A 55,218-nucleotide genomic window follows, 5' to 3' on the forward strand; every position below is an offset into this window, starting at 1 on the left:
CCGCCGGACGTCGGCAAGGCCGAGATCACGGCAAAGCTCTGCACCGAGGCTGGGGTCGCGCTGACGAAAGTCCCACGACGCGACAAGCCGGCCTATGCGGACGCCCGGCGCTGGCGCTGGGGCGATGCGATCATGTCCGAAAGTTAACCTCGTCCGGCACTTTGGCCTTGAACTTGAGTGGTTCCTGATCCGACCAAGCCTTACCTTCCCTCTGCGCCAGGCTCTCGCTTCGCGCCAATTTGGTCTACCCTAGCGCCCGCCTTCTTCCCCCTTCAGGAGTTCTCCATGTCGACCGGCTGGATCGTTCTCGGCGTCATTGTCGTCCTCGTGTTCCTGGCCTTCAGTGCCTACAACCGCCTGGTGGCGCTGAGCCAGCGTGTCGGCCAGGCCTTTGCCGACATCGACGTGCAGCTCAAGCAGCGCCACGATTTGATCCCGAACCTGGTCGAGACGGTGAAGGGTTACGCTTCGCACGAGCGCGGCACGCTCGACGACGTCATCAAGGCGCGCAACTCGGCGATGTCGGCGCAGGGACCGGCGCAGGTATCCGCGGCCGAGAACCAGCTGTCCGGCGCGCTCGGCCGGCTGATCGCTCTGTCGGAGGCCTATCCCGACCTCAAGGCCAACGCCAATTTCCAGCAGCTCGCATCCGAGCTCTCCGACCTCGAGAACAAGATCGCGGCGAGCCGCCGCTTCTTCAACAACGCGGTCCAGGAATACAACACCGGCATCCAGCAGATGCCCGCCGCCTTGTTCGCCGGCATGTTCGGCTTCACCAGGAAGGAGTTCTTCGATCTCGGCACCAGGCGTACCGAGGTCGAGGCGGCGCCGCAGGTGAAGTTCTGATTTGAGCCGATAGGCCGGCAGGGCACCCGCGTCATGGCCGCGTATGGTCTCTACACGCACATCGCCTCGAACAAGTTTCGTTCGATGCTGCTGCTCGCCGGCCTGTTCATGCTGGTCTACGTGCTGGTCTATGCCGGCGCGCTGGTCGCCGAGGTCGTCATCAACGGCAATGGCACGGTGGCCTACTATCTGAGCCGCGCCTTCGCCGACCTGCTCAAAGCCGCGCCCTTCGCGACCATTGCGGCGATCGCCTGGATCGCGATCGCCTATTTCTTCCACCAGTCGATGATCGACGCCGTGACCGGCGGCCACGACGTCACCCGGCAGGAGGAGCCGCGGCTCTACAATCTGCTCGAAAACCTCTGTATCTCGCGCGGCATCACCATGCCGAAGGTGAAGATCATGGAGAGCCCGGCGCTGAACGCGTTCGCGACCGGCCTCAATCCGCGGCAATATTCGATCACCGTCACCACCGGTCTCCTCGATGCGCTGAACGACAAGGAGATCGAGGCGGTGCTGGGCCACGAGCTGACCCACATCAAGAACGGCGACGTGCAGCTCATGGTGGTCGCCGTCATCATCGCCGGCGTGGTCGGCTTCTTCGGTGAATTGTTCTTCCGCCTGTTCACGAGCTTTGACTGGAGCCCCAGCTCCGGCGGCTCGTGGTCCTCAGGCTCCTCCTCGTCGTCGCGGTCGTCCTCGTCATCGAGCGACAGCAAGAGCTCCGGCGGCGGCGCAATCATCGTCATCATCATCGCGGTCGTGCTGATCGTGCTGGCCTGGCTGCTGTCGCAGGTGGTCAAGCTCGCGCTGTCGCGGTCACGCGAATATCTCGCCGACGCCGGCTCGGTCGAGCTGACGAAAGACCCCGACGCGATGATCTCGGCGCTGCGCAAGATCGAGGGCCGCGGCGAGCTGCCCGGCGCGACCTCGGCCGTGATGGAGCTCTGCGTCGACAACCCGCGCGAGGGCTTTGCCGATCTGTTCGCGACCCACCCCTCGGTGCAGTCCCGGGTCGACGCGCTGGTCAAGTTTGCCGGCGGCCGCGACCCCGGTCCCCTGCCGACGCTCGCGGAGGAGACGGAAGAGCCGGGGGCGCAAGCCGACCGGCAGGACGCCCCGCCGCCGCTGCGCCATGGCCCGTGGGATGACGCCGACGGATCGGCCAGCCCGCCGCCCGTACCCGCACCCAATCCCTCCGGAACCGCCTCCAGCAACCCGGCGGGCAATCCAATGGGTCATTCTATGGGGCCTTGGGGCCGCCACTGAGCACCTGATTCCCGCCACACGCGGCGAGTTTCGCCGCGATTGGGAAAAACCTCGGGAATTGGCCTAACTGCATGCCGGGGAATTGAATTCTCCCTTGTTTCTGCCATGTTCGCGCCCAACAGCAGACTTGGGACATCGATTTGGGGCCCGGCCGATTGCGACCTCGCGATCGGGGGCGTGCGTTAGGGGACAGCAATGGCAAAGCCGGCAGTGGTTGTGGTGGGCGCGGACAAGGGCGGGGTCGGCAAGACCACGGTATCGCGCACCCTGCTCGATTATTTCTCCGCCAACAACGTGCCGACGCGCGCGTTCGACACGGAATCCCCGCGCGGAACGCTGAAGCGCTTCCACCCCGACATCACCGAGATCGTCGACATGATGACGACGGCCGACCAGATGAAGATCTTCGACACGCTCAACGCGGCGAGCCCGTCGGTGACCGTGATCGACGTCCGCGCCGGCCTGCTCTCGCCGGCACTGGCGTCACTGCGCGACATCGGTTTCCTCGACGCCGCCAAGGCCGGCCAGATCACCTTCGCGGTGTTCCACATCCTGGGCCCCTCGATCGCCTCGCTGGACGAGATCGCCGAGACCGCGGGTTTCATGGCCGGCGCAAAATACTTCCTGGTCAAGAACTTCATCAACGACACCCAGTTCTTCCAATGGGACCAGTCGACCTACAATTCCTACTTCCACCGCATCAAGGACGCGACCGAGCTGACGATCCCCAAGCTCAACGAAATGGCCTATGAGCAGGTCGAGGTGTCTTCCGTCCCGTTCCTGAAATTCGTCGCCAACAAGGGCATGAACGACGACGCCGCGAACTATTCGTTCGTGCTGCGCGGCTATGTCCGGCATTGGCTAGCGAACGTCTGGAGCGAGTTCGACCGGATCCGGCTGACCGACATCGTCGGATCGAAACCAGTGACCAGCAACAGCGAAAAATAGTTGCGCAAGCAGGGCTGATACGGCTGGATTGGGCGACAAGCTCGCTCAGATAATGCGTGATGCCCGCGACACCAGTCTACATCATCTGCTCGCCCCGCCCGCAGGTCGGCAAGACCCTGCTGGCGCGGCTATTGAGCGAATTCCTGCTGCTCAAGAACGGCAACGTGGCGGCCTTCGATGTCAACCTGAAGGAGCCGTCGCTGCTGGACTACTTGCCGAAGATCACCGAGACTGCCGACGTGATCGACACCTACGGCAAGATGCAGCTGATGGACCGTGTCATCGTCGATGACGGCCTTGCCAAGGTGATCGACCTCGGCTTCCACGCCTTCGACGAGTTCTTCAAGATGACCGACGAGATCGGCCTGCTCAAGGAGGCGGCCCGCCGTCACGTCGCGCCTCAGATCCTGTTCGTCGCCGACACCGACCGCGTCTCGGCCCGCGCCCATGAGATGCTGCGCGGGCAGATCCCGCGTATGAACCTGATCACGGTCGACAACGAATATGTCGTGCGCGGCGAGCTGCCGCCCGCAATGGCCGGCGGCCGGCTGTTCCGCCTGCCCGCGCTCCCCGGCTTCCTGAAGACCTATATCGATCGGCTGACCTTCTCCTTCACCGGCTATCTGCGCCAGGAGAAGGACGCCTCGACCGAGCTGCACCAATGGACCCGGCGGAACTACATCGCCTTCCGGGAGCTCGAGCTAAACCTGATCCTGCAGCGGTCCTGAACTTTCAGCCGCGAACTGCAATCCGGGTGAGGGGCCGCGGCAACCAGTAAGACCGGACCCCCTCACCCGGATCGCATCTTGCGATGCGATCCGACCTCTCCCTACGGGAGAGGTGAACCGAGGCCGCAGCAGCCGGCGGGGGTACAGAATAAACCGGGCGATATTCCTCGCCCGCTCAGTGCCCCTCGAACGTCATCAGCGTGCGCACGGGCACGTCCATGGCTCGCAGCTTGGCGGCGCCGCCGAGTTCGGGCAGGTCGATGATGAAGCAGGCCGCGACGACATTGGCGCCGATCTGGCGCAACAGCTTCACCGCGCCCTCCGCGGTGCCGCCGGTGGCGATGAGATCGTCGACCAGGATCACCCGCTCGCCGGGCAGGATGGCGTCGACATGCATCTCCATCTCGTCGATGCCGTATTCGAGCGAGTAAGCGATGCGCACGGTGGTGTGCGGCAGCTTGCCTTTCTTGCGGATCGGCACGAAGCCGGCCGAGAGCTGATGCGCCACCGCGCCGCCGAGGATGAAGCCGCGCGCCTCCATGCCGGCGACCTTGTCGATCTTGTTGCCGGCCCAGGGATTGACGAGTTCGTCGACCGCGCGGCGGAAGGCACGCGCATCCGCAAGCAAGGTCGTGATGTCGCGGAACATGATCCCCGGCTTGGGATAGTCGGGAATGGTGCGGACGCTCGCCTTCAGATCGTGGTCAAAGGTCATGGTTATCTCGCTCTGGCTTTTCCACCGTCATTGCGAGCCACCGGGTCCGCGCAAAGCGCGGCCCGATGACAGGCTCCGCGAAGCAATCCAGGATCGTCTCCACGGAGGCAGTCTGGATTGCTTCGTCGCCAGCGCAAAATTGCTTCGCAATTTTGTCGCGGGCTCCTCGCAATGACGGTCCTTACTCAATTCAATTCGCTCCAGCATCCAGCCGGAACGCATTCTCGACAATACGCAGCCCCACCTCGCCGCCAAGCGACATCAGCGATTCCGGGTGGAATTGCACGCCGGCGACCGGCAGGGTCTTGTGCTCCAGCGCCATGGCGACGCCGTCCTCGGTGCTGGCGGTGACGCTCAGAACTTCGGGCATGCTGTCCGGCTCGACAAAGAGCGAGTGATAGCGGCCGATGACAATCTCGTTCGGCAGATTGCGCATCAGCCGTCCGCCGCGCACCTGCACCCGCGAGGGCCGGCCGTGGGCGGGATGGGTGAGCTGACCGAGCTCGCCGCCAAAATATTCGCCGATCGCCTGCACGCCGAGGCAGACGCCGAACACCGGCAGCTTCTTCTCCAGCGCCGCGTCGATGGTCTTCTTGATCGCGAAATCCTCAGGCCTGCCGGGGCCGGGCGACAGAACCAGCAAATCCCACCTCTTCTGCTTGAGCATGTCGAGGGCATGCACATAGCGGACCACGGTAACGCTGGCACCGACCTGGCGGAAATAGTCGGCAAGCATATGGACAAAACTGTCGTCGTGATCGATCAGCAGCACCTGCTTGCCGCTTCCGGTCGCATCGGGCGCAAAGGTCGACAGCGGCTTTGCCGGATCGCCGCGCAGCGCCTGGAACAGGGCAGCGGCCTTGACCTGGCATTCGCGGTCCTCGGCGGCGGGATCGGAATCGAACAGGCAGGTCGCGCCGACACGCACTTCAGCCAAGCCATCCTTCATGCGGATGGTGCGGATGGTCAGGCCAGTGTTGATGCTGCCGTCGAAATTCACCGCGCCGATCGCGCCGGCATACCAGCGCCGCGGCGAGCGCTCGTGATCCTCGACGAACTGCATTGCCCAGAGCTTTGGCGCACCTGTCACAGTCACGGCCCAGGCATGGGTGAGGAAGGCGTCGAGCGCGTCGAAGCCGGGGCGCAGCATGCCTTCGACATGATCGACGGTGTGGAACAGTTTCGAGTAAGTCTCGATCTGCCGCCGCGCCAGCACCTTGATCGTGCCGGGCACGCAGACGCGCGCCTTGTCGTTGCGGTCGACGTCGGTGCACATGTTGAGCTCGAACTCGTCCTTCTCCGAGTTCAGGAGCTGGCGGATCTGCTCGGCGTCGCCGATCGCATCGGTGCCGCGCGCGATCGTGCCTGATATCGGGCAGGTCTCGACGCGGCGGCCGTCCGAGCGCACGAACATCTCCGGCGAGGCCGAGACGAGAAACTCGCCCTCGCCGAGATTCATCAGCGCGCCGTAGGGCGACGGGTTGATGACGCAGAGGCGCTGGAACACTTCGGCGGGCGAGCGGTCGCAGGGCTCGGCGAAGAGCTGCCCCGGCACGGCTTCAAAGAGATCGCCGCGCGCAAAGGCCGCGCGCGCGGTCTCGACGGTGGCTTGGTATTCGCCAGGGGCGTGATCGGCAAAACCCTGGCGCGGCGTCTTCAGATACGGGCTGTCGGCGGTCTCGCGCGGCAGGCCTTCGGTCGACTTGCCCTTCCAGGCGAAATCGTAAGTGAGCACCACGCCGCGGCCGGTGGCGCGATCATAGGCGAGCAGGCGATCGGGCACATAGAGCACGATGTCGCGCTGATCGCTCTCTCGCGCGCGCTTCTGCACGAGGTCCTCGATCTGGAAGACGAGGTCGTAGGCGAAGGCGCCGAACAGGCCGAGCAGGCCGTCGTCATTGGCGGAGAAGGCGGCGACGAGATCGCGCACCAGCGACATCACGCTGGCACGCCGGGTGCGCTGGTCCTCCTCGACCGGCGCGTCGCCGCGGATGATGTGACCTGCAAGCCGCGTGGCCGTCTTCTCGGAGATCACCACGCAGGGCTCGCGCAGGACTTCGGCGAGGAAGGCGATCAGAACCTGCCCGCGTTCGCTCAGCGCTTCCAGCTTGAAATTGACGCCCGATGTCTCGAGCTTGAGCGGCGGGTCGGAGAAGCCGAGATCGAAGCTCTCATAGCGGCCCGGCACGGTCGTGCCCGAGGACAGCACCACGCCGCGGCGGCGGTCGAGCAGGCTGACGAGGTCGTCGAGCCGGCTCGCGCCGCCGGTGAACTGCTCGGCCACGCGCGTGATCGCGAGACCCGCACGGGTCACATAGTCGCTTCTGGCCGGGAGGGCAAAAACTGTCCTGTTCATGTCGTCCTCTTACGAAACTTGCCGAGGAAACGCCACACAGGACAAACGATCAGGCCGCCGCACTGCGTTGGCGACCTCAGACGATTTGGGAAAGGAAAATCGCACCGGCCACCTCGTTAGGAGGTGCGCCACCAAAGACGGGCTGGGCGGAAGGCGGTGCTCATGGGGCGGATACTCACCATGGCGCGGGGGCGGCGTCAAGAGTGAGGCAAGACGTAGCCCGGATGGAGCGTAAGCGTAATCCGGGGTTCGCGCCACAATTGGAAAGTCCCGGATTACGCTGCGCTCCGTCCGGGCTACGAGCGATTACCCCAGATGCTTCCGGAAAAACTCCGTCGCCCTGCCCCAGGCGAGCTCGGCGGCTTCGCGGTCGTGCACGGCCTGGCGCTGCTCGTTGACGAAGGCGTGCTCGGCGTCATAGCGGAACAGCTCCAGCGACTTGCCGGCGGTCTTCATGGCCTTTTCGAAGCCGTTGACCAGCTCCGGCGTGCACCAATCGTCCTTGTTGGCGAAGTGGGCCTGGAGCGGGATCTTGACGTCGGCGGGCTTGGCCGCCTGCTCGGGCGGGATGCCGTAGAACACGACGCCGGCCGCGAGCTCCGGGATCTTGGTCGCCCCGATGATGGTGACGGCGCCGCCGAGGCAGAAGCCTGTTAGCCCGACCTTGGCGCCGTTGCGCGACAGATATTGCGTGGCGCCGCGCACGGTCTGCGTGGTGACGTCCATGAAGTCGAGCGAGTTCATCTCCTTGTTGGCGCTGTCCGTGTCGTGATAGGGCACCACCTTGCCCTTGTAGAGATCGGGTGCCAGCGCGTCGAAGCCGGCGAGCGCAAAGCGATCGCACAGGCCCTTGATCTGGTCCGACAGGCCCCACCACTCCTGGATCACAACCACGCCCGGCGCGTTGCCGCGCCCGGCATTGGCGAGATAGCCCGAGGCGTCCTTGCCGTCCGGTCGCTTGAAGGTGATGCTGGTTCCCATGGTGTCCTCCGACGAGTTTGGGGGGAGCGGTTGTGGGTATTCTGGCGGGTGCAAGAGGATGACGCAATCCACACTCACGTCATTCCGGGGCGCCCGAAGGGGCGAACCCGGAATCCATCAGGCTACAGCATTGGTGAAGGAATGGATTCCGGGCTCGATGCTACGCATCGCCCCGGAATGACAGCCCAACAAAAAAGCCCCCTCGCGGGGGCTTCTTCATTTTCGACTCGTCTCGCGCCACTCAGTGCGAGCCGGCCCAGACCTTCTTCTTGGTGAAGTACATCAGGCCCGCGAAGATGATGAGGAACACGAACACCTGGAAGCCGAGGCGCTTGCGCGCTTCCATGTGCGGCTCTGCGGTCCACATCAGGAACGTGGTGACGTCCTTGGCGTACTGCGCGACCGTGGTCGGCGAGCCATCATCGTAGGTCACCTGGCCGTCGCTGAGCGGCTTCGGCATCTTGATGGCGTGACCCGGGAAGTACTTGTTGTAATAGGAGCCCTCCGGGATGGTGACGCCTTCCGGCGCCTTGTCCTCAAACCCCTGAAGCACGGCCGCGACGTAATCCGGACCCTGCTCCTGGTACTGGGTGAAGAAGTCGAAGATGAACCAGGGAAAGCCGCGCTTATAAGAGCGCGCCTTGGTGATCAGGGACAGGTCCGGAGGCGCCGCCCCGCCGTTCGCCGCACGCGCCGCCTGCTCGTTCGGGAATGGCGAGGGGAAATAGTCCGCCGGCCGGCCCGGGCGCTCGAACATGTCGCCCGCATCGTTCGGGCCGTCCTTGACCTTGTACTCGGACGCAAACGCCGCCGCCTGCGCCACCGAATAGCCGGGGCCGCCGGCTTCCGCGAGGTTGCGGAAGGCGATGTAGGACAGGCCGTGGCAGCTGGCGCAGACTTCCTTGTAGACCTTCAGGCCACGCTGGAGCGCGCCGCGGTCGAACTTACCGAAAGGGCCCGAGAACGACCATTTGTTGGCCGGCGGGATGTCGTTGCCTTCAGACGCTTTCGCACTGTCGATCGAGCCCGCGAACAACGAACCGGCGAGCGCCAGCATGATCGCGGTCGACACCATCGGCGTCGATCTGCTCCCGGTTTTGGCCAGCACCGCATCCGAGATCGAGTTCGGAACCGGTCGCGGCTTCTCGATGCGCGCGAGCAGCGGCAGCACGATCAGGAAGTAGGCGAAGTAGCAGACCGTCAGCACCCGGCCGGCAATCACGTAAATGCCTTCCGGCGGCTGCGCGCCGAGATAGCCGAGCAGGATGCAGACCACGACGAAGATCCAGAAGAACTGCTTGGCCAGCGGACGGTACTTCGACGACCTCGTCCTGGCGCTGTCGAGCCAGGGCAGGAAGGCGAGGATGATGATCGCCCCGAACATCGCGATGACCCCCGCGAGCTTGTTCGGGATCGAGCGCAGGATCGCGTAGAACGGCAGGTAGTACCATTCCGGCACGATGTGCGGCGGCGTCACGCCCGGGTTCGCCGGAATGTAGTTGTCGGCCTCCATCAAGTAGTTGGGCATGTAGAAGATGAACCACGCGAAGAGGATCATGAAGCAGGCGACGCCGAACATGTCCTTGATGGTCGCGTGCGGCGTGAACGGCACCGTGTCCTTTTCCGTCTTCGGCTCGACGCCGTCGGGGTTGTTCTGGCCGGCGACATGCAGTGCCCAGACGTGGAGCACGACCACGCCCGCGATCAGGAACGGCAGCAGGTAATGCAGCGAGAAGAAGCGGTTCAGCGTCGGGTTGCCGACCGCGTAGCCGCCCCAGAGCAGCGTCACGATGCTCTCGCCGACATAGGGAATGGCGGAGAACAGATTGGTGATGACGGTGGCGCCCCAGAAGCTCATCTGGCCCCATGGTAGCGCATAGCCAAGGAAACCGGTCGCCATCATGAGCAGGTAGATGATGACGCCGAGGATCCACAGCACCTCGCGCGGCTCCTTGTACGACCCGTAGTAAAGGCCGCGGAACATGTGGACGTAGACGGCGACAAAGAACATCGACGCGCCGCTGGCGTGCATATAGCGCATAAGCCAGCCATAGTTGACGTCGCGCATGATCAACTCGACCGACTTGAAGGCGAGATCGGCGTTCGCCGTGTAGTGCATCGCCAGGATCACGCCGGTCACGATCTGCACCGCCAGCATGAAGGAGAGGATGGCGCCGAAGGTCCACCAATAGTTCAGGTTGCGCGGGGTGGGATAGGCGACGAAGGAGGAATGGATGAGACCAAAGATCGGCAGACGCCGCTCGATCCATTGCAGGGCCGGATTGCTCGGCTGGTAGTCGGATGGTCCGCTCATGATGCGATCCTGAGGAAATAGTACGACGAGACGGCGCGAAGCTTCGGACGCGGGTCCGAAGCTCAGCCGATCTGGATTTTGGTGTCGGAAACGAACTGGTACGGCGGCACCGGCAGGTTCGCGGGCGCGGGCCCCTGGCGGATGCGGCCGGACGAATCGTACTGCGACCCATGGCAGGGGCAGAAGAACCCGTCGTAATTGCCCTCATGAGCGATCGGGATGCAGCCGAGATGGGTGCAGATGCCGATCACGACCAGCCACTGCTCGTGGCCGGACTTGACCCGGGCTTCGTCGGACTGCGGATCGGGCAGGCTCGCCACGTTGACGGCGCGCGCTTCATCGATCTGCTTCTTGGTGCGGTGGCTGATGTAGATGGGCTTGCCGCGCCAGAACACCTTGATGTCCTGGCCCTCGGCGATCGGGCTGAGATCGACCTCGATCGGCGCACCGGCGGCGATGGTCGAGGCATCCGGATTCATTTGCGAGATAAAGGGCCAGAGCGCAGCCGCGCTCCCTACTGCTGCGGCTGCCCCCGTTGCAACGAATAAGAAATCACGGCGTGTCGGATGGTCCGCCGAAGACGCTGTCGTCACGATTCCAACCCTTTCTTCTTATGCGACCGGTCGAACCGCTCCGGGGGGCGCCCATGAGGTCCCCGGAAGGCTGCCGGCGCCCGCGGCCCCCCGCGGCGGCAGAACTTTGCTTGCTCGCGCCCAAACGGGGAAAACAGCAGTCCAGAATCGTTCTATTGGCACCCTTGCCGGGCGAGCGCAAGCCCGCTATCGGCGCGGGAGCGTGCAATGCACGAATTCCCGGGCGAGCGATGTTTTATTGAGACATTTTGCCCCCGCAACCAACCTGCCACAGCCCATGCAGATAGCGCTTTTCCAACCCGACATTCCCCAGAACACCGGCACGATTCTCAGGCTCTGCGCCTGTCTGGGCGTGGCCGCTCACATCATCGAACCGGCAGGGTTCCCCGTCTCGGACCGCTCGTTCCGCCGGGCGGGAATGGACTACCTCGACCAGGTCAGCATCACCCGGCACGACTCCTGGGCGAGATTCGAGGACTGGCGTGCGGCACAAGGCCACCGCCTGCTGCTGTTCACCACCAAAGGTGCCACCGACTATCGCGATTTCCGTTACCAGACGTCGGACATCCTGCTATTCGGACGCGAGAGCGCCGGCGTCACCGATGCGGTGCTCGAGGCCGCGGACGCGCGGCTGGTGATTCCGATCCGGGCCGGCCTGCGGTCGCTCAATGTGGCCATGACCGCGGCGATGGCCGCCGGCGAGGCGCTGCGCCAGATCCGGAACCCCGAAGGTCCAAAGGATTGAGGAGAGAGAGTTGAGTTACGCGGTCAAGGAAATCTTCCTGACCCTGCAAGGCGAAGGCGCCCATGCCGGGCGCGCGTCCGTGTTCTGCCGTTTTGCCGGCTGCAACCTCTGGAGCGGCCGCGAGGCGGACCGCAGCGAGGCGACCTGCAAGTTCTGCGACACGGATTTCGTCGGCACCGACGGCACGCTCGGCGGCCGCTACGCCTCGGCTGCGGAACTCGCCGACACCATCGCCGCGCAATGGGCCGCATCCACCGCCAACCGCTACGTGGTGCTGACCGGCGGCGAGCCGCTGCTCCAGGTCGACGCCGCCTTGATCGACGCGCTGCACGCCCGCGGCTTCGAGATCGGCGTCGAGACCAACGGCACGATTGCCGCCCCGGACGGGCTCGACTGGATCTGTGTCAGCCCCAAGGGCGGCAGCGAGCTCGTGCTCCGCCGCGGCCACGAGCTGAAGCTGGTCTACCCGCAGGCGCTCGCCGCGCCCGAAGCCTTCGAAGGCCTCGCCTTCGAGCGCTTCTCCCTGCAGCCGATGGACGGACCTGAGATCGCCCAAAACACCGCGCGTGCGATCGACTATTGCCTGCGCCATCCGCAATGGCGGTTGAGCGTGCAGACACATAAATCGCTCGGCATCAGATAGGATTGTTGACGGACAGATGTGGGAATTGACGAAATCGTTCCGCTTCGAGGCGGCGCACTCTTTGTCGGGCACGACGTTCGGTGCGGCGAGCGAAGAGATCCACGGCCACTCCTTCCGCGCCGAGGTAACGGTTCGCGGCACGCCAGATCCCAACACTGGCATGGTCGTCGACCTCGGGCTCCTTCAGCGCGCCATCGAGGACGTGCGCCTGATGCTGGACCACAAATACCTCAACAAGATCGAGGCGCTGGGCACCCCGACGCTGGAAAACCTCTCGCGCTTCGTCTGGGACAGGCTGGCCCATATCGACAAGCTCACCCGCGTCAGCATCCACCGCGACAGTTGCAACGAGAGCTGCACCTATTACGGTCCGCAAGAGTGAGATTCGTAGGGTGGGCAAAGCGCAAGCGTGCCCACCAATCAGGATCACGACAAGAAATGGTGGGCACGGCGCAAGGGCGCCTTTGCCCACCCTACGGCAGGTTCGTTTCGGGAATTGAGTATGGACGCCTCAACAATCGAAGGCCGCAAGGCCCGTGCCCGCACCTGGTTCGAAGCCTTGCGCGACGACATCTGCGCGAGCTTCGAGCGGCTGGAAGACGACGCGCCGCAAAACCTCTATCCGGGCGAAGCCGGCCGCTTCAAGCGCACGCCGTGGCAGCGCACCGATCATACCGGCGCGGCCGGAGGTGGCGGCGTGATGTCGATGATGCATGGCCGCCTGTTCGAGAAGGTCGGCGTGCATTGCTCGACCGTTCACGGCGAGTTCGCCCCCGAGTTTCGTGCTCAGATCCCCGGCGCCGCGGAGGATCCAAAATTCTGGGCCTCCGGCATCTCGCTGATCGCGCATCTGCGCAATCCGCATGTGCCCGCGGTGCACATGAACACGCGCTTCGTCGTCACCACAAAAGCCTGGTTCGGCGGCGGCGCCGACCTGACGCCGGTGCTCGACCGAAGGCGCACGCAGGACGATACCGACAGCATCGCCTTCCACGCTGCCATGAGAGAGGCCTGCGCGCAGCCGAGCGGTGTCGCCGACTACGACAAGTACAGGAAGTGGTGCGACGAATATTTCTACCTGCCGCACCGCAAAGAAGCGCGCGGCATCGGCGGTATCTTCTACGACTGGCATGACAGCGGCGACTGGGACGCAGATCTTGCCTTCACCCAGGACGTCGGCCGCGCCTTCCTGAAGATCTATCCAGAGATCGTCCGGCGCAATTTCGCGACAAGCTGGACCGCTGCGGATCGCGAGGAGCAATTGATCCGGCGCGGCCGCTATGTCGAGTTCAACCTGCTCTACGACCGCGGCACCATCTTCGGGCTCAAGACCGGCGGCAATGTGGATTCGATCCTGTCGTCGCTGCCGCCGGAAGTGAAATGGCCATGAGCCTCGCCATGCCGCCGCTCCCTCGCGCCATGCTGATCGACATGGACGACACCATCCTGTCGGCCTATGGCCGGCCCGAGATCGCCTGGAATACGATCACGGCCGAGTTCGCCGAAGAACTCGCGCCGCTGCCGCCACAGCTGGTCGCAACCGCGGTGCTGGCGTTCGCGCGAAACTTCTGGGCCAACGCGGAAGCCGCATGGCGGCTGAAGCTCGCCGAAGCCCGCCACCTCACGGTCAAGGGCGGCTTTGCCGCGCTCGCGGCCGCCGGTCATCGCGCCCTGCCCGACGATCTCGCCATCCGCATCGCCGACCGTTTCACCGCCTATCGCGAGGAGGAGATGTTCGTCTTCCCCGGCGCGCATGAGGCGATCGACCAGCTGAAGGCGCTCGGCATCAAGCTCGCCCTGGTGACCAACGGCGCCGCCGACACCCAGCGCGCCAAGGTCGAGCGCTTCGAGCTCGCGCACCGCTTCCACCACATCCAGATCGAGGGCGAGCACGGCTTCGGCAAGCCCGAGGAGCGCGCCTATCTGCACGCGATGGAGGCGCTCGGTGTCACCGCTGATGACACCTGGATGATCGGCGACAACCTGGAATGGGAAGTCGTGACGCCGCAGCGCCTCGGCATCTATTCGATCTGGATCGACGTGCATGGCGACGGCCTGCCCGAAGGCTCGATCGTCAAGCCCGACCGCATCATCCGCTCGCTGACCGAGCTCCTGCCGGGGTAAACAAAGCCCCGCGAAAACAAATTATCGAAAAACAACCCCATGCACAGTAGCCGACTGCTGCAAACTCAAGGACTTACGGCAAACGCAATTCGATTTTCGATTTTACGAAATTCTTTTGACACGTCGGGCAAAACAGGGGCATGATGGCATCGTCGCGGGGTTTGCGATGAAGGCTCCCTTTGCCAGCGGCCCCGGCACTTGGGCGTTCCGTGCATGGGAATGCGCGGTCTCATCCACCGCCCCCGTTTTCCGGATGTCATGACAAATTGCTAGCTTCGCGTCCGGTCGATCAACGCGAAAGGACAATCCATGGAAGTGAAAGCCGGTGATGTCGTGATGCTGAAATCCGGCGGCCAGCCGCTGACGGTCGCGGAGGTCAAAGAGAACGACGTGCTCTGCCTCTGGATGGGCATGGAAGGCGATTTGTTCCGCGAGACGCTGCCGCTGGCCACGCTCGCGCGCGTGGAAGAGGAAGAAGACGACGAGGATGAAGACGAGGACGAAGACGACGAGGAGTAGGCACGCCTAAGACCGCCCCCTGGTCAGATCGGAGTGCTCGGCTCCGGCGCGCCCGATGTCCGCTTCTCTGCCACTAGCGGCGCAATAGCGGACATCGCTGAATGTCGCAGAAGGGCCAGAAGGGGACCTACCGATCAGTTCTGGCCGATCGTTTCCTCGCGATCGAACTGTCGAAATGACAGCTCGGGTCGCCATTTCGTCAGACCAGATCGGTGCTTCATCTTCGCAGCAGCGCGAACCCGATATTTGGTCCGAGCTGCTGCGTGTAAGCGAGGTTGATCCACAGCATTGCCAAAGGCTCGAGGTAGCGACTCATGGCCAGCGGGCCGGTGTCGATCGGGTCGAAACCGAGGTCTGCGACAAGCGCGATGACGATCTGCTTGGCGGGCGTATCGTCGCCGGCAAGTGCCATCATCAGCTTTCCACCGGGATAGTCGCTGTCTGCCATGTTGCGGGAGCCCGTGGTGCTGAACGCTTTGACGACGCGCGCGCTCGGCGCAAGCCGCGCTACGGTCTCGCCGCCTGAAGCGCCAAATCCGATCGCAAGCTCCCTTTCGGATTTGAGAGGATCGGTCGTGCATGGATCAGGACGCGCGTGCCCTACGGACAAGCGCTTCAGTGTTGGACGAGTTCCTGCTGACCAACACCGCCCTCCCTGGAGTGGTGATCCGCTCTCGCTATGCAGAGGATGCACTGCGTGAGGCGACAATCAAGGGCATAAGTCAGTATGTCCTTATCGGCGCCGGATTGGACAGCTTCGTGCTTCGCAGTACGTGGCGTCAACCGAGAGGTCGGGCTTGTCTGAACTGGAAAGTGCTCGGCGTGAACCTCCTGGCCACGGCGCGCGCCTTGCCCTCGCATGTTTCCAACGCAATCTTCTGGGCAAGCATGACATCTCCGATCGGCAGCGCGCCGATCGGCATGAAGCACAGCCCCTCCCGCACGCGGCCTCTTTCGTCAATCTCGCACACGTTCACCGACGTCCCGGCGTGGATCCGGTACCGCTTCCCACTTTCGCTTCCGACAACCTCGAAGTAGCCCCTCCTTGCGAACTGCTCCCGCTGCGCGGGCGATAGCCAACGCCGCAAGAGCAGCAGCGACCGCCCCTCTGGTGTGCGCTCGGCGCCGTGCCTGATGAAGAGCATTCGCGCCGCTCTCGTGCGGGAGCGGACGCCCGACGCCGACGGCCGAAAGCCGAACATGAGCGGCTAGCCGCCGATCAATCTGGGGAAAAAGAGGGTTTCATCCGCACTGGGGTCGAACGATCGGATCTGCGAGATCTGACCGGGACCCGTCCGGACCGCGGCGGTGAAGCCGGCATTCGTCAGCTCATAGAACCGCTGCTCCGCCTTCGCCACTTCCTGCAGGTCGCGGGGGTTGAAAGGGTGATGGCTGTCGCCGGTGCGGTCCATCACGATCTGAATCGCCATGATCGTCCTCCTCGGATTGACAATGGCCCAAGGGATCCTATCCAGTATCCGACTAACGTGACGAACTTTCAAGACAAGACCACTTCAATCCGAAGAGCGATCTGCTGCTGACCGCAGAAGACAACCGAGTTCTGGAAGTGTGCCATCATCGACGCGGTCAGCGCGAATACTGTCGTCGGCCCGCCATCGGGCCGCGACGGCCGGCTTCCTTCCGGCTGAAACCGATAAGACAGGTCGAAGAGTATCCCGCAGGGCCCGCGCGCGGCTCGTTCAGCCCTTCGAACGCATGCGGATCATGAATGTTTCATATGAATACTCCGCGATCTGCCACCAGAGATTCTCGTCGTTTCGAAAGTCCACTTGCGAATCGTAGATCTTCTTGAAATCAGGGTTGGACGCGGAGGTTTCCGTATTGACCTCGTTCGAAGCCTTTAGGCACGCTTCCATCACCGCCTGGCTGAACGGACGCAGAAGCGTCCCGTTGGCGACGAGCCGTTTGATGGCCGCCGGATTGCGCGCATCATAGCGCGCCTGAACGTCCATGTTCGCATAGCCGCAGGCCAGAGCGAGGAGCGACTTGTAAGCCTTTGGCAGGGCGTTCCACTTGTCCAGGTTGATGAAGAAATGCAGCGCCGTGCCACCTTCCCACCAGCCCGGATAATAGTAGTACCTCGCGACCTTGTAGAAGCCGAGCTTCTCGTCGTCATAGGGACCGACCCATTCGGTTGCGTCGATCGTGCCTTTTTCCAATGCGGGATAGATGTCGCCGCCTGCGATCTGCTGCGGAACCACGCCGAGCTTTGAAAGGGTCTTGCCCGCCCAACCGCCGATCCGCATCTTCAATCCGCTGAGATCTTCGACGCTGTTGATCTCCTTGCGGAACCAGCCGCCCATCTGAGTGCCGGTATTGCCGCCCGCAATACCGTATATGTTGTACTTCTTGCCGAACTCGTTGAGCATGTCCTGACCGCCGTGATCCTGAAACCATGCATTCTGCTGGCGCGAGTTCAGGCCGAACGGTACCGAGCAATAGAGTGCGAAGGTCGGATCCTTGCCGATGAAATAATAGGCGGCGGTGTGGCACATTTCGACCGTTGCATTGCTTACTGCATCGACAGCCTGCAAGGCAGGCACGATCTCGCCGCCTGCGAAGGGCTGAATTTGAAACTTGTTGTCGGTAGCTTCCGCAACATATTTCGCGATCGTCTCTGATGCACTGAAAGGCACATCCAGCGACTTCGGCCAACTCGTGGTGCAGCGCCACTTTAATTCAGGCATCGACTGGGCGATGGCTGGCGCAACAACGGCGGCAGACGCGGCGAGGCCGGCGCCTGCCGTACTTAGAAATTGGCGACGTTTCATGGCGTTTCCCCTGTGGATGATTGCGCATTGGGTAAAACCGCCGGCCCGCGGCCATTTCGACGGCAGTGCTCCTCCGGGGATCAATTTTTCATGCGGGCCTTTCTTGGATGAACCCGGCAGATATCAATTATATCAGACATAGGGATGCGCAGGAGATGCGGACAGCCACCACCTGCAAGTCAAATAGGACCGGATGGATTGGGAAGCGGCCACGCTGCATTGCGGCAATCTTGCGCCGACGAACCCCGCCTGAACCACTGACGGCGCGAAGCGACGCAATAAATGACATCACTTCAAATGGCATCACTTCGGCTTGCGTCGTCAGGCGAGATGGCGAGCGAAGGTCCAGGACCGCTTCGGGTCAAAACCGGCGGTCTGGACCGGTGCAAGCCGCTTCCTGTCTACTCGACGGCCGCCGCTTGGACGCGCATCGAGCTAGGCAGCATCGGGCCAATAAGCCCAATAAGCGAAGTCGGTGTAGAGCTCGATGACCGAAATCAAATCGCCTCTGACGCCCGAGTGAACAGATTGGGCCGCCAGCTTACAGCCTATTCGTTGGGGAGTTGAAGGCGCCTTTGACCGGCCGTCGCTGGATTGTCGGGTGCCGGTGACTCCAGGTCGAAGAGGGAGTAGCTTCGCGTATAGGAAGCCCCAATGCCGGCGGAACAAGGCCGGATCGGGACGCATCCGGCGGACAGCCCCATGGGATAGTGTTCAAAAGTGCGCTGAGTGGTGCCGACCGCGAGCAGACGGTGCGGGTCCAGAACCGTCTGCTGGGCGGTCTTGCGCCGGCGTCCTTTGAGCGGCTTCGTCCCTTCCTGCAGCCCGTTGCACTCAAGCGCCGGGCAATTCTTCAGGACTACCACCATCCCATCGAGCATATCTACTTCATCGAACGCGGCGTCGCCTCGCTGCTGGTGCGAACGCAGCGTGATGGTCCAGTCGGAATCGCCATGGTTGGACGGCTCGGTTTTGTCGGAGTGGCGGCGGCGCTCGGTATGCAGCGCTCACCCAATCGCTGCCTGATGTCGGTCCCCGGTTATGCATTGCGCATCGCGGTGCCGGACCTAAGCAGGGCCGCGCACAGATCCCCGGACATCCAGCAGCAGCTGTTCAGCTATATCCACGCGCTGTTGGTCCAGAATGCCCAGACAACGCTTTGCAGCGCCCGCCACAGCCTGCAGGAACGGCTGAGCCGCTGGCTGCTGCTCGCAGCCGACCGTCTGGACGACCGGATCATCCCCGTGACGCACGACATGCTGTCAGTCATTCTCGGTGTGCGACGCGCCAGCATCACGACGACGCTTGCGGAACTGGAACAGTCCGGCGGGCTCATCAGGCAGCGAGGTGGCATCGACGTGTGCGATCACGCCGCCCTCGAGCTTAGAACATGCGAATGCTATCAGATCATAGCGTCGGAATACCGGTACCTAAATCGCAGCGGCCTGCACGAGCACCGCATTTCCGCGGACGCCGACCTTATGCGCGCCTGCCTTTGCTGCGTCTGACGCAGCCATCCAAACAGCTTGCTTCCGGCCAGCGCCGCGCGACTTCCTCCGCTGTCAATCCTTGTACGGCAGCGTACCGAGTGACCGGCTTTAGTAGAAAGGCCGGTCCGGTCCTCAAAGCTATAGTGACGCCAGCGATAACAATATCCAGGGCGGAGCTAGACTGATCCCTCATCTGGATGAGCCTTTCTCCAACTGGCGATATCCGCAGGAGGAGTCCAGATGAGCACGGGCAATTTTTTGCGCGTCACGCGACGTCGTTTCCTGACACAAACTGGTCTTATCCTTGCCGCCGCTTCGGTGCCGTCCCTTGCTGCCCCATTCGTTTCCCGTGCGCTTGCCGACACCAAATCCATCTCCATCGTACAGTGGAGCCATTTCGTCCCGGAGTACGACAAGTGGTTCGATACGTTCGCAAAGGACTGGGGAGAGAAGAACCACGTCGAGGTCACTGTAGATCACATCCCGGTCGGCAACGTCGCCGCGCGTGCGGCCGCCGAAGCCTCCGCACAATCGGGCCACGATCTGTTCGGCTGGAACGGCGCAGGCGGCGCGCACCTCTACCGCAAATTCCTCATCGACGTGACGAGCCTCGTCGAGGCGACCGAGAAAAAGTACGGCAAGGTCAGCACGATCGGCCGGCAGATCGGTTATAATCAGGACGACAAGACCTGGTCTGCATTCCCCGATTTCTACATCAATTTCCCGGCCATGTATCGCAAGAGCATGTGGGACGAGATCGGGATGAAGCCGGACACGTGGGACAACGTGCGTATCGGCGGCGCCAAGCTGAAAGCCAAGGGCCATCCGGTCGGCATTTCGCTCGGACACAGCAACGACCCGAACACGACCTGGCGCGGCCTGCTCTGGAGCTTTGGCGGCGCGCTGCAGGACGCCGACGGCAAGAACGTCGTGCTCAACAGCAAGGAGACGATCGAAGCCGTCAAGTTCGTCACCGCGCTGTACAAGGAGGCGATGACGTCCGAAGTGCTGTCGTGGGACGACTCCAGCAACAATCGCTATCTTGTTTCGGGCATCGGCTCGCTGATCGTCAACCCGATCTCCGCCTATCGGACGTTCCAGAAGGCAAACAAGAAGGGCGCCGACGACACGTTCGTGATGGCTCCGCCAAGGGGGCCGGTACGCCAGATCATGGGCGGCGCTTCCGAATTCTACGGCATCTGGAAGTTCGCCAAGAACAAGGAAGGCGCAATCGAGTTCCTCAAATACTACGCCGATCATTGGCCGGAGGCGTTCAAGGCGAGCGAAGGCTACAATAACCCCTGCTTCGCCAATCTGGTGCCGAAGCCGATGCCGATCCTCTCGAACGATCCGACTTCGACGCCATCAGACAAATTAGCGGTGCTACAGGAGTCCGAGCAGTGGTCGGCCTCCCCGGGATATCCCGGCCCGTCCTGGCCCGCCGTCGACGAGGTCTATAACGACTTCGTTATCTGCGACATGATGGCAAAGGCGGCGAGCGGTCAGATGTCCGCCGAGGACTCGGTCAAATGGGCGCACCAACAGTCTGATGCCATTTTCAAGAAGTGGCACGAGAAAGCCTGAAGCCGTGTCCGGACGCAGCCCTCCTTTGCGCGCTCCGGCAGCCGGCCACGTTGCAGCTCATGGGCAAACACGATTGGCGCCCTGCCCAGCGATTGGCAGCAGAGCGCCATGCATGAGCTCCGGGAGGATCGATGGCAGCCGTATTGACCAGGGATATCGTCAAGAAGTTCGGCGAGATTAACGCCGTCAACGGCATCTCGCTGAGGGTGCCGGATGGCGAGTTCATGGTGCTGCTCGGCCCCTCGGGCTGCGGCAAGACGACGTTCCTCCGCATCATCTGCGGCCTCGAGCAACAGACCAGCGGCGACCTCCTGATCGGCGGCAATGTCGTCAACGACATCCCGCCCCGCGCCCGCGGCATTGCGATGATGTTCCAGAGCTACGGCCTTTATCCGCACTATACGGTACGTAATAACATTGCCTTTCCGCTGCGCACGCAGCGCATGCCCTCCCAGGACATCCAAAACAAGGTCGAGTGGGCCTCGCAGTTGCTCGGCATCGGCCATCTTCTCGACCGGCGGCCACGCCAGCTCTCAGGCGGCGAGCGCCAGCGTGTGGCGCTTGCGCGCGCGCTCGTTCGCGAACCGACCGCGCTTCTGCTCGACGAGCCGCTGTCCAATCTGGATGCCAAACTCCGTACCTCGGCCCGCCAGGAGATCAAGAACTTTCAGCAGCGCGTTGGCCTCACCACCATTTACGTGACCCACGACCAGATCGAAGCGATGGGCATGGGCGACCGTATCGCGGTCATCGATCATGGAAGGGTTCGGCAAGTGGGAACGCCAACCGATATCTATGAAGATCCTGCCGACCTTTTTGTCGCAACCTTTGTCGGCGCGCCGCCGATGAACATCGTCACCCGCAATGACGGCGGCTATCTCGGATTCCGGCCGGAGAATTTCTTGCCCAGGGACATGATTGAAGACGGAGGCGCGACCGAATTTCTGTTTCGCGTCGACCGTTCGGAATATCTCGGGTCCGAGCGCATTGTTTACGGCGTGATGGATGGCTTTGACTCGAAGCAGCCGATCACGGCGAAGTTGCCGCCAGCCCACGTCGCCGAAGGAAGCATTCGGCCCGGAGAGTGGCATCCATTCGCCGTGAAGAACAGCGCGCTGCGCCATTTCGACGCCAACGGCAATCGTCGCACTCGCCACTGAACCGGGGATTCGCCGATGGCTGTCATCGCAGAGCCTGTTGCCAAGCCGATTTCGCGCTTTCACTTCGTCCTCGACCGTCGCGAGGTACTCGAAACAATCTTGGTCGCGCCGGCGATCCTCTACGTCTTGCTATTGGTCGGCCTGCCGCTCCTGCTCGCGGTCTATTACTCGCTCAGCGCCTATACCATCTACAACCCAACTTGGAAGTTCGTCGGCCTGGCGAATTTCGAGCAGATCCTGCAAAATCCGAATTTCCTCGACACGTTGCGCAACACCTTCATCTTTACATTCGGGTCGCAATTGCTCGGCCTCGTGCTCGGAAAGTTCGGCGCCTTCCTGCTGTTGCAGCCCTTCCCTGGCCGCAAGATCGTGCGAGCGCTAATCATCCTGCCTTTTGCGGTACCGGTCGCGCTCGCCACGATCGCCTGGCAGTGGATGTTCGATTCGCTCTACAGCGTGATCAACTGGACCCTGATTGCGGCTGGCATCCTTACTCGCGAAGAGGCGCCGAACTGGCTCGGCAATCCGTACCTTGCGATGCTGTGCATTGTCATTATCAACGCTTGGCGCTTCTTTCCATTTGCCATCGTGATTTTCCTCGCCGGCATCACTGCGGTTCCGCAGGACGTGATCGACGCCGCGACGGTCGATGGTGCAGGCTTTTGGCGCCGCAACTACCAGATCATCCTGCCGATGATCCTGCCGATCATGGCCATCGGCCTGATCTTCGGCATCGTGTTCACGTTCACTGATCTTTCCATCGTCTTCCTGCTGACCCAGGGCGGCCCCGGTGGCGCAACCTCGGTGCTGGGCTTTGAAGGCTTTCAGACCGGTATTGCTTCCGGCGACGTGGCGCACGGCGCCGCGATCTCGCTGTTCATGCTGCCGGTGCTGCTAGTCGTGGTGATCTTCATGCTTCGCTTTATTCGTCGCCGGGAGATTTGACATGTCGGAGCCTTTTGCTCGCTCGCTCCGCGAAACCGGGTTTTTCCTCGCCGTCGCATTCTTCGTTATCCTGGCCGCGTTTCCGTTCTATTGGATGGTGATCACGGCGTTCAAGCAGAACAGTGACCTTTACAACGTCACCAACATCCCGTTCTGGTTCAACGAGCCGCCGACGCTGGAGCACATCAAGTACCTGTTCGAGGAAACCCTGTTCGCGCGCTGGCTGTTGAACTCGCTGATCGTCGGCGTCTGCGTTACCGCGATCACCTTGGTCACCGCGGTTCCGGCCGGTTACAGCCTGGCCCGCATGACCAGTCGCAAGGGCGAAGCGCTCGGAATCATGATCTTCCTGACCTACCTGGTGCCGCCGACATTGTTGTTCCTGCCGCTGTCCCGGATCATCGCCGAACTCGGACTGCAAAACTCGATGTGGTCGCTGGTGCTGGTCTACCCGACCTTCACGATCCCGTTCTGCTCCTGGCTGCTGATGGGGTTCTTCAAGGCGCTCCCGGTCGAGATCGAGGAAGCCGCAATCGTCGACGGCTGCAGCCTGTTTGGCGCCTTCATCAAGATGGCGATCCCGCTGTCGGTGCCGGCGATCCTGACGGTGGTGATCTTTACGTTCACTCTGACCTTGCAGGAATTCGTCTACGCGCTGACCTTCATCTCGTCGTCCGACCAAAAGCCGATCACGCTGGGCGTCTCGACCGACCTGATCCGGGGCGACGTGTTCTTCTGGGGCGAGATCATGGCGGGCGCTTTGATTGCCGCCATCCCCGTAGCCATCGCCTACAATATCTTCCTCGATCGCTTCATCGCCGGCATCACCGGGGGCGCTGTCAAATAGCCATCGTGCTGCTTCTGGCAAGGGGGTGAACCAGGCTCCTGTGCGCCGCCTTCTTGGACCCGCGCCTCGGCCGCCGTGCCGGACGCCGCGAGAACAGAGAGTCGCATCCACTGTTCGGACATCATCCGACGTTGGCGATGTGTCGGCTCAGACCAGAATGTACGTTCGGACAGTCTGGCTGCCAAATTACATCGCTTGCGCTTGTACAACTTTGAGCGTTGAATTCATCGTGATGCTACGGCGCTGCTGAACGAATACATTCGGCCGCAGCGATCACCGTCTGGTGTCTGCACCCCTCGCCGAGGTCAGGAGACGATCTGCACGGATGACGCAGCTTCTGCAAGAGGGCCGCAGCAGACTGCATGTTGGATGTAGTTCCCGCGATACAAAGGGAGGCAGAACAATGACAGTCAGTACAAGGCACCTTACCTATGTTGCCGCACTGGCCGCTATGCTTGCACCACCAGCTTGGGCGATCGCGCCGTCAGAGATCAATTCCGCTCGCATCGAGGCGGCCGAGCAGAACCCAGGTGATTGGCTGACCTATCACGGCGGCTATAAATCGTATCACTACAGCGGGCTCGATCAAATCAATGCGAGCAATGTAAAGAATCTCGAAGTCGCCTGGATCCATATGCCCGGACGTTCCACGCGGGGTCTGCAGTCGATGCCGCTCGTTGCTGACGGCGTGCTCTACTATTCGGGTTCCTATAGCCGCGTCTATGCGCTCGACGGGGCGACCGGAAAGATGATCTGGTCGCACTTTCCGGCGCTCGACGAGGAACTCGTCGCGATGCAGACGCACTCACCGTACAACCGCGGTGTCGCGCTCGGCGATGGCAAGGTCTTCGTTGGCACCGTCGACGGGCATCTCATCGCGCTCGACATGAAAACCGGCAAGGAGGTGTGGAACACGCAGCTGGTCGACTCCAAGAAGCTCACGGTCGGCTTCACGGGTGCGCCGCTGGTGGTGAAGGACACCGTCATCATCGGCAGCCAGGGCGGCGAATGGACCTCGCGCGGTCCGCTGTTCGGAGTCGATATCAAGACGGGCAAGAAGAAATGGGAATTCTTCACCGTCGCCGGCACCGAGGAAGCCAAGGCCACCTGGGGTAGTGATTCCTGGCGCACCGGCGGGGGTGGCGCATGGATGCCCGGCACCTACGATCCTGAAACCAACACCATCTGGTGGGGAACGGCCAATCCTGCACCGCTTTACGACTGGTCCGGCGCGGACTGGAAGAACAGCGGACCGCGGCCAGGCACCAACCTCTACACAACTTCGGTCATCGCGCTCGATCCCGACACCGGCAAGCTGAAATTCTATCATCAGGAGCTGCCCCATGATGCATGGGATTTCGACTCGGCAGTCGGTGAGTTCGTGATGATCGACCGCGACGGCCGCAAACTCGTCGTGCATCCGAACAAGGGTGGTTTTGTGTTCGTCTACGACCGCGCCGATGGGAAGGTGCAGAACGTGTGGCGGATCGCGAAAAATATCAATTTCGTCAAGGATATCGATCCGAAAACCGGCGAACTGATCGGTCGGCGCGACTTGACTCTCGGGAAAGCGAGCGAGCCGCTGTGTCCGGCGATTGCCGGCGGCGTCAGCTGGAACTCGGGCGCCTACAGCCCGAAGACAGGCCTGTGGTACAAGCTCGCCCAGGAATGGTGCATGGATGTGGACGTGATAAAGACCACGCCAATCACCGAGCCGATGGCGCAGCTCAATATCGGCGCGAATTTCAAGCTCGTTCCGCCGCCGGACGGAGCGGCGCGCGGTCATCTTGATGCACGTGATCCCGTGACTGGTGCGAAGAAATGGGAGGTCAATTTCGACGAGCCTCCGCTGGCGAGCGTGCTTGCGACAGCCGGCAATCTGGTGTTCGTGCCTGACTCGCGTGGTGTGCTACGCGCCTACAATGCGGAGACCGGACAGGAACTGTGGTCGCATTTCAATGGCGTCGGTCACAATGGCGGCATCATCAGCTACAGCGCCGGCGACAAGCAATACATCGCAGTGCCGGCCGGTTGGGGCGGCATGGTGGCGGACGAGTTCCCGGCCCTTTTCGGCGAACCCTTTACGAGCATGCCGAAGGATGCCGGTGCGCTCGTTGTCTTCACGCTGAAGCAATAAGAATGGTGAGGAGAGCCAGGGTGCAGTCGCCCCCTGCCTCTCCGGTCCGGATGCCAATGTTGAAGTCGATTCTTCTCATCGCCGGCATTGCGTTGTCATTGCCCTTCGGCCTCTCCGCGCAGCAGAGCCAGGCTCCCAAGCAGGATCAATCGGCCCGCGAAACCGATATCGAGGGCGGGACGATGTTCGCGACCTCGTGTGGCTTCTGTCACGAGAACGGCGGCCGCGCCGCCGGCAAAGGGCCGAAGCTCGCGGGTACGGCGCGCAGCGACGATTTTATCGTGGAGCGGATCAAGAAGGGTAAACCCGGAGCCATGCCCGCCTTCGGAGGCGCCTTTTCGGAGAGCCAGATCATGGCGATCCTGGCCTACATCCGAAGTCTGGAAGAATGAGGCCGGAGATGCGCCAAGCCGTTTTCGTAAGCCTTTTGATCCTGCTCGGAGCCACCGGTGCCGGCGCGCGCTCGCTGGAGGCGATTCGTACACGCGGGGCGCTCACGCTTTGCGCACACCCCAATGCGTTGCCGTTTGCCAGCAAGCGCGATGTCGCCCCCGGATTCCAGGTCGAGATCGCCCGTGAACTGGCGAAGCAGTTGAAGGTCGCCCTGGAGCAGCACTGGGTAGTCAACAGCTTTCAGTACCGCCGCGCGGACTGCGACGTCATCATGGATGCGATCGCGAACCCCGCGGCGCTGGCGGAGGTGGGATTGCGCATGTCGCGGCCCTATCAGCGCAGCGGGGTCGCGTTGGCCGTCCGGGCCGACTCTGGCGCGGCGTCACTGGCGGATTTGAGGCCTGGTCAGCGCGTCGGGGTGCAGGTCGGCTCGATCGCCTCCATGACACTCAGCAAGCGAGGCGTCCAAACCTCACCGTTTGTCTTCGAAGATGAAATCATGGACGCGCTTGCCAAGAACGAGATCGACGCCGCGGCGGTTACACCCGCCGCAATTGGTTGGTTCAACCAAGTTCATCCCGATGCGCACGTGCGCCACATTCCTGCTTTCGAAGACGATCCCGACTTGAACTGGAATGTCGCTGTTGGGATGCTCAGCCCAGACGAGAAGCTCAGGCAAGGACTCGACGCAGCCCTTGAAGCATTGCTCGCCGATGGCACCCTCGCGCGGATCTACGCGCATTACAATGTCGAATTGCGGTCGCCAAAATGAGCAGGGCTCCCGGCGCAAGAACTGGCGGAGCAGCCGGAATTCATTGGATGATGTTCACCATATCTTGACGTTCAACTTCGTCTCAAACAGCCTCGTGCACAAAGGAGTGCCAGCCTTCGGCATCGCACCCCCCGGGGATTTTGTTGGCCCGATTGCTCTGGATTCGGCAGGTCTCTGGGGCATTCGCGTCGGTTTGGCCGGTGCCGACGACTTCCGCGCTACCCCTATAAACAGACATCGTTACCGCGCGTCGGCATGTCTCAAACGGGCCATAAGCGGATCCGTGCACGTGCCATTCCGAAGGATGGAAATTCACTGGCTTTCCGCTATTTTGTGTTGAGCCGCAGTTCTGTAGCGGCGATCTCGAAACGAGGTTCGCGATGACCTCCAGGTCCTCGATCAGGCGGCTCGGCGCGCCGCTCGTCGCTTTTTTTCTGACCATCTGGCCGTTGGTTCCTCCGGTACATGCGATTGAGGACACTGGAAAGGTTGGCGTGGTGTCCTTTGGTCTGTACGGGGATCAAGGCGTGTTTAGATCCGAGGCGACCGGCGCGGCTCAGGTCGTGGCCGGCCGTTTCGAGACTGGACCGATCAACGTGGAGTACAATTCCAAGAAAGGGGGACGTGCAACGATCGAAGCTCTGGCCAAGTCGTTGCAGACGGCAGCCAACCGCTTGGATGCCGAGAAAGATGTTCTCTTTTTGATTCTCACCTCGCATGGCTCTCCTGATGGCCTTGCAATCAAGGCGGGGCGGCTCACAGAAACGCTCACACCATCTCGTCTCCGCGACATGCTCGCGAAGACAGGTGTGCGACACAAGGTGGTGGTCATCTCGGCTTGTTATTCCGGGATTTTTATCCCGCGCCTGGCGACTCCCGATGTGCTGGTCATCACCGCGGCCGATGACAAGCATCCGTCGTTCGGCTGCCAGGACAAGGCCAAGTGGACCTATTTTGGCGACGCTTTTTTCAACGTCGCGCTCCGGAAAGCCGTCAGCCTGAAGGATGCGTTTCTCGATGCGCGCTCACTCGTCCGGAAGCGAGAATTGCGGGAACATTTCGAGCCGTCGAATCCGCTCATGGCGGGCGGTTCAGACGTGCTGCCATTGCTTGTCGGACGCCCTTGAACAACCGGCCGCGAGCGCAGAGGCTATTGCTCGCGGGCGCATCGCCGTTTCCGGTCACCCCCGATAAGCAGACTGTTTGGCGGCCCCTTAGATTTCGCATTCGGGCCAGAAGCGGACATCTGACGGGGATCGAAGCTTATGGGCCAGCTGTGGCCTTGTTCAACGTGTCATATAAAATACTACAAAAAGCACGGCTATGATGAAAAGTAAGTCGATGCTGGAAACGATTTTGTCAACCGTCGTATAGGCCTTTGGGAGACGTCGTCTGGCCCCTTGCCCAAGCCATAGCGCTGCCGTGGCAAGCCCGACGAAAAGGCACAGGCCGGTTAAGAACGTCCACATGATCCTCTGGCCACGCACCGCGACGGTGCACCAAGGTCCGCGCACATGGTCACACGCGGACTCTATTTGATGAGCGATCCAAGGATTTTATAGCCGAACGGATGCAGGGCAAGCCTGTTCAAGGAAAGTCCGCAATGGGTCACAATCGGCAGTCTGCACCGTTGCGAGCCCCTTCCGGTCTACACCCAACAGCCGACGCTTTGACCGGCATCGAGCTAGGCAGGATCGGGCCGCAAGCGGACATCATTCAATGACCTCGTCGGCGCCGGCGAGGAGTGTCGGGGTCATTTCGAGGCTGAGCGCCTTGGCAGCCTTCAGATTGATGACCAACTGGAATTTGTTGGGCCGATAGATCGGGATGTCGCCGGGCTTGGCCCCGTTCAGGATCTGATGCACGTCGATGGCAAGGCGTTGGGCAAGCTCGCCCAGATCCGGCGCATAGCTCATCAGCCCACCTAAATCCACATAGTCGCGAAAGGGATAGATGATCGGAAGATGGAGTTTCCCGGCGAGTTCGGCAATGGAGGCGCGTTGCGCCAAAAAGGTGCCGCTCGCGTCAACCATGGCAGCGTCGAATTGCTGTGACGTCATCTCGGCAAAGGCGCGACGGAGTTGCGCGTCATTTACCTCCGGGAGGAAATTCCAGGTCAGCACGACGCCCAGGCCCTGCCCCGCTTTCTGAAGCGACAATCCGAGTGAGGTGTCCATAAAGATACGGGACGACGTCAGGTAAGCGACCTTGGCGGCCAAGGGCACCGCCTCCTTCAGGATTTGCAAGCGCTTGGCGACGATTTCGTAGCCTGCATCGATGCTGACACCCGTAAGGTTGCCTCCGGGATGCGCGAGGTTTGCAACCAATCCTGTCGCGATCGGATCTCCCATGATCGCAACAATCGGTATCGTTGTGGTGGCCGCCGCGAACGCTTCGATGAGATCGTTAAGATTTACAACGATCACCTGCGGGTCGCGGCCAACGACGGCGGCAGCAAGAGACGCAAAATGTTCGGAGCGACCCTCTGCGGAATAACGCTCGACGACGATATTGGCTCCTTCTGCATAGCCCAACCCACGCAGCGTTTCATGAAACCGCCTCACCCAGAAGGGGCCAGCAGTCTCTGTCAGCTGACCAGCGGGAATGCCCGAATGAACAAACGCAATGCGGTGCTGCCGCGGGGCCCGCTGCGCCCAACCTGGGAGCGGCCAAGCCGCTGCCGCACCGCTCAGAAGCTTGATGAACTCCCGTCGCTGCATCGCCAATCCCCGACGCTCCCAACCCGAAGCATAGGCAATTTTTTCGTGCAGGTCCAAGCGGCGGATCTCTGAGATGGTCCACAAGCGGTCCTCAGCTGAAGTTGCCGAGGAAATTCGCTGAGGGCCAACAGGCGACGTCGTTACTTGGTCTGATACACGGACAACTGAACGTCCATCTGAGCTTCGCCCGCAGCCGCTGCCAGATCGGCCCGGACCATCAAAGTTTTAGATAAAGCCGAATGGGGAAAGTCCAAAGCGACATCCAAGGTCGGCGCTCCGATCGAACCCTCGGCGACCAGTCGCAGGATGATGGCGCGAACTGACGCACGGAATCATTCCGGCATCCCTGCCTGGCGTAGACCCTGGTAAACCCGCTGGCGCTGGGCGAGAAATGCCGGCCGATCAGAGGGCTCGACGGCCTTGAACCGGCCTAACGTGAAGCCCGGATTCAGACGCTGAAACTCCGCCATTTCGGCCCGCGCGGCGGTTTCCTGTCCAGTAAGCGCAAGGGCGCTGGCGAGAAACAAATGGCCGAAGCTGCTGCGCGGATTGAGGTCGACCGACGTCCTCAGCCATGCGACGGCGGCGTCGTCGCGTCCGAGATGAAGGTTCGCAACCCCCACGAACATTTGCCACATCGCAAGGTTCGGATCTCGCGGGCTGATTTTCATCGCCTTTTGCACGTGCTCGAACGCCTCCTCGGGCTGCCCAAGGATGACTTTCGTCGCTCCAAGCATCCCATAGCTGCTGGCGAAATTTCGATCGAGCGCGATGGCGGTTTCATATTCTCCGACCGCTTGCTCAAGACGGCCGAATTGATATCGCAGGGTGGCCTTTATGTGATGCGCAAAGGCGCTCTTGGGATCGAGAGCCAAAGCTCGGTCAACTGCTTCGCCCGCCTGTCGCAGGTCTTCCTCGCGGGAGGGACTGAACCGAGCGTTGAAAAGAAACGCGCTCCCGAGGCCTACCCACGCCGGCGCACTACTGGCGTCGAGCCGAATCGCCTCCTGGAAAAGGCGGCGTGCTTCCGACACATCTTCGCCCTGGCGGGCTCTATTCATGATGGCGGTGCCACGCATCACCAGGTCCATCGCGTTGGGATTGTTCGGTCGCTGACGCAGGGCTCGCTGGCCTTCGGCATCGACCAGCTCCAGGCTCAGCGTTCGAGCAATTCGCGCTGTGATCTCGTTTTGCATCTGGAAAAGATCGCCGCGCTGGTAGTCGAAACGCTCCGCCCACAGATGCGCGCCGGTGTCGCCGTGGATGAGCTGGGCATTGACCCGCACCTGGTTCTCGGAACGCTGAACGCTGCCTTCGAGCACGTAGCGAACACCAAGATCGCGGCTCACCTGTTTTGCGTCCGCCGGCCGGCCCTTGTAGGTAAACGCCGTGTTGCGCGAGATAACAAAGCTACCCGAGATGCGCGACAGGTCGGTCGTCAGGTCCTCGGTCAAGCCATCGGCGAAATAGTCCTGCTCGGGGTCATGCGACAGGTTCGCGAAGGGCAGAACGACGATGGATAGCCGGGGCGCAGAGGCCTCAGTTGGCGCCGCAGGACCAATCGTTAAAGGCGCGGTCGCGCCGATCCGAACGGGTGGCGGGGCCCTTCCGAATTGCCACCACAAGCCGGCGGAAACGACCAACAGCACGCTGCCCGTCGCGACAAGGCTTGCGAGCAACACGCGACCAGATGAGCGGACGGCCGTCATTGGCACAACTGGCGGTGCCGCGTAATTTTTGAAATTGACCGCGAAGATCCTGACCGGGCGATCGATGTTTTTTACGCTGTGCTCCCCGCCGTCTTCGAATGTGAGGCCGGGTAATCTGTCGCGGACCTGATCATGCACAGCCTGCGATATGCACACCTCGCCCGGTTGAGCCAAGGCTTCCAGCCGTGCCGCCACGTTGACGCCGTCTCCGTAAACGTCGCCTTCGTCAATAATTACGTCGCCAAGATTGATTCCGACGCGAAACACTATGCGCTCGTTCGGCGGCAGATCGCGGTTGCGCGCAACCATGGCCTGCTGCACCTCGACCGCACACTGTACCGCCTCGACGACGCTTGGAAACTCAACCAACATCCCATCGCCGGTCGTCTTCACGATGCGGCCTAGGTGCTGGGCGATCTTCGGATTGATAAGCTCGCGGCGATGCGCCTTGAGACGCGCGAGAGTCCCCTCCTCATCCGCCCCCATCAACCGGCTGTAGCCGGCGATATCAGCGGCGAGGATTGCCGCAAGTCTGCGTTCGGTGCGGTTGCGCACGCCCGGGCCCATGGGAGCCTCCGCGCGCCCATTCTAGGACGTTCTTGTCCAGGCTGCAGCAAGCTTAACCGCACCATCTTGGTGCCTGATGCCTGCCCTGATCCGGCTTGGCCCGCCGCAAAGTGCGGGAGCGAAACTGCAGCCCGACCCATTCCGAGGCCAAAGCGGCAGAAAGGGCCACCCCGCGGTGGCCCTTTTGATTATTTTCGAAGGTTTGCGGCAAAGAACTTGGCGGCTTCCGCCTTCGCTTCCTGATCAGCTTTGGCGTCGTATCTGAGCGGCAGATTGTACTTCTTGCCGAGTTCGGTCGCTTCGGGGTTCGTGAACGCGTGCACAGCACCGGGATACTCGATGACCTGATAATCGGCCTTCGCTGCGTCGAAATCCTTCTTGAGCGCATCGTACTGCTCGCGCTTCACGAACGGGTCGTCCGCGCCGTTCAGAATGAGGATTTTAGCTTTGACGGTTCCCGGCGCCGGTGCAGGAGTGTTGAGACCAAGTGATGCGTGAAAGCCCGCAACGGCGGCGAGATCAGCGCCGGCGCGTGCCATGTTCAGCACCACCGCGCCGCCGAAGCAGTAGCCGACTGCGCCGATCCGCTGGGGATTGACCGAGCTCTGCCTGGCGAGTTGCTGCCGCGCTGCGTTGAAGCGCGCCTCCATCGCCTTCGGATCCTTCATCACTGCCCCCGAGAGCGCGCCGGCGTCCTTCGGGTTGTCGGCGGTCTTGCCGTCGCCGTACATATCCGCAATGAACGCCGTGTAGCCCTGCTCCGCGAATTTCCGTGCCTCGTTATGGATATGCTTGGTGATGCCCCACCATTCGGGCACCATGACGATGCCGGGCCGCTTGGCCTGGGTCGCGTCGTCGTAGACAACGAGGCCCTTCATCGTGGTCTCGCCATCGGTGTAGGTGACCGGCTCTTCCCTGATCGCTGCGTGTGCGCTCGCGACCATTGCGATGGCGCAAAGTGCTCCCACTATGTTCGTTCGCATGCTGACCTCCCGCGGGTTTGGCACAAGACTACATTGGCATACCAGCGACTCCTGCGCTAGGCTTTGAAACCCGTGCAGGTGCTCTCGGTGGCTGCGCCGAAATTATCCGGCGTTCGGGCGTCCAGCTTGAGGCGGAGCGTGCCGACATTGCGTGAATGATGATACTGATGTCGCCCTTGGGTCAAAATGCGAAGAAATCATCGTGAGCACGGTCCGCCACGACCAACTAAGCGGACGTTAATGGGAGGGTCTGCCACTTCGGTGTCGGGCCAGTACCGGACTCATGCACTACAGCAATCATCTCATTCGATGACCTCGTCGGCGCCGGCGAGCAAGGTTGGCGGAACAGTGATGCCGAGCGACTTTGCGGTGGTGAGATTGATGATGAGTTCGAATGTCTTTGGCAGCTCGACTGGTAGATCGCTTGGATGCATACCCTTTAGAACTCTGTCGACATAATAGGCCGCGCGGCCATAGTTCTCACAAAAGTTCAACCCATAGGACATCAAGCCGCCGGCTTCGACATATTCTCTGACCTGGAAGATCGTCGCCAATTGGTTTTGTACCGCAAACTCTGCGATCTGCTTCCGATAGGCAAAAGTGAGCGCCTCCTGTAATGTGATGAGTGCGTGGCAATGGAAATGCGAGCCCGCAGACAACAGCCGCTCCAGATCGTCAGTTGACCGGACTTCAATCGGTTCGATAAAGACCCCGGAGGCCTGTCCACCGGTTTTGAGCTCTTGCAGTTCCAACATCTTGCCAGCGTTGCCGGGATTATGCAGGACACATACGCGCGTGAGGTTCGGCGCGACCGTCTTCAACAATTCGATCAGTTTGGCGCTTGTTGATGGCAGGAAATTCGATACTCCGGTGATATTTCCGCCGGGACGCGCCAAGCTCTCGACGATACCGCTGGCCACAGGGTCACTTACCGCCGCAAAAACGATCGGAATACGGGTCGTTGCCCGTTTGGCGGCCTGGGCTCCAGGTGTAGATGTTGCGACGATCAGGTCCGGATTCAATCGGACAAGTTCGGCGGCGAACTGGGAATATCGATCAACGATGCCTTCGGTCCACCGAAGCTCCAGCTTGAAATCTTGTCCCTCAGTCCAGCCAAATTTGCGCAAACCGGACAGAAAACAAGCAAGCAGAGTCTGGCCGACAGGCGACGACGTACCGCCAAGAAATCCTACTCTCGCCGGTACTGAGCGCTGCGCCCGCGCAACGAATGGCGACACTGACACGCATCCGGCGCCAACCAGTCCGATGAACTCGCGACGTCCCATGTCGGCCTCCCGACTGCGCCGGCAACATCAGAGCAGGCTGAAGATACCATAAGTCGCTACTAGAGATTAAGGCTCTCAAGCCCCTTACGAATAATTGGTCGCAGCGAGCGACTGTCCGCTTCGGGTCAAACAGGAAAGTGACAGCCAATCGGACCCTTTTCCGGTTACCCGCTATGAGCGGACATGATGGCGCTAGGTCCGGCAGGTTAGCTCAGGCCAAAAGCCGCCTCCGCCAAATGCAGTTTGTCCGGGCGGTATTCCCGAGACGTATCAGCATCGATTTCCTGGTGTTAGATTTCCTGCTCCTACCGAACAGGAGGACGACATGCCTGACAGCGTCTACAAGGTCATTGAACTGGTCGGTACCAGCACCGACTCCTGGGAGAGGGCGGCCGCCAATGCGGTCGAGCAAGCTGCAAAATCTCTCAGAGATCTTCGCATTGCAGAGGTCGTCAAGCTCGATATGCAGCTGGATGACAAGGGAAAGGTCGAGGCCTATCGCGCCAAGCTCAACGTATCGTTCAAGTTCGAAGGCTCCTGAGCCTCAGCACCTCGCCCCGTTTGCGGCGCTTGCGGGGCGAGGATGCGTCATTGGAAACGGCGCGTTGCGCGGTCCGCCCAACCGGGCGCTGTAACCCAGCTCGGAAGTAGGCTCTGGTCCGATCGGGAGCGATATGCTTTGATGGGTGGGGGCGTATGGCGCGTGGTGGCCCCATGTACATGGTCATTCGCAAGTACACCAAGGTTCGTTCGGTCGCGGACGCCGCCCGCCGCGCCAAGAGCGGCGTCGGCGAGATCCTCAGGCAATCGCACGGCTTCAGATCTTACCATGTGCTGGATGCGGGCGACGGCGTCGGGATCGCCGTGATGATATTTGACGACCGCGAAAGCGCCAATGCAGCGAACGCCAAGATACTGGCGTTTGTTCAAGCCAGTCTGCATGACCTCGATCTTGGAGTTCCCGAAATCGCTGCCGGCGAGGTTTTGGTGAACATCGAGCCTGATGGGTCCTCGGGCATCAAGTAGCCGCAAACCTCAGCAGTTGCGTGGCGGGTACCGCCCCTCTCCATACTCATGTCGTCGACCTGATGTCCCCGTCGCGTTTGCGGCGATCACGCCCTGGGCATCTGCGTGTCGTCGGCCGGGAATATGCGACTGCACGCGCTTTTCGAGGAGCAGCAACGACATGAAGCTACACACCTCCGAAGCATTTTCCATCACAGCGATCGGCTGGATACCGCTCGTGCTTATGGGCACCGCGATGCCGCCACGAGATCCCGATGAAGACGAGGAGGAGGAAGACGACGAAGAGGACGATGACGAACCGGCGGTCGTGCGCGAGCCGGACGAAGACTAGACTAGCGCGTGTTCGGCGGTCGGCGCTATAATATCTGCCATGGGCTGGGATGCGAAAGACATAGCGCTCCTCACTAGGCTGTGGTCCGCAGGACAGAGCGCGGCGCAGATCGCGCGCCGTCTCGGATGCAGTCGTAACGCGGTCTGCGGCATGCTGACCCGTCAGGGCCTGAAGCGCGGCCACAAGCCGCCCACGGCAAGGCCCAAGATAAGGCCGCCCCCGAAGCTGAGGCCGACATCGTCGGCAGCCTGCGCCCGTCCGGTCGCAAAGAAGGTGTCGCGGAACACAGCGGAGAGGCAGCAGCCCAAGGAATTCAGCAAGCAGCAGCTTTACGCCATGCTGGCTGAGGCGGTCAGAAACACCGGCTAAGAGCTCACCGCGAACGTCGTTGCGCTTCCGTCACGGGCTGGCCCAGCTCGACGGGTTCGGCCGTCGCGTGCCCTTCCCAAGCCTTCGTCTGCTTTCAACGTCTGCTTTCAACTCAGATGGCAGCTCCGGCCAGCAAGAAAGCGCCGCCGAGCGCGACCATCACGAGCCCAGGCCAGTTCGATTTGATGCCGAAGCCGCTACCTGGCCTTTCAGGCTCCAGCGTGTCACGCCCGGAGCGAAGCCACTTCCCACCGCTGAATCGGCCTCGCCAGATGGGCTGAAACGCCATTTGGAGTACGCCGACGAAAACAAGGAGCACACCAAGCCATATGAGAGTCATGCTCACCTCCTCTACCTGCGAACGCCGATAGGTTGCTGCGCCGAGAACCGTGGTCCATTCAGCGCCTGCCCGCTGCTCTCGGAATCAGACCGACCCTGGAAGCCGCCGGACGCACCAGCGCGCCGCACGCAGGCTGGGAATAGCACTCACCGAAGCTCAGGCGACGTCTAAGCGTCCTGCTTAGTCCTCGTCCGGCTCGCGCACGACCGGCGGTTCGTCGGTTTGGTTCTCTTCATCGTCTTGCTCTTCCTCCTCCTCTTCGTCGTCATCAGGATCTCGGGGCGGCATCGTGTCGGGCATGATCGCGAAGACATGCCGGTCGATCTCAGCCGGAACCAGCTCGGGGAGTAGGGTCATGTTGTTGCTCCTCGGATGTGACCCTGGGGCACTCTACCCCTTTTCGGCGGGGGAGGCACGAAATTGGCGGCCAGCGCGGACGGTTGCGGAAGTGAAGGAGGAGGACGTGCTTTGCCTCTCGATGGCATGGAAGGCGATCTGTTCCGCGAGACCAGCGCGAGGTGCTGCGCTGGTCGGGTGCAGCCAGATGCCGGGCTGGCTGTTCAGCCCGGCGACCCGGTCCCCCGGGTTTGATCCAGCGCAAGATTCTGAATCGCTTTCAGGATAGCTTTGATCATTCAATGGTTCGTTGGAGGCCACAATGATCATTGAGCGCCTATCCCAAGAACACCGCAATATTGAGACGCTGCTCGCCGTGCTTGAGCACGAGCTTGAGATTTTCGATCGCGGCGACCACCCCGACTATGAGGTCATTCGCGCAATCATCAGCTACTTCGAACTCTATCCCGAGATTTACCATCATCCCCTGGAAGAGTTGGTCCTTGCCAAACTAGAGCTTCGGGATCCGGCTGCGGCGGCAAGCGTCGGTAACCTGAGACTTGAGCACCAAAAGGGGACCGATCGTTTGCGCCGCGTTGCTCGGGCGATCGACGGTGTCCTGTCGGATCGGGAAATCCTCCGGCAAAACGTGGACAATATCGTTCGCGATTTCATAGAGAGCGAGCGGCGTCACATCATGATTGAAGACCGCGATTTCTTTCCTGCCGCTCTCAAGGCTCTAAAGCCCGCAGATTGGAGCGAAATCGCTTCGACCTCAATCGATCATGAGGATCCGCTGTTTAGCGAGGCTGCCGAAGAGACCTTCGGCGCGCTCCGAGAGCGCATCTTGCAGATGGAGCGCGAGTCTGAAGTCGGACGACGTTAGAAGCGCTCCGCCGGTGCACAATCGAAGATAAGACACCGCAGCGCCGTCAAAGCCTCGAGCGTGTATCAGATCAGCTGCCTCGCCGCCGCCGAGATCATCACCAGCCCGCCGGTGATCACCGCGACATCCAAGATCGCGGTGTGGATGTGCGCCGGCATCCGCTCGACGAAGGCTTTTGCGAGGAACGCACCGGGGATCGCAATCGCGCCGATCAGCAGCGCGAAGGCGAGCACCTGCGCGGTCACGGCGCCGGCAAGGCCGAACACCGAGATCTTGATCAGGCCGGTGCCGAGCGAGATCATCGCATCGGTTGCGATCACCGCCGCGCCTTCGAGCCCGGCGGCCATCAGCAGCGACAGCAGGATCACGCCGGAGCCCGAGGTGCCGCCGACCAGCACGCCGTAACCGATGGAGCCGGCGGCAAGGCCGGTGTCGCCGATCCTGACTTCGCGGCGGCGCAGCACGCGGCGCAGCGGCACGCTCAGGATCAGCATGGAACCGATCACGAGCGCCGCACCCGCATTGGTCAGCCGCGTATAGCCATAGGCGCCGAGCGCCGTCGTCAGCGCCGCGCAGAGAAGCACGATCAGCGCGCGGCGGCGGTCGGCATGGCGCAGATAGGCGATGGCGCGGCTGCAATTGGTGAAGATGGCGGAGATCGCGATGATCGGCACCACGGGCTCGGCGCCGACCAGCGGCACCAGCACCAGCGGCATCAAGGCGCCGGTGCCATAGCCGGCGAGACCACCGATGATCGAAGCCAACAACGCCATCAACGCGACCAGCAGGAGCTGAAGAATCGAGATGTCGGCGAAGCCTGAAACGATGGTCACGTTCTCTCGTCGCGGCTGACGCGGGCCGCAGCTTGATCGGCGATGGAAGCGAGCGCGGCTTGCTCTAGTGGAAAATCCGCCGCGAGCCAAGCGTCCTCGGCGAGCGTCAACACGTGTCCGAGCGAAGGTCCTTCCGCCATGCCGCGCGCGATGAAATCGGCGGCCTTCAGCGGAAATTTCGGCGCAGTCCAGCGCTGCGGCAGCTCGGCGAGCGCGCGCCATCGCGACGATCCGACGTCGCCGCCGGCCCGCGCCCAGGCCAGCAACACGCGATCGTGATAGCGCTCCGCGCCGAGCCGGTAGAGCAGCCGGCGTGCATCGGCCTCGTCCTTGGTGGCCAAGCGCCACCAGCGGTGCCCCATCGAATCCAGCGCCTTGGTCTCGGTATTGGAGAGCCGCAGGCGCGTGGCGAGGCGCTTGGCATCCTCGGTCACGGCGACCGTCAGCGCGGCTAGGCGCCGCGTGCTGCTTGCGGTGAGGCCGAGTTCGCGCTCGATCGCGATCATCGTCGACAGTGGGCCGGTATAGACGACGCCCCCGGTCAGCGCCTGCAGCAATCCGCCCTCGGCCATGGCCAGCACGGCCGCGGACGCGCCGCCGGCCACCAGCAGTTTCAGCATCTCCATGCGCACCCGCTCGGCCGAGAGGTTAGCCAGGCCCGCGCGTCCCCGGATGCAGGCGAGATAGCCGTCGCGGTCTGGCTCGCCGGCGCCGAAGGCGGCGTGGATGCGGAAGAAGCGCAGGATGCGCAAATAATCCTCGGCGATGCGCTGGCCGGGATCGCCGATGAAGCGCACGCGACGCGCTCTGGCGTCCGCGATCCCGCCGACATAGTCGTGCACGACGCCATCAGCATCGACCGACAGGCCGTTCATGGTGAAGTCGCGCCGCTCGGCGTCCTTCACCCAGTCGCGGCCGAATGCGACCTTGGCCTTGCGGCCGAAGGTTTCGGTGTCCTCGCGCAGCGTCGTCACTTCATAGGGATGCCCGTCGATGACGAGCGTGACGGTGCCATGGTCGATGCCGGTCGGCACGCTCTTGATGCCGGCGGCCTTGGCGCGCCGCATCACTTCGTCCGGCAACGCGGTGGTTGCGATGTCGATGTCACCGGGCTTAAGACCGAGCAGCGCATTGCGTACCGCGCCGCCGACCACCCGCGCCTCCTCGCCGTCAGTGCTGAGCAGTTCCAGGACACGCGCAGTCCCGCCTGCGGTCAGCCAGGGCGCATCGGCAAGTAAAGGCTCCGCGCTCATCGGTCGGCCCCTATTTTTCCACGCCCGGCACGAGCTTGCCGTTCTCGATATGGGCGGGAACGTAGGTCGAATCCGGCGCTGCGCCGGAGAAATGCGCGAGGCCGATCAACCCCGCGATCACCAGCACGATCGCCGCCAGCGCAAGGCGCGCGACGATCGCAACCGGCCAGGAGGATCGCGCGAACAGGCCGGTCCGGGTGGCGGCCAGGAACAGCGCATAGACGGCAAAGGGGATGAGGAAGATTCCGATCTCGGTCAGAACCGTCCGGATCATGATGAATAGATCCGCTCATAAAGCACACGCAGCATACCCGCCGTCGCACCCCAGATGTAGCGTTCCGCGAACGGCATCGCGTAATAGAACCGCTCCATGCCGCGGAATTCCTTGCTGTGCACCTGGTGGTTCACCGGGTTCATCAGGAAGGATAGCGGCACTTCGAACGCGTCATCAACCTCGGAATGGTTGATGGTGAGCGCAAAGCCCGGCCTGACCCTCGCGACGGTCGGCAGGATGCGGAAGCCGAAGGCGGTGCCGTAGAGATCGAGATAGCCGATCGGCTCGATGAAGTCCCGCGACAGCCCGACCTCCTCCTCGGCCTCGCGCAGCGCCGCATCGAGCGGGGAGGCGTCCATCGCGTCGATCTTGCCACCGGGAAAGGCGATCTGGCCGGCATGGTCGTTGAGATGCGCCGAGCGCTGCGTCAGCAGGATGGTCGGCTCGGGATGGTCGACCACCGCGATCAGGACCGCCGCCGGCCGCACCGGCTGCTCGCGCGCGATGATCTCCAGCATCTTGTCGGTGCCTGGATCGCCGGAGGCGGGAATGATGTTCGGATCATAAAGGCCGGGTGGGACGTCGAAGCCGAGCCTGGCCCTGGAGCGGGCGAAGAAATCCGCCGCGCTGAGCGCGACCGGATCGTGCTTCAGGATAGTTTTGTTCAAAGCGCGGCCCTCACCTGCTCCGCGTCGGCCATGGCGAAGAATTCGCCGGCCGACTCGACGCCGAACATCGGCTGGCCATCGACCATCCGCTCCTCGCCCATGTCAACCAGATCGTAATAGAGCGCGCGGGTGACCTTGGCCCAGAGATCGGCGCGGACATGAAGATAGGGCGTCAGCCCGCCGTCCTTCGCCTGCTCGAAGCGCAGCCGGCGCGCAGCATCGCAGGTCACCCAATCGTCGACATTGGTGCGGAAGCTCAGCACGCGGTGGCCGCCCTCGCCGTGCTTCAGCATCTCGACCGCCATGAACGGCGCGTCGTCGACGCGAATGCCGACCTTCTCCACCGGCGTGACCAGGAAATGCTTGTCGCCCTCGCGCTTGAGGATGGTGGAGAACAGGCGGACCAGCGCGTGACGCCCGATTGGCGTCCCCATGTAGAACCAAGTACCATCAGAGGCGATTCGGATATCGAGATCCCCGCAAAACGGCGGATTCCACAGATGCACCGGAGGCAGGCCCTTTTTGGCGCCTTCGGCATTGGCAGCGCTTTTGGCGGCGGCAGTCAGCCCCTCGAGACCGCGATCGGCACTCTGCCCTTGGTTCGCCATGGTTTGCCCTGACTTTGTCATTTGGCACGATTGGTGCAGGTCTACGTTGTACCTCGGTGAGCGGTTCCACTCCGGATGAGTCCGGTGTGCGAGGTCGCCACTTCGTGATGCCGTACATAACCCGAAGCCGATAAGGTGGGGATGGGTTAATTCAACGAATACATGGCCTTCCTGCAAGTCTAGCATAGCGCCCATGATCCGACGGATGACCTGAAGTGATGACGCAAGCAAGCCGCGTGGCAGGCTGAAGGAGCGAGCGAATGGCGGAAAGTGTCGAGAAACTCGAGGACGGTATCGTCCGTTCGGCCGAGCAGGTGTCGAGCCAGATTCGCGCGGCGAAGGAAGCGATCGCGTCCGTCATCTTCGGCCAGGATCGCGTGATCGAGAACACGCTCGTCACCATCCTCTCCGGCGGTCATGCACTGCTGATCGGCGTCCCCGGCCTCGCCAAGACCAAGCTGGTCGAGACGCTCGGCGTCACGCTTGGCTTAGATGCCAAGCGCATTCAGTTCACGCCCGATTTGATGCCATCGGACATTCTCGGCGCCGAGGTGTTAGATGAGAGCACCGCGGGCAGGCGCGCCTTCCGCTTCATTGCAGGTCCGGTGTTCGCGCAGCTCCTGATGGCCGACGAGATCAACCGCGCCAGCCCGCGCACGCAGTCGGCGTTGCTGCAGGCGATGCAGGAGCAGCACATCACGGTTGCGGGTGCGCGCCACGACCTGCCGAAGCCGTTCCACGTGCTCGCCACGCAAAACCCGCTGGAGCAGGAAGGCACCTATCCGCTGCCCGAGGCGCAGCTCGACCGCTTCCTGATGGAGATCGACGTCGATTATCCCGATCGTGACGCCGAGCGCCGCATCCTGTTCGAGACCACCGGCGCCGAGGAGACGCTGGCCAGGGGATCGATGACCGCCGATGCGCTGATCGCCGCGCAGCGGCTGATCCGTCGCCTGCCGGTCGGCGATTCCGTGGTGGAGGCGATCCTGTCGCTGGTGCGCTCGGCCCGTCCGGGTCCCGACGCCGGCGAAGCCGGCAAGTTCATCGCCTGGGGACCCGGCCCGCGCGCCAGCCAATCGCTGATGCTGGCTGTGCGCGCGCGTGCGCTGATCGACGGCCGTCTCGCGCCCTCTGTCGACGACGTGCTCGACCTCGCCGAGCCCGTGCTGAAGCACCGCATGGCGCTGACGTTCCAGGCGCGCGCCGAAGGACGCACGATTCCGGACGTGATCCGGCAATTGAAGACACGGATTGGTTGATGGCGGCAGAGAACGGGCACACAGCAAAGGAGATCATCGCGATCCGACGTGCCGATGGCGAAAGCCGCACGCTCGCCGCTTCGCTGCCGCGCCTGGTGCTCGAGGCCCGCCGCGTTGCCGCCAATGTCATCCACGGCCTGCACGGAAGGCGCCGCGCCGGCTCCGGCGAGAACTTCTGGCAGTATCGCCGCTTCGTCTCCGGCGAGCCGGCGCAGAACGTCGACTGGCGCCGCTCGGCGCGCGACGATCATCTCTATGTCCGCGAGCTCGAATGGGAAGCCTCGCACACGGTCTGGATCTGGCCCGACCGCTCACCCTCGATGACCTTCGCCTCCAAGACCGCGCGCGAGTCCAAGCTCGAACGCACGCTGATCGTCGCTTTCGCGCTGGCCGAACTGCTGGTGTCCGGCGGCGAACGCGTCGGCATTCCCGGGCTGATGGCGCCGACCGCAAGCCGCAGCGTCATCGACAAGATGGCGCAGGCGATGCTGCATGACGATGCCGACCGCCTCAGCCTGCCGCCGTCCTTCGTGCCCTCGGCGCTCGCCGAGACGATCGTGCTGTCGGATTTCTGGTCGCCGATCTCCGAGATCAGGGCGACACTCGCAGGGCTCTCCGGCTCCGGCGCGCATGGCACGATGGTGCAGATCGTCGATCCCGCCGAAGAGTCGTTTCCGTACTCCGGCCGCATCGAGTTCGTCGAGCCGGAAGGGTTTGGCGTGATCACCGCCGGCCGGGCCGAGAGCTGGGTGCAGGATTACACGGCGCGGCTCACGCTGCACCGCGACCAGATCCGCGCCGAGACCAACAAGCTCGACTGGCTGTTCACCACGCACGCGACCGACCGCTCGGCCGCCGAACTGCTGTTGTTCCTGCATGCCGGCCTGCAGGTCAGCAAGTCGGGCGCGCGCACCACGACGATCAAGGCGGGGCCGGCCGCATGATGGGATTGCCGTTCGCCTTCACCGAACCGCTGCTCCTGATCGGCCTCGTCAGCCTGCCCGTGCTGTGGTGGCTGCTGCGGGTGATGCCGCCGCGACCGCGCCGGATCGAGTTTCCGCCGACGCGGCTGTTGTTCGACATCGCGCCGCGCGAAGAGACGCCCTCGCGGACGCCGTGGTGGCTGACCGCATTGCGCCTGCTCGCGGCCGCGCTGGTGATCTTCGCCGCCGCTGGCCCGATCTGGAATCCGCAGACGGGTCTTGCCGGCAGCAAGGCGCCGCTGATGATCATGTTCGACGACGGCTGGAGCGCGGCATCGCACTGGGACGTCAGGATCAGGGCCGCCGACGAGCTGATCGCCAACGCCGACAATGACCGTCGCGCCATCGCGCTGGTGCCGCTGTCCGAGCCGAACCGCGACATCACCCTGATGCCGGCGGGTGCGGCGCGCGTCGCGCTGCGCCAGCTCGCGCCAAAGCCCTATTCGATCGACCGCGTCGAGACCCTGGCCGCGATCGACCGTTTCCTCAAAACGACCGGCGACTGCGAGATGGTCTGGCTCTCCGACGGCGTCGACACCGGCCGCGGCGAGGAATTCGTAGCTGGCCTCGGCAAGACCATCGGCGATCGCAGCCTGACCGTGTTCGAAGGCGGCACCTCCGCGCCGCTGGCGCTGGTCGCGGCCGAGAACGCCGCCGCCAGGATGACGGTGAAGGTGCTGCGCACCGATAGCGGCATCGCCGTCGGCACCGTGCGCGCGCTGGATCAGAAGGCCTCGCCGATCGGCGAAGCCCGCTATTCCTTCGGGCCTCAGGACAAGGAGACCGACGCGGCGTTCGATCTGCCGGTCGAGCTGCGCAACGACATCACCCGGCTCGAGATCTCGGGCGAGCGCTCCGCCGGCGCGGTGCAGCTGCTGGACAAGCGCTGGCGCCGTCGCGCCATCGGCATCGTCTCGGGCTCGACCAGCGAGACCGCGCAGCCGCTGCTGGCGCCCACCTTCTATCTCACCCGCGCGCTGGCGCCGTTCGCTGACGTGCGGCTCGCCGACAAGGGCTCGCCGCAGCAGGGCATCACCCAGTTCCTCGACCAGAAGCTGCCGATGATCATCCTCGCCGATGTCGGCACCATCGCGCCTGAGCTGCGCGAGCGCCTCAATGCCTGGATCGATCAGGGCGGCGTGCTGGTGCGGTTCGCAGGGCCCCGGCTGGCGCAGGCCGAAGACGATCTCGTGCCGGTCAAGCTGCGCAAGGGCGGCCGCACGCTCGGCGGCAGCCTGACCTGGGAGAAGCCGCAGCATCTCGCCTCCTTCGCCGCCGACGGTCCGTTTGCCGGCGTCGTGGCCCCCAAGGACGTCACCGTGAGCCGCCAGGTGCTGGCCGAGCCCGACGCGGTGCTCGCCACCAAAAGCTGGGCCTCGCTGGAGGACGGCACGCCGCTGGTAACCGGCGAGCATCGCGGCAAGGGCCTGGTCAGCCTGTTCCACGTCAGCGCCGACATGCGCTGGTCGGATCTGCCGATGTCAGGCACCTTCGTCGAAATGCTGCGGCGGGTGGTCGACATGTCCGGCTACACGTCCAAGCCGGCGCCGGGGTCGCGGCCGAGACGACCGCCGAGACGGTGGCGCCGCTGCACATCCTCGACGGCTTCGGCGCCTTCGGCCCGCCGCCGGCCACCGCAAAACCGCTGCCCGCGGATTATCGCGACCGCGCCACACCCGATCATCCGCCGGGCTTCTACGGTCCAGCCGAAGGACCGCTCGCCGTGAACACGCTTGCCGCCGCCGACCGCATCGCAGCCCTGAACACCGCGAGCCTGCGCGCCCGGCACGCCACCTACACCAATGCCGAGCCGCGGGACTTGCGCGGCTGGCTGCTGTCGACGGCGCTCGCGTTGTTCCTAATCGACGCCATCATCGTCGCGCTGCTCGGCGGCGGGATTGCCGCGCTGCTGCGCCGCCGCGCTGCGCCAGCGATGATCATCTTCGCCCTGGTGCTCGCAGGCGTCGCGGCGCTCTCGCCGACGCCGGCGCGCGCCGACGGCGTCACGGACGAGTTCGCCATGAAGGCGGTGTCGCAGACCCGCCTTGCTTATGTCGTGACAGGCAATGCCGACGTCGATTCCATCGTCAGGGCGGGGATGAACGGGCTGACGCTGTTCCTGGCGCAGCGCACTGCGCTCGAGGCCGGCGATCCCGTCGGCGTCAATCCCGCGCGCGACGAGCTCGCCTTCTTCCCGCTGATCTACTGGCCGATCGTGCCCGGGGCGCCTAAGCCGCCGCAGGATGCCATCAACAAGATCGACGCCTACATGAAGCAGGGCGGCACCGTGCTGTTCGACACCCGCGATGCGATCGAAGCACCGCCCGGCGCGAACGGTGCGGCGCAGACCCCTGCCATGCAGACGCTGCGCGAGATCCTGTCCTCGCTCGACGTGCCCGAGCTCGAGCCGGTGCCGCGCGAGCACGTGCTGACCAAGACCTTTTACCTGCTGCGCGACTTCCCCGGCCGCTTCGTCACCGGCCAGACCTGGGTTGAGACCCTGCCGCGCGACGAGGACGAGGACAGCGCGCAGCGGCCGGCGCGCGGCGGCGACGGCGTCTCGCCGATCATCATCACCTCGAACGACCTAGCCGGCGCCTGGGCGGTGCGGCCCGACGGCCAGGCCATGCTGCCGGTGACCGGCGGCGACACCCGCCAGCGCGAATTCGCCTACCGCGCCGGCGCCAACATCGTGATGTACACGCTGACCGGCAACTACAAGGCCGACCAGGTGCACGCACCGGCTCTGATCGAACGGCTGGGGCAATGATGCGAGCTTTGGAACTCAATGCTCGCCAAAACAAAGCCGTCATGGCCGGGCTTGTCCCGGCCATCCACGCCTTGCCGCGAGGCATGAAGAACGTGGATGCCCGGGATAAGCCCGGGCATGACGATGCCGAGAAAGCATCGACATGAATTACGGCATCGCGTTCACGCCGCTTGTCCCCGGGATCGTGCTCTGGCTCGCGCTGGCCGCGATCGTCGTCGTCGCGCTGGTGCTGCTGCTGGCGCGCGCACGCGGCGCGGCGGTGCGCGTCGCCGCGCTGGCGCTGTTCCTGCTGGCGCTCGCCAATCCCTCCTTCACGCGCGAGGATCGCGATCCCCTCACCTCGGTCGCCGCCGTCGTCGTCGACAAGAGCCCGAGCCAGAATTTCGGCAACCGCAATCGCGAGGCAGCGCAGGCGCAGGAAGCGCTGGTCGACAGCCTGAAGAAGATCAAGGGCCTCGAAGTCCGCGTCGTCGATGCCGGACAGGCCGACGGTGAGACCGACGGCACCAAGCTGTTCGGCGCCCTCGCCTCGGCCTTGTCAGACGTGCCGGTCGACCGCGTGGCCGGCGCGTTCCTGATCACCGACGGCCGCGTCCACGACATTCCGGCGAACGCCGCCGCGCTCGGCTTCCAGGCGCCGGTGCAAGCGCTGGTCACCGGGCAGAAGGACGAGCGCGACCGCCGCATCGCGATCACGGCGGCGCCGCGCTTCGGCATCGTCGGGCAGACCCAGACCATCAGCTACCGCCTCGACGACCAGGGCGTCTCTGGCGAGCGCGCCAAGGTCACGGTCCGCCGCGACGGCGAAGTCATCAACGAGCGCACGCTATCGAGCGGTCAGGCCGCGAGCGTCGACGTCGACATCAAGCATGCCGGCCCGAACATCGTCGAGATCGAGGCTTCGCCCCTCGAACGAGAATTGACGCCGGTGAACAATCGCGCGGTCGTCGCCATCGACGGCGTGCGCGACAAGCTGCGCGTGCTGCTGGTCTCGGGCGAGCCGCATTCCGGCGAGCGCACCTGGCGCAATCTGCTCAAGTCCGATGCCAGCGTCGATCTCGTGCATTTCACCATTCTGCGTCCGCCGGAGAAGCAGGACGGCACGCCGATCAACGAATTGTCGCTGATCGCGTTTCCGACCCGCGAGCTGTTCCAGCAGAAGATCAACGAATTCCAGCTGATCATCTTCGACCGCTATGCCCGCCAGGGCGTGCTGCCGATCGCCTATTTCGACAACATCGCGCGCTACGTGCGCTCGGGCGGCGCGGTGCTGGTCTCGGCCGGCCCCGACTACGCCTCCAACACCAGCATCTGGCGCACGCCGCTGGATTCGGTGCTGCCGGCCGAACCCGTCGGCGTGACGGAGAAGCCGTTCTACGCGCATCTGTCCGACATCGGCAAACGCCATCCGGTCACGCGCGGGCTGGAGGGCTCGGGATCCGAGCCGCCGCACTGGAGCCGTTTCTTCCGAACCGTCGACACCCGCAATGCGGTCAACCCGCCTGTGATGACCGGGGTCGACGGCAAGCCGCTGCTGTTCCTGTCGCGCTTTGGGGAGGGCCGCGTTGCGCTGCTGCTGTCCGATCACATCTGGCTATGGGCGCGCGGCTATGAGGGCGGCGGCCCGCATCTCGACCTGCTCAGGCGGATGTCGCACTGGCTGATGAAGCAGCCGGATCTCGACGAAGAGGCGCTGCGTCTTCAGGTGCAAGGCAAGGATCTCGTGGTGGTACGCCAGACCATGTCGGACAGCGTCCAGCCGGTGAACGTGACCTCGCCGTCGGGCGTGTCGCACGATCTGACGCTCAGCCCCGGCGATCCCGGCGAGTGGCGTGCCAGCCTGCCGGCGAACGAGCTCGGCCTGTGGCAGGCCACCGACGGCACGCTTAAGGCGCTGATCAATGTCGGCCCGACCAATCCGAAGGAGTTTTCGGAAGTCACCTCCACCACCGACACATTGAAGCCGCTGACCCAGGCGACCGGCGGCAACGCCGTGCGCGTGGCCAGTGGCTCCAGCGTCGAGCTGCCGCGCATCCTGCCGGTGCGCTCCACCAGTGTCTTCCATGGCGACGGCTGGATGGGGGTGCGGATGCGCGACGCCAGCGTCGTGAAGGGCGTCGGCGTGCTGCCGATCTTCGCCGGCCTGATCGGCCTGTTGCTGCTGCTCGGTGCCTTCGCCGCGACCTGGGTCCGCGAAGGGCGCTAATCTCAAGCATAGTAAAGGCTCGGTTGGTGTTCGGGGTTCACCTCTCCCCAGCGGGGAGAGGTCGAATTGCTTTGGCGCGCAATTGCGCGCCAAGCAATTCGGGTGAGGAGCCGCAGCGCACCGTAAGACCGTAAGCCCTCACCCGGATCGCATCTCTCGATGCGATCCGACCTCTCCCTACGGGAGAGGTGAACACTCGGCTCATATCGATTCAACCAATACTCACCTCGCTTGAGTTACCCGAACGACACATCGCATGACCGGGCCGCGCGGCTCGCGCCGGCGACAGTTGACATTCGCTGATCGATCGGGCGATGTTACTTTGTAACGCCGCGATGCCAGGGGATTGGCCGCGCGGTGGTGGGGCGCTTTCGGATGAAATGGTTTCGGTCAAATGTGAGGCACGCCGCCCGGCTCGCGCTGTTCGCGATGCTGGTGCAGTTCGCGCTGACGTTCGGCCACAGCCACTGGTTCGCGCAGGCAGCGGCCTTCGCCCAATCCTCGCTCCAGCAGACGGACAGCAAGGACATCGCCAAGGGCGTTGCTGCGATCGACCGCGCCGCGGTCCAGAAGCAATCGCCCGCCCGTCCTGACCGCGAGCATCCCGGCGACGACAATTGCGCGATCTGCGCCGTCGTCGCGCTGGCGGGCACAATCGTTTTCGCGACGCCGCCGGTGCTGCTGCTGCCGCAGGCGATCGAGCTGCTCCACCGCACCACCGATGCCGAATTCATCCATCTGAAATCGGCCGGCACGGCGTTCCAGCCCCGCGCCCCTCCCGCTTCCTGACCTCCAACGCTTGATCACGCCCAGCCTCGCCGCATGGCGAATGCCCGGGAGAAGTTGAAGTCGAATTCCGTCGCACCGCGACGGCAGGCCGCCTCCGATCAACAGACCATCATGCGGACGGCCTGACTGGAATCAGGACCATGTCATTTCAATTGCGACGCGCGCAGCGTCTTGGCGGAGCAAGCCTGCTCCTGCTCGGTGCCGCCGCCACGCCCGCCTTTGGCCAAGAGCCTGCGCAAGACAAATCGGCGACCGAGATCCCGGCCGTCACCGTGACGGCGCCGAGCCCGATCGTGCGCCGAGCGGTGGTGCCGTCCCGCACCCCGGGTCGCGGCACGCGGACCGCACGTGTGCGCAGCCGCCAACAAACGGCGGAAGCGACGCCCGCAGCCCCCGTGCCTGCCGCGCCTCAGCAGGGTGTGCTGCCTATTGTGACCAACCAGTTCGCGACCGTCACGGTGGTGCCGAACGAAGAGATCCGCCGCGAGGGCGGCGGTCAGCTCGGCGATCTCCTATTCTCCAAGCCCGGCATCACCGGCTCGAGCTTCGCGCCCGGCGCCTCCAGCCGGCCGATCATCCGGGGTCTCGACGTCAACCGCGTCGGCATCGTCGAGAACGGCACCAATGCGGGTGGCGCCTCCGATCTCGGCGAGGATCATTTCGTCCCGATCGATCCGCTCGCGACCAACCAGGTCGAGGTGGTGCGTGGGCCGGCTGCGCTGCGCTACGGCTCGACCTCCATCGGCGGCGTCGTCAGCGCCACCAACAACCGGATTCCGGATGCGCTGCCTTCCTGCGCGCCGTCATTCCAGACCTACGGCCTGCCGACCAAGGCGCCGCTCGCATCAGCCGCGACATCGCCTTGCGTCACTGCCGAGACGCGCACCGCGTTCAGCTCGGTCGATCGCGGCGTCGAGAGCGGCGCGCTGCTCGACACCGGCGGCGGCAATTTCGCCTTCCATGCCGACGCCTATGGCCGCACGACGTCCGACTATTACATTCCGAGCTATCCGTACTTGTTCGACCAAACACGGCCAGTCGGCAATCGCCAGCCGAACTCGGCAACGCGGTCGGATGGCGCGTCGATCGGCGGGTCCTACATTTTCACGGGCGGCTTCATCGGCGCGTCGATCACGCAGAACGATTCGCTCTATCATATCCCCGGCATCGATGGCGCCGATCACCGGACCCGGATCGATGCGCATCAGACCAAGATCAACGTCAAGGGCGAATATCGCCCGGATGGCGCCGCGATCGATGCGATCCGTTTCTGGGCGGGCGCCACCAATTACCGTCACAACGAGTTGGGTCTCGCCGATCCCGCCGATCCGACAACCGATGGTGTCCGGCAGACCTTCACCAATCGGGAGGAGGAGATTCGTGTTGAAACGCAGCTGATGCCGTTCAATGCACGCTTTGCCGAGGTGACGACTGCGTTCGGCTTTCAAGCAGGCCATCAGGAGTTGACTGCGCCGAGTCCGGACGATCCCGGCGCGCTGTTCAATGGATTGTGGGACCCGAACCGCAACTACCGCGTTGCCGGCTACGTCTTCAACGAGTTCAAGTTCAGTGAACAAACGAGAGCGCAGATCGCCGGCCGCATCGAGCATGTCGAGCTGCACGGCTCGACGCCGGATTTCCCGGCGGATTTCCTGCCCGACGGCAGTCCTCAAACGAGCATCGTCCGCAATCCGTCCTTCACGCCCAAGAGCGGCAGCATCGGCCTGTTGCAGGATCTGCCGGGCGGCATGGTCGGCAGCATCACCGCGCAATATGTCGAGCGCGCACCGAAGCCGGCCGAGCTGTTCTCGCGCGGCGGCCACGATGCGACCGCGACCTTCGATATCGGCAATCCGAACCTCACCATCGAGACCGCCAAGTCCGTCGAGGTCGGCGTGCGCAAGGCGACGGGACCGCTCCGCTTCGAGGCGACGGTCTACTACACGCATTTCGACAATTTCATCTATCGCCGCCTCACCGGCGTGATGTGCGACGGCGATTTCGCCTCATGCGGTGCGCCCGACGCCGAGCTGAACCAGGCCGTCTATTCGCAGCGCAACGCGAACTTCCGCGGCGGCGAGTTCCAGTCGCAGATCGACCTCGGCGCATTCCAGGGCGGGATCTGGGGCATCGAGAACCAGCTCGACGTCGTTCGCGCCACCTTCACCGACGGCACCAACGTGCCGCGGATTCCGCCGCTCAGAATGGGCGGCGGCGTGTTCTGGCGTGACGACAACTGGCTGATGCGCGTCAACCTACTGCATGCCTTCGCGCAGAACAACGTCGCCGTGATCGCGGAGACGCCGACGGCGGGCTACAATCTGTTGAAAGCGGAGGTGAGCTACAAGACCAAGCTCAACCCCAACGCCTTCGGCGCGCGCGAGATGCTGGTCGGCCTCGTCGGCAACAACCTGCTCAACGAGAACATCCGCAACTCGGTGTCCTACACCAAGGACGAGGTGCTGATGCCCGGCATCGGCGTGCGGGCATTCGCGAACTTCAAGTTCTGACCTGGAGTGTGTCGGGGCCTACAGGCCCCGACACACTCCGCCTCCACATCGTCATTGCGAGCGCAGCGAAGCAATCCAGACTGCCTCTGCGGAAAGATTCTGGATTGCTTCGCGGAGCCTGTCATCGGGCCGCGCTTTGCGCGGACCCGGTGGCTCGCAATGACGGAGTACGAGGCGACGCAGCGGCCCTTCCAATCCACAGCGTCGTAGCCCGGCCCCTACCCCCGCGCCTTGCTCCAGTCGGGACCGACCGCGCCCGACACGCCTTCGAAGGCGCCGTCGACGAGCTCGAACACCAGGATACGGGCGGCGTCGACCGGGCCCGGCATGGTGACGCGGCCCTTGGGGACCGGCTTGAAGCCGACGCGGCTGTAATAGGGCTCGTCGCCGACCAGGAGCACGATGGCGTGGCCTTTTTCTTTGGCGTCCTGCAGCGCGCGCTCCATCAGGAGACGGCCGATGCCGCGGTCGCGGAACGGCGGCTCGACGGTGAGCGGTCCGAGCAGCAGCGCCGGCGTGTCGCCGATCAGGATCGGCAATTGCCTGACCGAGCCGACCAGCAGCGTGCCGATACGTGCGGTGAAGGACAATTCGAGCAGATGGTCGACGTGCTCGCGGATGCGGTAGGCGCTGAGCACGAAGCGGCCGGGACCAAAGGTGCGCTCGTGCAGGCGTTCGATCGCCTGGGCGTCGCCGGCGGCCTCGGGAAGGATGGTGAGTGAGAGATCGGTCATGTCAGTTGGCGGGATAGCACCTGAACGCAGCGCGGTCCATCGGGCAGCCAAGATGCTCAGTTCCCTTTTCAGCGTCGGCGGGAGAGGTGTTCTGACTCGCCGGCTTGCATCCGTTGACCGACTGGCACAACCACCCTCAGCGCCACGTAGCAATCAGGGGCTTGCCGCCCAGCACTTCCGCGATCCGCAGCCGTGTACCGGGCGTGGTCCCCTCGGGCAGCGCCGTGGTCGCGAAGAACCCGCATTCGACGATCTCGTGGTTGGGCGCGGGCAGGCGGTCCTGGCTGAACTGCCTGACCACATAGACCGCGACGTGGTCGCGGCGGGAGACGTGGCTGTTGAGGAAGATGCCGTGCAGCACGGCATCTCCGATCAGATCGATGTCGCCCTCCTCCTTGAGCTCGCGCCGCAGCGCGTGCGCCATGGTCTCGCCGAAATCGACGCCGCCGCCGGGCAGATACCAGCCGCTGACGTAGCTGTGCCTGACCAGGAACACCCGGTTCTCCGCGTCAAGCACCACGGCGCGGACGCCGAGCGTCATGCCGCGGACCAGCAGGAAATAGACATGAAAGATGCGCCGCAGCAGCGGCTCGAATTTTCGTCGAATGGTGTTCAGACGTTCTCCCATCAGGCTTTCCTTGACGCCCCCTTTGAGGCCCTGCTTGCGCGCCGGCTGCGACCTTGCCATTACAGCGGAGCAATAGCGAGGCAATCGCGCGCCATGGCCCCCTTCACGCTCGCCCATCTGTCCGACCCGCATCTGCCGCCACTGCCGAAGCCGCGGCTGATCGAGCTCGCCGGCAAGCGCGCGCTCGGTTACGTCAACTGGACGCGCAACCGGCACAAATACCAGCGCCGCGAGGTGCTCGACGTGCTGGTTGCCGACATGAAGGCCCAGGCGCCCGACCACATCGCGGTGACGGGCGATCTCGTCAACCTCGCGCTGGAAGCCGAATTCGCGCCGGCGCTGGCCTGGCTCGAAAGCGTTGGCCCGCCCGACCGCGTCACTGCGATTCCCGGCAATCACGACGCCTATGTCAGCGCAACGAGTCATCGCTTCGGCGAGACCTTCCTGCACTACATCGCCGCGGACACGATCGATGCCGTGGCTTTCCCAGCCGTCCGCCGGCGCGGGCCGCTGGCGCTGATCAGCCTGTCCACGGCGGTGCCGACCCTGCCGCTGATGGCGACGGGCACGCTCGGGCGCGATCAGCTCGCCTCGCTCGAACAAGTTCTCAAGCGGCTCGCCGCGGAAGATGTCTTCCGCGTGCTGCTGGTGCATCATCCGCTGAAATCCGTCGCACGCCAGAAGCGGATGACGGACGCGGGCGAGCTGCTGGCACTGCTCAGGCGCCACGGCGTCGAGCTGATCCTGCACGGGCACGACCACATTCATTCGACGATGTGGTTCGAGGGCCCGAACGGCAACATTCCCGCGCTCGGCGTGCCCTCCGCCTCCGCGCTCGCGCACGGGCGCTACCCGGCGGCGGCGTATAATCTGTTCACGATCGAGAAGGACAATGCCGGCTGGCGCTGCGAGCATACGGTGCGGAGCCTGGGGGCTGGATTTCGGATGGGACAGATCAAGCATGCGCGGTTGATTTGAGACCATCGTCATTCCGGGGCGCGCGGCAAGCGCGAGCTATGATGCGCAATTGCGCATCAGAGAATCCATTCACCCGCACGCGCTGCGTCCCGATGGATTCCGGGTTCATGCTTCGCATGCCCCGGAATGACGGCGAAGAGAAATTCACCAGCTCCGTAGGACTGCCAGCACGGCAACGCCGAACAAGGCGGCGGCGCCGAGGATGAAGCCGAACACGAACGGCCACAGGCGCGAGCGGCGCGGCGGCTCGGTGGCCGGTGCTTGCGGTTCGGGCGGGACCACCATCGCATGCTCGCGCTCGATCATGCGCCGCGCGACATAGTCGGTGACGGCATCGACGATAACAGCCGTGTCGTGCGATTCGGCGAGCACGATGCGGCCGAAGCGGGTGTCCTGGACGAAGCGGTACATCCGCTTGTCACGCCCCATCATGATATGGGCGACGACGTCGATCCAAAGCCTGGGCGTATCGCCCTGGCTGATGCCGCGGTCGAACAGGTCGATCTTATCAGGCACCTGCGCGAACAGGGGATCGAGCGCGTCATTGAGGATCTCCAGCCGGGCCACCTCGGCGTCCCTGAGATCGACGACCACGCCGGTCCGGTCGGCGGCCTCGATCCGGGCGCGCAACAGCGCATCGCGCAGCCGCACCGGGCGCGGCTGGCTGGGATGGATTCCGCTGGTTTCGGGCTCTGACATTGTCGGCCTCGTCCTCAAACACCATGGTTAACCTATCAGCAACCACAGCGCCCGCAAAGGGCCCACAATTCCAGATACTTACGGCACCCACAGACGTTTCACCCGTGCCAAAAACAGACGATCCCACCCAGGCAGGGCCTGGATGGGACCATCCGTCCTTGGACGTTTTCTTAGTTCAGTGCGTCAGGCCGAGACCCGCGACGGCTCTTCCACGATGGAGAAGCGGACGCCGGCCTTGTGGCGGCTCTCCTCCGACACCTCGCGCCAGCAGTCCTCGGCTTCCTTGCGGGTCTTGAACGGACCTTTGACCTGGGCCGAGCCTTCCACGAGCTTGTGAAAGTTCATCGAACCGAACTCGCCGCCGATCACCCAGAAATTGCTGCCTTTGGTCATTGTCAGTCTCCTGTCGAGAGTAGCCCGATGCGTTAGCCGAACTGGTTCATCGTATTGTGGGCGCCGCCCGCCTTCAGGGCAGCTTCGCCGGCGAAGTACTCCTTGTGGTCGTCGCCGATGTCGGAGCCGGCCATGTTCTGATGCTTCACGCAGGCGATGCCCTGACGGATCTCGGCGCG

The 55,218-nt window shown here is 63.4% G+C and carries 56 protein-coding genes and 3 pseudogenes (1 of these 59 only partly in view); 33 read left to right on the plus strand and 26 right to left on the minus strand.

Features of this window, described 5'->3' with window-relative positions:
- From CWO91_RS44315 to CWO91_RS16105, 5 genes and pseudogenes are all read left to right on the plus strand, one after another.
- Window positions 1-147: pseudogene (locus CWO91_RS44315) on the plus strand (small ribosomal subunit Rsm22 family protein); the annotation flags it as partial.
- Window positions 148-285: 138 nt separating this feature from the next.
- The gene (locus CWO91_RS16090; protein WP_130214311.1) at window positions 286-846 is read left to right on the plus strand and encodes a LemA family protein; all 561 of its coding nucleotides are present in this window, start codon (window positions 286-288) and stop codon (window positions 844-846) included.
- A 33-nt stretch (window positions 847-879) separates the two neighbouring features.
- On the plus strand, window positions 880-2,115 hold the full coding sequence (locus CWO91_RS16095; protein WP_130214312.1) for a M48 family metallopeptidase: 1,236 nt from the start codon (window positions 880-882) through the stop codon (window positions 2,113-2,115).
- Between the two features lie 195 nt (window positions 2,116-2,310).
- Window positions 2,311-3,063 (plus strand): hypothetical protein, encoded by a 753-nt coding sequence (locus CWO91_RS16100; protein ID WP_130214313.1) that lies wholly within the window; start codon window positions 2,311-2,313, stop codon window positions 3,061-3,063.
- A gap of 59 nt (window positions 3,064-3,122) precedes the next feature.
- Window positions 3,123-3,791 (plus strand): hypothetical protein, encoded by a 669-nt coding sequence (locus tag CWO91_RS16105; protein ID WP_165405494.1) that lies wholly within the window; start codon window positions 3,123-3,125, stop codon window positions 3,789-3,791.
- Window positions 3,792-3,966: 175 nt separating this feature from the next.
- Here the strand turns inward: CWO91_RS16105 and CWO91_RS16110 are convergent, their stop codons facing one another.
- From CWO91_RS16110 to petA, 5 genes are all read right to left on the minus strand, one after another.
- Window positions 3,967-4,506 (minus strand): adenine phosphoribosyltransferase, encoded by a 540-nt coding sequence (locus tag CWO91_RS16110; RefSeq protein ID WP_128935586.1) that lies wholly within the window; start codon window positions 4,504-4,506, stop codon window positions 3,967-3,969.
- 190 nt (window positions 4,507-4,696) lie between these two features.
- Window positions 4,697-6,862 carry an anthranilate synthase component I gene (locus CWO91_RS16115; protein ID WP_130214314.1) on the minus strand — a complete coding sequence of 722 codons (2,166 nt, stop codon included), beginning with the start codon at window positions 6,860-6,862 and terminating at the stop codon, window positions 4,697-4,699.
- Window positions 6,863-7,168: 306 nt separating this feature from the next.
- Window positions 7,169-7,843 carry a dienelactone hydrolase family protein gene (locus CWO91_RS16120; RefSeq protein ID WP_130214315.1) on the minus strand — a complete coding sequence of 225 codons (675 nt, stop codon included), beginning with the start codon at window positions 7,841-7,843 and terminating at the stop codon, window positions 7,169-7,171.
- 241 nt (window positions 7,844-8,084) lie between these two features.
- The gene (gene fbcH, locus CWO91_RS16125) at window positions 8,085-10,157 is read right to left on the minus strand and encodes a cytochrome b/c1 (protein ID WP_130214316.1); all 2,073 of its coding nucleotides are present in this window, start codon (window positions 10,155-10,157) and stop codon (window positions 8,085-8,087) included.
- A 62-nt stretch (window positions 10,158-10,219) separates the two neighbouring features.
- A complete protein-coding gene (gene petA / locus CWO91_RS16130; RefSeq protein ID WP_091894240.1) occupies window positions 10,220-10,750 on the minus strand; it encodes a ubiquinol-cytochrome c reductase iron-sulfur subunit in 531 nt (176 codons plus the stop codon).
- Between the two features lie 277 nt (window positions 10,751-11,027).
- Between petA and CWO91_RS16135 the strand changes: the two genes are divergently transcribed.
- The 6 genes from CWO91_RS16135 (at window position 11,028) to CWO91_RS16160 (ending at window position 14,781) form a co-directional block, all read left to right on the plus strand.
- Window positions 11,028-11,495 carry a tRNA (cytidine(34)-2'-O)-methyltransferase gene (locus tag CWO91_RS16135; protein WP_130214317.1) on the plus strand — a complete coding sequence of 156 codons (468 nt, stop codon included), beginning with the start codon at window positions 11,028-11,030 and terminating at the stop codon, window positions 11,493-11,495.
- Between the two features lie 10 nt (window positions 11,496-11,505).
- Window positions 11,506-12,138, plus strand: coding sequence for a 7-carboxy-7-deazaguanine synthase (queE, locus tag CWO91_RS16140; protein ID WP_130214318.1), 633 nt, complete (start codon window positions 11,506-11,508; stop codon window positions 12,136-12,138).
- Between the two features lie 16 nt (window positions 12,139-12,154).
- On the plus strand, window positions 12,155-12,520 hold the full coding sequence (locus CWO91_RS16145; protein ID WP_130214319.1) for a 6-pyruvoyl trahydropterin synthase family protein: 366 nt from the start codon (window positions 12,155-12,157) through the stop codon (window positions 12,518-12,520).
- A gap of 120 nt (window positions 12,521-12,640) precedes the next feature.
- Window positions 12,641-13,528 carry an oxygen-dependent coproporphyrinogen oxidase gene (hemF, locus tag CWO91_RS16150; RefSeq protein WP_130214320.1) on the plus strand — a complete coding sequence of 296 codons (888 nt, stop codon included), beginning with the start codon at window positions 12,641-12,643 and terminating at the stop codon, window positions 13,526-13,528.
- On the plus strand, window positions 13,519-14,262 hold the full coding sequence (locus CWO91_RS16155) for an HAD family hydrolase (RefSeq protein ID WP_130214321.1): 744 nt from the start codon (window positions 13,519-13,521) through the stop codon (window positions 14,260-14,262). Before hemF ends, CWO91_RS16155 begins: the two co-directional genes overlap by 10 nt.
- Window positions 14,263-14,571: 309 nt before the next feature.
- Window positions 14,572-14,781 (plus strand): YodC family protein, encoded by a 210-nt coding sequence (locus CWO91_RS16160; RefSeq protein ID WP_130214322.1) that lies wholly within the window; start codon window positions 14,572-14,574, stop codon window positions 14,779-14,781.
- A 217-nt stretch (window positions 14,782-14,998) separates the two neighbouring features.
- Here the strand turns inward: CWO91_RS16160 and CWO91_RS16165 are convergent, their stop codons facing one another.
- Complete coding sequence (locus tag CWO91_RS16165) at window positions 14,999-15,229, minus strand: hypothetical protein (RefSeq protein WP_130214323.1); 231 nt, start codon at window positions 15,227-15,229, stop codon at window positions 14,999-15,001.
- Window positions 15,230-15,360: 131 nt separating this feature from the next.
- On the opposite strand from CWO91_RS16165, the pseudogene CWO91_RS45245 reads away from it, so the two are divergent.
- Window positions 15,361-15,504 (plus strand): annotated as a pseudogene (locus CWO91_RS45245) (hypothetical protein); the annotation flags it as partial.
- Window positions 15,505-15,560: 56 nt separating this feature from the next.
- Here the strand turns inward: CWO91_RS45245 and CWO91_RS43735 are convergent.
- The 3 genes from CWO91_RS43735 to CWO91_RS16180 form a co-directional block, all read right to left on the minus strand.
- The gene (locus CWO91_RS43735; protein ID WP_208753035.1) at window positions 15,561-15,983 is read right to left on the minus strand and encodes a hypothetical protein; all 423 of its coding nucleotides are present in this window, start codon (window positions 15,981-15,983) and stop codon (window positions 15,561-15,563) included.
- Between the two features lie 6 nt (window positions 15,984-15,989).
- Window positions 15,990-16,211, minus strand: a complete 222-nt coding sequence (locus CWO91_RS16175; protein WP_128935602.1) for a hypothetical protein — start codon at window positions 16,209-16,211, stop codon at window positions 15,990-15,992.
- Between the two features lie 270 nt (window positions 16,212-16,481).
- On the minus strand, window positions 16,482-17,573 hold the full coding sequence (locus CWO91_RS16180; RefSeq protein ID WP_130214358.1) for a TRAP transporter substrate-binding protein: 1,092 nt from the start codon (window positions 17,571-17,573) through the stop codon (window positions 16,482-16,484).
- A 710-nt stretch (window positions 17,574-18,283) separates the two neighbouring features.
- On the opposite strand from CWO91_RS16180, the gene CWO91_RS16185 reads away from it, so the two are divergent.
- The 9 genes from CWO91_RS16185 to CWO91_RS16225 all read left to right on the plus strand — a co-directional run bounded on the left by CWO91_RS16185 (window position 18,284) and on the right by CWO91_RS16225 (window position 28,028).
- The gene (locus CWO91_RS16185; RefSeq protein WP_130214325.1) at window positions 18,284-19,081 is read left to right on the plus strand and encodes a Crp/Fnr family transcriptional regulator; all 798 of its coding nucleotides are present in this window, start codon (window positions 18,284-18,286) and stop codon (window positions 19,079-19,081) included.
- 222 nt (window positions 19,082-19,303) lie between these two features.
- The gene (locus CWO91_RS16190; protein ID WP_130214326.1) at window positions 19,304-20,647 is read left to right on the plus strand and encodes an extracellular solute-binding protein; all 1,344 of its coding nucleotides are present in this window, start codon (window positions 19,304-19,306) and stop codon (window positions 20,645-20,647) included.
- Window positions 20,648-20,778: 131 nt separating this feature from the next.
- Window positions 20,779-21,807: an ABC transporter ATP-binding protein gene (locus CWO91_RS16195; protein WP_130214327.1), complete on the plus strand. Its 1,029-nt coding sequence runs from the start codon at window positions 20,779-20,781 to the stop codon at window positions 21,805-21,807.
- Window positions 21,808-21,822: 15 nt separating this feature from the next.
- Window positions 21,823-22,752: a carbohydrate ABC transporter permease gene (locus CWO91_RS16200; protein ID WP_130214328.1), complete on the plus strand. Its 930-nt coding sequence runs from the start codon at window positions 21,823-21,825 to the stop codon at window positions 22,750-22,752.
- Between the two features lies 1 nt (window position 22,753).
- Window positions 22,754-23,599: a carbohydrate ABC transporter permease gene (locus CWO91_RS16205; protein WP_130214329.1), complete on the plus strand. Its 846-nt coding sequence runs from the start codon at window positions 22,754-22,756 to the stop codon at window positions 23,597-23,599.
- A gap of 451 nt (window positions 23,600-24,050) precedes the next feature.
- Entirely contained in the window at window positions 24,051-25,736 is a 1,686-nt protein-coding gene (locus CWO91_RS16210) for a pyrroloquinoline quinone-dependent dehydrogenase (protein WP_130214359.1), read from the plus strand.
- A 56-nt stretch (window positions 25,737-25,792) separates the two neighbouring features.
- Complete coding sequence (locus CWO91_RS16215) at window positions 25,793-26,128, plus strand: c-type cytochrome (RefSeq protein ID WP_130214330.1); 336 nt, start codon at window positions 25,793-25,795, stop codon at window positions 26,126-26,128.
- Window positions 26,129-26,136: 8 nt separating this feature from the next.
- Window positions 26,137-26,901, plus strand: a complete 765-nt coding sequence (locus CWO91_RS16220) for a substrate-binding periplasmic protein (RefSeq protein WP_165405496.1) — start codon at window positions 26,137-26,139, stop codon at window positions 26,899-26,901.
- Between the two features lie 380 nt (window positions 26,902-27,281).
- On the plus strand, window positions 27,282-28,028 hold the full coding sequence (locus tag CWO91_RS16225; RefSeq protein ID WP_245471278.1) for a C13 family peptidase: 747 nt from the start codon (window positions 27,282-27,284) through the stop codon (window positions 28,026-28,028).
- A gap of 585 nt (window positions 28,029-28,613) precedes the next feature.
- Here CWO91_RS16225 and CWO91_RS16230 read toward each other — a convergent pair.
- From CWO91_RS16230 to CWO91_RS16245, 4 genes are all read right to left on the minus strand, one after another.
- Window positions 28,614-29,678, minus strand: a complete 1,065-nt coding sequence (locus CWO91_RS16230) for an ABC transporter substrate-binding protein (protein ID WP_130214332.1) — start codon at window positions 29,676-29,678, stop codon at window positions 28,614-28,616.
- A gap of 275 nt (window positions 29,679-29,953) precedes the next feature.
- Complete coding sequence (locus CWO91_RS16235; protein WP_130214333.1) at window positions 29,954-31,897, minus strand: adenylate/guanylate cyclase domain-containing protein; 1,944 nt, start codon at window positions 31,895-31,897, stop codon at window positions 29,954-29,956.
- 188 nt (window positions 31,898-32,085) lie between these two features.
- The gene (locus CWO91_RS16240; protein ID WP_245471279.1) at window positions 32,086-32,880 is read right to left on the minus strand and encodes a dienelactone hydrolase family protein; all 795 of its coding nucleotides are present in this window, start codon (window positions 32,878-32,880) and stop codon (window positions 32,086-32,088) included.
- A gap of 302 nt (window positions 32,881-33,182) precedes the next feature.
- A complete protein-coding gene (locus CWO91_RS16245; RefSeq protein WP_130214334.1) occupies window positions 33,183-34,166 on the minus strand; it encodes an ABC transporter substrate-binding protein in 984 nt (327 codons plus the stop codon).
- A 325-nt stretch (window positions 34,167-34,491) separates the two neighbouring features.
- Here CWO91_RS16245 and CWO91_RS16250 point away from each other — a divergent pair, with 325 nt between their 5' ends.
- The 4 genes from CWO91_RS16250 to CWO91_RS16260 all read left to right on the plus strand — a co-directional run bounded on the left by CWO91_RS16250 (window position 34,492) and on the right by CWO91_RS16260 (window position 35,892).
- A complete protein-coding gene (locus CWO91_RS16250) occupies window positions 34,492-34,707 on the plus strand; it encodes a dodecin family protein (RefSeq protein WP_130214335.1) in 216 nt (71 codons plus the stop codon).
- A 173-nt stretch (window positions 34,708-34,880) separates the two neighbouring features.
- The gene (locus CWO91_RS16255; protein ID WP_130214362.1) at window positions 34,881-35,192 is read left to right on the plus strand and encodes a hypothetical protein; all 312 of its coding nucleotides are present in this window, start codon (window positions 34,881-34,883) and stop codon (window positions 35,190-35,192) included.
- A 160-nt stretch (window positions 35,193-35,352) separates the two neighbouring features.
- Window positions 35,353-35,523 (plus strand): hypothetical protein, encoded by a 171-nt coding sequence (locus CWO91_RS42980; protein WP_165405497.1) that lies wholly within the window; start codon window positions 35,353-35,355, stop codon window positions 35,521-35,523.
- Window positions 35,524-35,562: 39 nt separating this feature from the next.
- Window positions 35,563-35,892: a GcrA family cell cycle regulator gene (locus tag CWO91_RS16260; RefSeq protein ID WP_130214336.1), complete on the plus strand. Its 330-nt coding sequence runs from the start codon at window positions 35,563-35,565 to the stop codon at window positions 35,890-35,892.
- A gap of 112 nt (window positions 35,893-36,004) precedes the next feature.
- On the opposite strand, the gene CWO91_RS16265 is transcribed toward CWO91_RS16260, so the two are convergent.
- The 3 genes from CWO91_RS16265 to CWO91_RS16270 all read right to left on the minus strand — a co-directional run bounded on the left by CWO91_RS16265 (window position 36,005) and on the right by CWO91_RS16270 (window position 36,898).
- On the minus strand, window positions 36,005-36,232 hold the full coding sequence (locus tag CWO91_RS16265) for a hypothetical protein (RefSeq protein WP_091894307.1): 228 nt from the start codon (window positions 36,230-36,232) through the stop codon (window positions 36,005-36,007).
- A 180-nt stretch (window positions 36,233-36,412) separates the two neighbouring features.
- Window positions 36,413-36,589 (minus strand): hypothetical protein, encoded by a 177-nt coding sequence (locus tag CWO91_RS42985; RefSeq protein ID WP_165405493.1) that lies wholly within the window; start codon window positions 36,587-36,589, stop codon window positions 36,413-36,415.
- Window positions 36,590-36,622: 33 nt separating this feature from the next.
- Window positions 36,623-36,898 carry a hypothetical protein gene (locus tag CWO91_RS16270; protein WP_130214337.1) on the minus strand — a complete coding sequence of 92 codons (276 nt, stop codon included), beginning with the start codon at window positions 36,896-36,898 and terminating at the stop codon, window positions 36,623-36,625.
- On the opposite strand from CWO91_RS16270, the gene CWO91_RS16275 reads away from it, so the two are divergent.
- Window positions 36,891-37,454, plus strand: coding sequence for a hemerythrin domain-containing protein (locus CWO91_RS16275; RefSeq protein WP_130214338.1), 564 nt, complete (start codon window positions 36,891-36,893; stop codon window positions 37,452-37,454). The genes CWO91_RS16270 and CWO91_RS16275 overlap by 8 nt on opposite strands.
- A 65-nt stretch (window positions 37,455-37,519) precedes the next feature.
- Here CWO91_RS16275 and CWO91_RS16280 read toward each other — a convergent pair whose 3' ends face one another.
- From CWO91_RS16280 to CWO91_RS16300, 5 genes are read right to left on the minus strand one after another with little or no spacing between them, the layout of a single operon-like run.
- Window positions 37,520-38,287, minus strand: coding sequence for a sulfite exporter TauE/SafE family protein (locus tag CWO91_RS16280; protein ID WP_130214339.1), 768 nt, complete (start codon window positions 38,285-38,287; stop codon window positions 37,520-37,522).
- Window positions 38,284-39,540: a CCA tRNA nucleotidyltransferase gene (locus tag CWO91_RS16285; RefSeq protein ID WP_130214340.1), complete on the minus strand. Its 1,257-nt coding sequence runs from the start codon at window positions 39,538-39,540 to the stop codon at window positions 38,284-38,286. Before CWO91_RS16285 ends, CWO91_RS16280 begins: the two co-directional genes overlap by 4 nt.
- A 10-nt stretch (window positions 39,541-39,550) precedes the next feature.
- Entirely contained in the window at window positions 39,551-39,814 is a 264-nt protein-coding gene (locus CWO91_RS16290) for a DUF6111 family protein (RefSeq protein WP_130214341.1), read from the minus strand.
- Window positions 39,811-40,482, minus strand: coding sequence for a CoA pyrophosphatase (locus CWO91_RS16295; protein WP_130214342.1), 672 nt, complete (start codon window positions 40,480-40,482; stop codon window positions 39,811-39,813). The genes CWO91_RS16290 and CWO91_RS16295 overlap by 4 nt, the downstream gene beginning before the upstream one ends.
- Window positions 40,479-41,090 carry a DUF1285 domain-containing protein gene (locus CWO91_RS16300; protein ID WP_130214343.1) on the minus strand — a complete coding sequence of 204 codons (612 nt, stop codon included), beginning with the start codon at window positions 41,088-41,090 and terminating at the stop codon, window positions 40,479-40,481. The genes CWO91_RS16295 and CWO91_RS16300 overlap by 4 nt, the downstream gene beginning before the upstream one ends.
- A 260-nt stretch (window positions 41,091-41,350) precedes the next feature.
- Here CWO91_RS16300 and CWO91_RS16305 point away from each other — a divergent pair, with 260 nt between their 5' ends.
- From CWO91_RS16305 to CWO91_RS16330, 6 genes and pseudogenes are all read left to right on the plus strand, one after another.
- Window positions 41,351-42,349 carry an AAA family ATPase gene (locus tag CWO91_RS16305; protein ID WP_130214344.1) on the plus strand — a complete coding sequence of 333 codons (999 nt, stop codon included), beginning with the start codon at window positions 41,351-41,353 and terminating at the stop codon, window positions 42,347-42,349.
- Window positions 42,349-43,293, plus strand: a complete 945-nt coding sequence (locus tag CWO91_RS16310; RefSeq protein ID WP_130214345.1) for a DUF58 domain-containing protein — start codon at window positions 42,349-42,351, stop codon at window positions 43,291-43,293. The genes CWO91_RS16305 and CWO91_RS16310 overlap by 1 nt, the downstream gene beginning before the upstream one ends.
- Window positions 43,290-46,102: pseudogene (locus tag CWO91_RS16315) on the plus strand (DUF4159 domain-containing protein). The gene CWO91_RS16310 and the pseudogene CWO91_RS16315 overlap by 4 nt, the downstream one beginning before the upstream one ends.
- A gap of 142 nt (window positions 46,103-46,244) precedes the next feature.
- Window positions 46,245-48,308: a hypothetical protein gene (locus CWO91_RS16320; protein ID WP_130214346.1), complete on the plus strand. Its 2,064-nt coding sequence runs from the start codon at window positions 46,245-46,247 to the stop codon at window positions 48,306-48,308.
- Window positions 48,309-48,683: 375 nt separating this feature from the next.
- Window positions 48,684-49,097 (plus strand): DUF2946 family protein, encoded by a 414-nt coding sequence (locus CWO91_RS16325; protein WP_130214347.1) that lies wholly within the window; start codon window positions 48,684-48,686, stop codon window positions 49,095-49,097.
- 140 nt (window positions 49,098-49,237) lie between these two features.
- On the plus strand, window positions 49,238-51,607 hold the full coding sequence (locus CWO91_RS16330; protein WP_130214348.1) for a TonB-dependent receptor: 2,370 nt from the start codon (window positions 49,238-49,240) through the stop codon (window positions 51,605-51,607).
- Between the two features lie 218 nt (window positions 51,608-51,825).
- Here CWO91_RS16330 and CWO91_RS16340 read toward each other — a convergent pair whose 3' ends face one another.
- Both CWO91_RS16340 and CWO91_RS16345 read right to left on the minus strand, forming a co-directional pair.
- Window positions 51,826-52,341 (minus strand): GNAT family N-acetyltransferase, encoded by a 516-nt coding sequence (locus CWO91_RS16340; RefSeq protein WP_130214350.1) that lies wholly within the window; start codon window positions 52,339-52,341, stop codon window positions 51,826-51,828.
- Window positions 52,342-52,477: 136 nt separating this feature from the next.
- Window positions 52,478-52,969: an NUDIX domain-containing protein gene (locus tag CWO91_RS16345; RefSeq protein WP_130214351.1), complete on the minus strand. Its 492-nt coding sequence runs from the start codon at window positions 52,967-52,969 to the stop codon at window positions 52,478-52,480.
- A gap of 93 nt (window positions 52,970-53,062) precedes the next feature.
- Here CWO91_RS16345 and CWO91_RS16350 point away from each other — a divergent pair, with 93 nt between their 5' ends.
- Window positions 53,063-53,947, plus strand: a complete 885-nt coding sequence (locus tag CWO91_RS16350; protein WP_130214352.1) for a metallophosphoesterase family protein — start codon at window positions 53,063-53,065, stop codon at window positions 53,945-53,947.
- A 144-nt stretch (window positions 53,948-54,091) separates the two neighbouring features.
- On the opposite strand, the gene CWO91_RS16355 is transcribed toward CWO91_RS16350, so the two are convergent.
- The 3 genes from CWO91_RS16355 to CWO91_RS16365 all read right to left on the minus strand — a co-directional run.
- Window positions 54,092-54,646, minus strand: a complete 555-nt coding sequence (locus tag CWO91_RS16355) for a hypothetical protein (protein WP_165405498.1) — start codon at window positions 54,644-54,646, stop codon at window positions 54,092-54,094.
- Window positions 54,647-54,829: 183 nt separating this feature from the next.
- Window positions 54,830-55,039 carry a DUF4170 domain-containing protein gene (locus tag CWO91_RS16360; protein ID WP_008560963.1) on the minus strand — a complete coding sequence of 70 codons (210 nt, stop codon included), beginning with the start codon at window positions 55,037-55,039 and terminating at the stop codon, window positions 54,830-54,832.
- A gap of 32 nt (window positions 55,040-55,071) precedes the next feature.
- On the minus strand, window positions 55,072-55,218 hold the 3' end of the coding sequence (locus tag CWO91_RS16365; protein ID WP_130214354.1) for an isocitrate lyase. Its footprint extends 1,485 nt past the window's final position; the window shows 147 of its 1,632 coding nt (coding positions 1,486-1,632); the start codon falls outside the window, past its right edge; the stop codon is at window positions 55,072-55,074.

This window comes from Bradyrhizobium genosp. SA-3, from assembly GCF_004212635.1.
Classification (GTDB): domain Bacteria; phylum Pseudomonadota; class Alphaproteobacteria; order Rhizobiales; family Xanthobacteraceae; genus Bradyrhizobium.

What these genes read in the sequence shown, in the direction of transcription:
- CWO91_RS16090 (WP_130214311.1), top strand. Translation starts at nt 286, where the DNA reads ATGTCGACCGGCTGGATCGTTCTCGGCGTCATTGTCGTCCTCGTGTTC.
- CWO91_RS16095 (WP_130214312.1), top strand. Translation starts at nt 880, where the DNA reads ATGGCCGCGTATGGTCTCTACACGCACATCGCCTCGAACAAGTTTCGT.
- CWO91_RS16100 (WP_130214313.1), top strand. Translation starts at nt 2,311, where the DNA reads ATGGCAAAGCCGGCAGTGGTTGTGGTGGGCGCGGACAAGGGCGGGGTC.
- CWO91_RS16105 (WP_165405494.1), top strand. Translation starts at nt 3,123, where the DNA reads ATGCCCGCGACACCAGTCTACATCATCTGCTCGCCCCGCCCGCAGGTC.
- CWO91_RS16110 (WP_128935586.1), bottom strand. Translation starts at nt 4,506, where the DNA reads ATGACCTTTGACCACGATCTGAAGGCGAGCGTCCGCACCATTCCCGAC.
- CWO91_RS16115 (WP_130214314.1), bottom strand. Translation starts at nt 6,862, where the DNA reads ATGAACAGGACAGTTTTTGCCCTCCCGGCCAGAAGCGACTATGTGACC.
- CWO91_RS16120 (WP_130214315.1), bottom strand. Translation starts at nt 7,843, where the DNA reads ATGGGAACCAGCATCACCTTCAAGCGACCGGACGGCAAGGACGCCTCG.
- fbcH (WP_130214316.1), bottom strand. Translation starts at nt 10,157, where the DNA reads ATGAGCGGACCATCCGACTACCAGCCGAGCAATCCGGCCCTGCAATGG.
- CWO91_RS16135 (WP_130214317.1), top strand. Translation starts at nt 11,028, where the DNA reads ATGCAGATAGCGCTTTTCCAACCCGACATTCCCCAGAACACCGGCACG.
- CWO91_RS16145 (WP_130214319.1), top strand. Translation starts at nt 12,155, where the DNA reads ATGTGGGAATTGACGAAATCGTTCCGCTTCGAGGCGGCGCACTCTTTG.
- hemF (WP_130214320.1), top strand. Translation starts at nt 12,641, where the DNA reads ATGGACGCCTCAACAATCGAAGGCCGCAAGGCCCGTGCCCGCACCTGG.
- CWO91_RS16155 (WP_130214321.1), top strand. Translation starts at nt 13,519, where the DNA reads ATGGCCATGAGCCTCGCCATGCCGCCGCTCCCTCGCGCCATGCTGATC.
- CWO91_RS16160 (WP_130214322.1), top strand. Translation starts at nt 14,572, where the DNA reads ATGGAAGTGAAAGCCGGTGATGTCGTGATGCTGAAATCCGGCGGCCAG.
- CWO91_RS16165 (WP_130214323.1), bottom strand. Translation starts at nt 15,229, where the DNA reads ATGGCAGACAGCGACTATCCCGGTGGAAAGCTGATGATGGCACTTGCC.
- CWO91_RS43735 (WP_208753035.1), bottom strand. Translation starts at nt 15,983, where the DNA reads ATGTTCGGCTTTCGGCCGTCGGCGTCGGGCGTCCGCTCCCGCACGAGA.
- CWO91_RS16175 (WP_128935602.1), bottom strand. Translation starts at nt 16,211, where the DNA reads ATGGCGATTCAGATCGTGATGGACCGCACCGGCGACAGCCATCACCCT.
- CWO91_RS16180 (WP_130214358.1), bottom strand. Translation starts at nt 17,573, where the DNA reads ATGAAACGTCGCCAATTTCTAAGTACGGCAGGCGCCGGCCTCGCCGCG.
- CWO91_RS16190 (WP_130214326.1), top strand. Translation starts at nt 19,304, where the DNA reads ATGAGCACGGGCAATTTTTTGCGCGTCACGCGACGTCGTTTCCTGACA.
- CWO91_RS16195 (WP_130214327.1), top strand. Translation starts at nt 20,779, where the DNA reads ATGGCAGCCGTATTGACCAGGGATATCGTCAAGAAGTTCGGCGAGATT.
- CWO91_RS16200 (WP_130214328.1), top strand. Translation starts at nt 21,823, where the DNA reads ATGGCTGTCATCGCAGAGCCTGTTGCCAAGCCGATTTCGCGCTTTCAC.
- CWO91_RS16205 (WP_130214329.1), top strand. Translation starts at nt 22,754, where the DNA reads ATGTCGGAGCCTTTTGCTCGCTCGCTCCGCGAAACCGGGTTTTTCCTC.
- CWO91_RS16210 (WP_130214359.1), top strand. Translation starts at nt 24,051, where the DNA reads ATGCTTGCACCACCAGCTTGGGCGATCGCGCCGTCAGAGATCAATTCC.
- CWO91_RS16215 (WP_130214330.1), top strand. Translation starts at nt 25,793, where the DNA reads ATGTTGAAGTCGATTCTTCTCATCGCCGGCATTGCGTTGTCATTGCCC.
- CWO91_RS16220 (WP_165405496.1), top strand. Translation starts at nt 26,137, where the DNA reads ATGCGCCAAGCCGTTTTCGTAAGCCTTTTGATCCTGCTCGGAGCCACC.
- CWO91_RS16225 (WP_245471278.1), top strand. Translation starts at nt 27,282, where the DNA reads ATGACCTCCAGGTCCTCGATCAGGCGGCTCGGCGCGCCGCTCGTCGCT.
- CWO91_RS16235 (WP_130214333.1), bottom strand. Translation starts at nt 31,897, where the DNA reads ATGGGCCCGGGCGTGCGCAACCGCACCGAACGCAGACTTGCGGCAATC.
- CWO91_RS16240 (WP_245471279.1), bottom strand. Translation starts at nt 32,880, where the DNA reads ATGCGAACGAACATAGTGGGAGCACTTTGCGCCATCGCAATGGTCGCG.
- CWO91_RS16245 (WP_130214334.1), bottom strand. Translation starts at nt 34,166, where the DNA reads ATGGGACGTCGCGAGTTCATCGGACTGGTTGGCGCCGGATGCGTGTCA.
- CWO91_RS16250 (WP_130214335.1), top strand. Translation starts at nt 34,492, where the DNA reads ATGCCTGACAGCGTCTACAAGGTCATTGAACTGGTCGGTACCAGCACC.
- CWO91_RS16255 (WP_130214362.1), top strand. Translation starts at nt 34,881, where the DNA reads ATGTACATGGTCATTCGCAAGTACACCAAGGTTCGTTCGGTCGCGGAC.
- CWO91_RS42980 (WP_165405497.1), top strand. Translation starts at nt 35,353, where the DNA reads ATGAAGCTACACACCTCCGAAGCATTTTCCATCACAGCGATCGGCTGG.
- CWO91_RS16260 (WP_130214336.1), top strand. Translation starts at nt 35,563, where the DNA reads ATGGGCTGGGATGCGAAAGACATAGCGCTCCTCACTAGGCTGTGGTCC.
- CWO91_RS16265 (WP_091894307.1), bottom strand. Translation starts at nt 36,232, where the DNA reads ATGACTCTCATATGGCTTGGTGTGCTCCTTGTTTTCGTCGGCGTACTC.
- CWO91_RS42985 (WP_165405493.1), bottom strand. Translation starts at nt 36,589, where the DNA reads ATGACCCTACTCCCCGAGCTGGTTCCGGCTGAGATCGACCGGCATGTC.
- CWO91_RS16275 (WP_130214338.1), top strand. Translation starts at nt 36,891, where the DNA reads ATGATCATTGAGCGCCTATCCCAAGAACACCGCAATATTGAGACGCTG.
- CWO91_RS16270 (WP_130214337.1), bottom strand. Translation starts at nt 36,898, where the DNA reads ATGATCATTGTGGCCTCCAACGAACCATTGAATGATCAAAGCTATCCT.
- CWO91_RS16285 (WP_130214340.1), bottom strand. Translation starts at nt 39,540, where the DNA reads ATGAGCGCGGAGCCTTTACTTGCCGATGCGCCCTGGCTGACCGCAGGC.
- CWO91_RS16290 (WP_130214341.1), bottom strand. Translation starts at nt 39,814, where the DNA reads ATGATCCGGACGGTTCTGACCGAGATCGGAATCTTCCTCATCCCCTTT.
- CWO91_RS16300 (WP_130214343.1), bottom strand. Translation starts at nt 41,090, where the DNA reads ATGGCGAACCAAGGGCAGAGTGCCGATCGCGGTCTCGAGGGGCTGACT.
- CWO91_RS16305 (WP_130214344.1), top strand. Translation starts at nt 41,351, where the DNA reads ATGGCGGAAAGTGTCGAGAAACTCGAGGACGGTATCGTCCGTTCGGCC.
- CWO91_RS16310 (WP_130214345.1), top strand. Translation starts at nt 42,349, where the DNA reads ATGGCGGCAGAGAACGGGCACACAGCAAAGGAGATCATCGCGATCCGA.
- CWO91_RS16320 (WP_130214346.1), top strand. Translation starts at nt 46,245, where the DNA reads ATGAATTACGGCATCGCGTTCACGCCGCTTGTCCCCGGGATCGTGCTC.
- CWO91_RS16325 (WP_130214347.1), top strand. Translation starts at nt 48,684, where the DNA reads ATGAAATGGTTTCGGTCAAATGTGAGGCACGCCGCCCGGCTCGCGCTG.
- CWO91_RS16330 (WP_130214348.1), top strand. Translation starts at nt 49,238, where the DNA reads ATGTCATTTCAATTGCGACGCGCGCAGCGTCTTGGCGGAGCAAGCCTG.
- CWO91_RS16340 (WP_130214350.1), bottom strand. Translation starts at nt 52,341, where the DNA reads ATGACCGATCTCTCACTCACCATCCTTCCCGAGGCCGCCGGCGACGCC.
- CWO91_RS16345 (WP_130214351.1), bottom strand. Translation starts at nt 52,969, where the DNA reads ATGGGAGAACGTCTGAACACCATTCGACGAAAATTCGAGCCGCTGCTG.
- CWO91_RS16350 (WP_130214352.1), top strand. Translation starts at nt 53,063, where the DNA reads ATGGCCCCCTTCACGCTCGCCCATCTGTCCGACCCGCATCTGCCGCCA.
- CWO91_RS16355 (WP_165405498.1), bottom strand. Translation starts at nt 54,646, where the DNA reads ATGTCAGAGCCCGAAACCAGCGGAATCCATCCCAGCCAGCCGCGCCCG.
- CWO91_RS16360 (WP_008560963.1), bottom strand. Translation starts at nt 55,039, where the DNA reads ATGACCAAAGGCAGCAATTTCTGGGTGATCGGCGGCGAGTTCGGTTCG.